This is a genomic window from Burkholderia sp. LFS061, from assembly GCF_047978125.1.
Lineage (GTDB): Bacteria > Pseudomonadota > Gammaproteobacteria > Burkholderiales > Burkholderiaceae > Burkholderia > Burkholderia pyrrocinia_C.
Window position 1 is genome coordinate 1 of record NZ_JBFPFS010000003.1, and the last position, 57,671, is coordinate 57,671.

Annotated in this window: 41 protein-coding genes, 4 pseudogenes and 3 riboswitches (1 of these 48 running past the window's edge); of the genes and pseudogenes, 17 read left to right on the forward strand and 28 right to left on the reverse strand. The window is 70.4% G+C overall.

What is annotated here, in order from left to right:
* On the forward strand, positions 1 to 657 hold a 657-nt coding region (locus tag ACNQQL_RS03040), incomplete at its 5' end, for an MFS transporter (protein ID WP_347063160.1).
* 286 nt (positions 658 to 943) lie between these two features.
* Here ACNQQL_RS03040 and cobM read toward each other — a convergent pair.
* From cobM to cbiE, 4 genes are read right to left on the reverse strand one after another with little or no spacing between them, the layout of a single operon-like run.
* A complete protein-coding gene (cobM, locus tag ACNQQL_RS03045) occupies positions 944 to 1,672 on the reverse strand; it encodes a precorrin-4 C(11)-methyltransferase (RefSeq protein ID WP_347063161.1) in 729 nt (242 codons plus the stop codon).
* Positions 1,673 to 1,715: 43 nt separating this feature from the next.
* Positions 1,716 to 2,447, reverse strand: a complete 732-nt coding sequence (locus ACNQQL_RS03050) for a cobalt-precorrin-6A reductase (RefSeq protein ID WP_347063162.1) — start codon at positions 2,445 to 2,447, stop codon at positions 1,716 to 1,718.
* Positions 2,444 to 3,532: a cobalt-precorrin-5B (C(1))-methyltransferase gene (locus ACNQQL_RS03055; protein ID WP_347063163.1), complete on the reverse strand. Its 1,089-nt coding sequence runs from the start codon at positions 3,530 to 3,532 to the stop codon at positions 2,444 to 2,446. The genes ACNQQL_RS03050 and ACNQQL_RS03055 overlap by 4 nt, the downstream gene beginning before the upstream one ends.
* Positions 3,532 to 4,767, reverse strand: a complete 1,236-nt coding sequence (gene cbiE, locus ACNQQL_RS03060; protein WP_347063337.1) for a precorrin-6y C5,15-methyltransferase (decarboxylating) subunit CbiE — start codon at positions 4,765 to 4,767, stop codon at positions 3,532 to 3,534. The genes ACNQQL_RS03055 and cbiE overlap by 1 nt, the downstream gene beginning before the upstream one ends.
* 202 nt (positions 4,768 to 4,969) lie before the next feature.
* A riboswitch (cobalamin riboswitch) is annotated at positions 4,970 to 5,161 on the forward strand.
* Between the two features lie 68 nt (positions 5,162 to 5,229).
* Here cbiE and cobG point away from each other — a divergent pair.
* The 7 genes and pseudogenes from cobG (at position 5,230) to ACNQQL_RS03095 (ending at position 12,181) form a co-directional block, all read left to right on the forward strand.
* The gene (gene cobG / locus ACNQQL_RS03065) at positions 5,230 to 6,642 is read left to right on the forward strand and encodes a precorrin-3B synthase (RefSeq protein WP_416392509.1); all 1,413 of its coding nucleotides are present in this window, start codon (positions 5,230 to 5,232) and stop codon (positions 6,640 to 6,642) included.
* Positions 6,635 to 7,261, forward strand: a complete 627-nt coding sequence (locus ACNQQL_RS03070) for a precorrin-8X methylmutase (RefSeq protein ID WP_105390176.1) — start codon at positions 6,635 to 6,637, stop codon at positions 7,259 to 7,261. Before cobG ends, ACNQQL_RS03070 begins: the two co-directional genes overlap by 8 nt.
* Positions 7,258 to 7,632, forward strand: a pseudogene (locus ACNQQL_RS03075) (SAM-dependent methyltransferase); the annotation flags it as partial. The gene ACNQQL_RS03070 and the pseudogene ACNQQL_RS03075, both read left to right, overlap by 4 nt.
* Positions 7,612 to 8,220, forward strand: a complete 609-nt coding sequence (locus ACNQQL_RS03080) for an acyl-homoserine-lactone synthase (protein ID WP_131949441.1) — start codon at positions 7,612 to 7,614, stop codon at positions 8,218 to 8,220. The pseudogene ACNQQL_RS03075 and the gene ACNQQL_RS03080, both read left to right, overlap by 21 nt.
* Positions 8,221 to 8,601 (forward strand): annotated as a pseudogene (locus ACNQQL_RS03085) (SAM-dependent methyltransferase); the annotation flags it as partial.
* Positions 8,598 to 10,307: a precorrin-3B C(17)-methyltransferase gene (gene cobJ / locus ACNQQL_RS03090; protein WP_347063164.1), complete on the forward strand. Its 1,710-nt coding sequence runs from the start codon at positions 8,598 to 8,600 to the stop codon at positions 10,305 to 10,307. The pseudogene ACNQQL_RS03085 and the gene cobJ, both read left to right, overlap by 4 nt.
* A gap of 518 nt (positions 10,308 to 10,825) precedes the next feature.
* Complete coding sequence (locus ACNQQL_RS03095; RefSeq protein WP_204423303.1) at positions 10,826 to 12,181, forward strand: chitinase; 1,356 nt, start codon at positions 10,826 to 10,828, stop codon at positions 12,179 to 12,181.
* A 175-nt stretch (positions 12,182 to 12,356) separates the two neighbouring features.
* Here ACNQQL_RS03095 and ACNQQL_RS03100 read toward each other — a convergent pair whose 3' ends face one another.
* The 4 genes from ACNQQL_RS03100 to ACNQQL_RS03115 all read right to left on the reverse strand — a co-directional run bounded on the left by ACNQQL_RS03100 (position 12,357) and on the right by ACNQQL_RS03115 (position 17,025).
* Entirely contained in the window at positions 12,357 to 13,100 is a 744-nt protein-coding gene (locus ACNQQL_RS03100; protein ID WP_347063165.1) for an IclR family transcriptional regulator, read from the reverse strand.
* Positions 13,101 to 13,153: 53 nt separating this feature from the next.
* The gene (locus tag ACNQQL_RS03105; RefSeq protein WP_204423299.1) at positions 13,154 to 14,320 is read right to left on the reverse strand and encodes an acyl-CoA dehydrogenase family protein; all 1,167 of its coding nucleotides are present in this window, start codon (positions 14,318 to 14,320) and stop codon (positions 13,154 to 13,156) included.
* Positions 14,321 to 14,432: 112 nt separating this feature from the next.
* Positions 14,433 to 15,734 carry a citrate:proton symporter gene (locus ACNQQL_RS03110; protein ID WP_347063166.1) on the reverse strand — a complete coding sequence of 434 codons (1,302 nt, stop codon included), beginning with the start codon at positions 15,732 to 15,734 and terminating at the stop codon, positions 14,433 to 14,435.
* 127 nt (positions 15,735 to 15,861) lie between these two features.
* Positions 15,862 to 17,025 (reverse strand): CoA transferase, encoded by a 1,164-nt coding sequence (locus ACNQQL_RS03115; RefSeq protein WP_347063167.1) that lies wholly within the window; start codon positions 17,023 to 17,025, stop codon positions 15,862 to 15,864.
* A gap of 275 nt (positions 17,026 to 17,300) precedes the next feature.
* Between ACNQQL_RS03115 and ACNQQL_RS03120 the strand changes: the two genes are divergently transcribed.
* Together ACNQQL_RS03120 and ACNQQL_RS03125 are read left to right on the forward strand one after the other, a co-directional pair.
* Positions 17,301 to 17,558: a hypothetical protein gene (locus ACNQQL_RS03120; RefSeq protein WP_347063168.1), complete on the forward strand. Its 258-nt coding sequence runs from the start codon at positions 17,301 to 17,303 to the stop codon at positions 17,556 to 17,558.
* Positions 17,559 to 17,707: 149 nt separating this feature from the next.
* A complete protein-coding gene (locus ACNQQL_RS03125) occupies positions 17,708 to 18,130 on the forward strand; it encodes an NUDIX hydrolase (RefSeq protein WP_347063169.1) in 423 nt (140 codons plus the stop codon).
* Positions 18,131 to 18,151: 21 nt separating this feature from the next.
* Here ACNQQL_RS03125 and ACNQQL_RS03130 read toward each other — a convergent pair whose 3' ends face one another.
* From ACNQQL_RS03130 to cobN, 6 genes and pseudogenes are all read right to left on the reverse strand, one after another.
* Positions 18,152 to 18,478 carry a low molecular weight protein tyrosine phosphatase family protein gene (locus ACNQQL_RS03130; RefSeq protein ID WP_072440990.1) on the reverse strand — a complete coding sequence of 109 codons (327 nt, stop codon included), beginning with the start codon at positions 18,476 to 18,478 and terminating at the stop codon, positions 18,152 to 18,154.
* Positions 18,479 to 18,510: 32 nt separating this feature from the next.
* A complete protein-coding gene (locus ACNQQL_RS03135; RefSeq protein ID WP_347063170.1) occupies positions 18,511 to 19,083 on the reverse strand; it encodes a DUF1993 domain-containing protein in 573 nt (190 codons plus the stop codon).
* A gap of 172 nt (positions 19,084 to 19,255) precedes the next feature.
* Positions 19,256 to 19,708: a YaiI/YqxD family protein gene (locus tag ACNQQL_RS03140; protein ID WP_034184162.1), complete on the reverse strand. Its 453-nt coding sequence runs from the start codon at positions 19,706 to 19,708 to the stop codon at positions 19,256 to 19,258.
* Positions 19,709 to 19,799: 91 nt separating this feature from the next.
* Positions 19,800 to 20,408, reverse strand: a complete 609-nt coding sequence (locus tag ACNQQL_RS03145) for a vWA domain-containing protein (protein ID WP_347063171.1) — start codon at positions 20,406 to 20,408, stop codon at positions 19,800 to 19,802.
* 68 nt (positions 20,409 to 20,476) lie between these two features.
* Complete coding sequence (locus ACNQQL_RS03150) at positions 20,477 to 21,562, reverse strand: ATP-binding protein (protein WP_347063172.1); 1,086 nt, start codon at positions 21,560 to 21,562, stop codon at positions 20,477 to 20,479.
* Positions 21,559 to 23,850: pseudogene (cobN, locus tag ACNQQL_RS03155) on the reverse strand (cobaltochelatase subunit CobN); the annotation flags it as partial. The pseudogene cobN and the gene ACNQQL_RS03150, both read right to left, overlap by 4 nt.
* Between cobN and rhlR the strand changes: the two are divergent.
* The gene (gene rhlR, locus ACNQQL_RS03160) at positions 23,849 to 24,574 is read left to right on the forward strand and encodes a transcriptional regulator RhlR (RefSeq protein WP_347063173.1); all 726 of its coding nucleotides are present in this window, start codon (positions 23,849 to 23,851) and stop codon (positions 24,572 to 24,574) included. The pseudogene cobN and the gene rhlR overlap by 2 nt on opposite strands.
* On the opposite strand, the pseudogene ACNQQL_RS03165 reads toward rhlR, so the two are convergent.
* The 3 genes and pseudogenes from ACNQQL_RS03165 to ACNQQL_RS03175 form a co-directional block, all read right to left on the reverse strand.
* Positions 24,571 to 26,094: pseudogene (locus tag ACNQQL_RS03165) on the reverse strand (cobaltochelatase subunit CobN); the annotation flags it as partial. The gene rhlR and the pseudogene ACNQQL_RS03165 overlap by 4 nt on opposite strands.
* A gap of 6 nt (positions 26,095 to 26,100) precedes the next feature.
* The gene (gene cobW, locus ACNQQL_RS03170; RefSeq protein WP_347063174.1) at positions 26,101 to 27,189 is read right to left on the reverse strand and encodes a cobalamin biosynthesis protein CobW; all 1,089 of its coding nucleotides are present in this window, start codon (positions 27,187 to 27,189) and stop codon (positions 26,101 to 26,103) included.
* Between the two features lie 25 nt (positions 27,190 to 27,214).
* Entirely contained in the window at positions 27,215 to 28,273 is a 1,059-nt protein-coding gene (locus ACNQQL_RS03175; protein WP_347063175.1) for a HoxN/HupN/NixA family nickel/cobalt transporter, read from the reverse strand.
* A 187-nt stretch (positions 28,274 to 28,460) separates the two neighbouring features.
* A riboswitch (cobalamin riboswitch) is annotated at positions 28,461 to 28,725 on the reverse strand.
* Positions 28,726 to 28,850: 125 nt separating this feature from the next.
* A riboswitch (cobalamin riboswitch) is annotated at positions 28,851 to 29,088 on the forward strand.
* Positions 29,089 to 29,197: 109 nt separating this feature from the next.
* Between ACNQQL_RS03175 and cobA the strand changes: the two genes are divergently transcribed.
* Genes cobA through ACNQQL_RS03195 form a run of 4 tightly spaced genes read left to right on the forward strand, consistent with a single transcriptional unit; the run spans position 29,198 to position 32,325 of the window.
* Positions 29,198 to 30,007 (forward strand): uroporphyrinogen-III C-methyltransferase, encoded by an 810-nt coding sequence (gene cobA / locus ACNQQL_RS03180; RefSeq protein WP_347063176.1) that lies wholly within the window; start codon positions 29,198 to 29,200, stop codon positions 30,005 to 30,007.
* On the forward strand, positions 30,004 to 30,381 hold the full coding sequence (locus tag ACNQQL_RS03185; RefSeq protein WP_347063177.1) for a cobalamin biosynthesis protein: 378 nt from the start codon (positions 30,004 to 30,006) through the stop codon (positions 30,379 to 30,381). The genes cobA and ACNQQL_RS03185 overlap by 4 nt, the downstream gene beginning before the upstream one ends.
* Positions 30,382 to 30,415: 34 nt before the next feature.
* Positions 30,416 to 31,018 carry a cob(I)yrinic acid a,c-diamide adenosyltransferase gene (gene cobO / locus ACNQQL_RS03190; protein ID WP_347063178.1) on the forward strand — a complete coding sequence of 201 codons (603 nt, stop codon included), beginning with the start codon at positions 30,416 to 30,418 and terminating at the stop codon, positions 31,016 to 31,018.
* Between the two features lie 2 nt (positions 31,019 to 31,020).
* Positions 31,021 to 32,325 (forward strand): cobyrinate a,c-diamide synthase, encoded by a 1,305-nt coding sequence (locus tag ACNQQL_RS03195; protein WP_347063179.1) that lies wholly within the window; start codon positions 31,021 to 31,023, stop codon positions 32,323 to 32,325.
* Positions 32,326 to 32,361: 36 nt separating this feature from the next.
* On the opposite strand, the gene bamE is transcribed toward ACNQQL_RS03195, so the two are convergent.
* Both bamE and ACNQQL_RS03205 read right to left on the reverse strand, forming a co-directional pair.
* Entirely contained in the window at positions 32,362 to 32,901 is a 540-nt protein-coding gene (gene bamE / locus ACNQQL_RS03200) for an outer membrane protein assembly factor BamE domain-containing protein (RefSeq protein WP_347063180.1), read from the reverse strand.
* 178 nt (positions 32,902 to 33,079) lie between these two features.
* Positions 33,080 to 34,243, reverse strand: coding sequence for a M20 aminoacylase family protein (locus tag ACNQQL_RS03205; protein WP_347063181.1), 1,164 nt, complete (start codon positions 34,241 to 34,243; stop codon positions 33,080 to 33,082).
* A gap of 342 nt (positions 34,244 to 34,585) precedes the next feature.
* On the opposite strand from ACNQQL_RS03205, the gene ACNQQL_RS03210 reads away from it, so the two are divergent.
* Positions 34,586 to 35,659, forward strand: coding sequence for a type IV toxin-antitoxin system AbiEi family antitoxin (locus tag ACNQQL_RS03210; RefSeq protein ID WP_347063339.1), 1,074 nt, complete (start codon positions 34,586 to 34,588; stop codon positions 35,657 to 35,659).
* Positions 35,628 to 36,533: a nucleotidyl transferase AbiEii/AbiGii toxin family protein gene (locus ACNQQL_RS03215; protein ID WP_347063182.1), complete on the forward strand. Its 906-nt coding sequence runs from the start codon at positions 35,628 to 35,630 to the stop codon at positions 36,531 to 36,533. The genes ACNQQL_RS03210 and ACNQQL_RS03215 overlap by 32 nt, the downstream gene beginning before the upstream one ends.
* 48 nt (positions 36,534 to 36,581) lie before the next feature.
* Here the strand turns inward: ACNQQL_RS03215 and ACNQQL_RS03220 are convergent, their stop codons facing one another.
* The 9 genes from ACNQQL_RS03220 to ACNQQL_RS03260 all read right to left on the reverse strand — a co-directional run.
* The gene (locus ACNQQL_RS03220) at positions 36,582 to 36,998 is read right to left on the reverse strand and encodes a type II toxin-antitoxin system VapC family toxin (protein WP_347063183.1); all 417 of its coding nucleotides are present in this window, start codon (positions 36,996 to 36,998) and stop codon (positions 36,582 to 36,584) included.
* Positions 36,995 to 37,258 carry a type II toxin-antitoxin system VapB family antitoxin gene (vapB, locus tag ACNQQL_RS03225; RefSeq protein ID WP_047901212.1) on the reverse strand — a complete coding sequence of 88 codons (264 nt, stop codon included), beginning with the start codon at positions 37,256 to 37,258 and terminating at the stop codon, positions 36,995 to 36,997. Before vapB ends, ACNQQL_RS03220 begins: the two co-directional genes overlap by 4 nt.
* 250 nt (positions 37,259 to 37,508) lie before the next feature.
* A complete protein-coding gene (locus tag ACNQQL_RS03230) occupies positions 37,509 to 38,525 on the reverse strand; it encodes a GNAT family N-acetyltransferase (protein ID WP_347063184.1) in 1,017 nt (338 codons plus the stop codon).
* Positions 38,525 to 39,364: a formyltransferase family protein gene (locus ACNQQL_RS03235; RefSeq protein ID WP_072441434.1), complete on the reverse strand. Its 840-nt coding sequence runs from the start codon at positions 39,362 to 39,364 to the stop codon at positions 38,525 to 38,527. Before ACNQQL_RS03235 ends, ACNQQL_RS03230 begins: the two co-directional genes overlap by 1 nt.
* Positions 39,365 to 39,451: 87 nt before the next feature.
* Positions 39,452 to 41,704, reverse strand: a complete 2,253-nt coding sequence (locus ACNQQL_RS03240) for a TonB-dependent siderophore receptor (protein WP_347063185.1) — start codon at positions 41,702 to 41,704, stop codon at positions 39,452 to 39,454.
* Between the two features lie 22 nt (positions 41,705 to 41,726).
* Positions 41,727 to 43,103, reverse strand: coding sequence for a lysine N(6)-hydroxylase/L-ornithine N(5)-oxygenase family protein (locus ACNQQL_RS03245; RefSeq protein ID WP_347063186.1), 1,377 nt, complete (start codon positions 43,101 to 43,103; stop codon positions 41,727 to 41,729).
* 32 nt (positions 43,104 to 43,135) lie between these two features.
* Entirely contained in the window at positions 43,136 to 44,170 is a 1,035-nt protein-coding gene (locus ACNQQL_RS03250; protein ID WP_347063187.1) for a GNAT family N-acetyltransferase, read from the reverse strand.
* On the reverse strand, positions 44,160 to 49,139 hold the full coding sequence (locus ACNQQL_RS03255) for an amino acid adenylation domain-containing protein (protein ID WP_347063188.1): 4,980 nt from the start codon (positions 49,137 to 49,139) through the stop codon (positions 44,160 to 44,162). Before ACNQQL_RS03255 ends, ACNQQL_RS03250 begins: the two co-directional genes overlap by 11 nt.
* 9 nt (positions 49,140 to 49,148) lie before the next feature.
* Positions 49,149 to 57,671: the 3' portion of an amino acid adenylation domain-containing protein gene (locus tag ACNQQL_RS03260; protein ID WP_347063189.1), read on the reverse strand. It continues 1,143 nt past the right edge of the window; only the last 8,523 of its 9,666 coding nucleotides appear in the window; the start codon falls outside the window, past its right edge — the gene reads right to left on this strand; it ends in the stop codon at positions 49,149 to 49,151.

A 57,671-nucleotide genomic window follows, 5' to 3' on the forward strand; every position in this document is an offset into this window, starting at 1 on the left:
GGTCTCCGCGCCCGGCCGGGGGCCGGGCGCGGCGGCGCGGCGCGCGCCGCCGGGCCGGCTTCGGCGTCGGCTGCGCAGCCGTCGCGTTCGCCGCGCGCATGGCGGCTCGCGCTGTTCTTCGGGATCGCGACGGGCGCGTACACGCTGGTGCTCGCGTGGCTGCCGCCGTACTACATGCGGCTCGGCTGGTCGCCGACGGCGGCCGGCAGCCTGCTCGGCGGCGTGACGCTCGCGGAAGTCGTCGCGGGGCTGACGATCTCGGCGGCGATCGACCGCCTGCCCGATCGCCGGCCCGCGCTGCATGCGGCGATCGCGTCGCTGTTCGTCGGGTTGCTGGCGACGCTGGCCGCGCCCGAAGCGCTCGCCTTGCCGGCCGCGCTGCTGCTCGGCGCGGGAATCGGTGCGCTGTTTCCGCTGTCGCTGATCGTCACGGTCGACCATGCGGCGACGCCGGCCGACGCCGCAGCGCTGACGGGGTTCGTGCAGGGTGTCGGCTACCTGATCGCCGGGTTGTTTCCGTTCGCGGCCGGCGTCGTGCGCCAGCATCTCGCGGACCTGACGCCCGCGTGGGTGGCAATGGCGTGCCTGTGCGTCGTACTGTTCGCGCTGGCGGCGGGTTTTGCGCCGCGGCTCGCGCGGCGTGTTGCGAGTGCTTAGGCGGTCGGCCGCACGTCAGCCGCTCGTTTCCCGCTCCGACGGCAACCGTCGATAGGCACGCATCGCCGCAAATCGCACGCGTCTTCGTCGCACAGCCGGCACACCCGGATCGCGGGCTGCACGTCGTCGGCCAGTGCGCCGATCGGTTGTTCTCAGGTCGGCATGAGGCATGGGTTGCGAACACGGTTCGACCGTCATCGTGCGCGTGACGTCCGCGATCGCCGATCCGCGTGCGACGCGCACCTGCGCGAACGTCGTGCCGAACGCCGTCCGGCGCAATGTGCGATCAGCCCGCGCTCGCGTACAACGTCGAATCCGCGAACCCTTCGGCGTCGAGCACGCGCCCGATCAGGATCAGCGCGGTACGCTCGATCCGCGTGCCCTGCACCTTGCCGACGATGTCGGCCAGCGTGCCGGTCACGCGTTCCTCGTCGGGCCAGCTCGCGCGATAGATCACCGCAATCGGGCAATCGGCGCCGTAATGCGGCAGCACTTCGTCGACGATGCGCGCGAGATGGCGCACGCCGAGATGGATCGCGAGCGTCGCACGGTGCGCGGCGAGCGAGCCGAGCGCTTCGCCTTCCGGCATCGTCGTCTTGCCCGCGAAGCGCGTGAGGATCACCGTCTGCGCCACGCCCGGCAGCGTCAACTCGACGCCGAGTGTCGCCGCGCACGCGGCCGTGGCCGTCACGCCCGGCACGATTTCGTACGGAATCCCGAGCGCCTTCAGCCGGCGGATCTGCTCGCCGATCGCACCGTACAGCGACGGATCGCCCGAATGCACGCGCGCGACGTCCTGCCCTTTCGCATGCGCGGCGGCGAGCAGCGCGACGATCGCGTCGAGGTCGAGCTCGGCCGTATTGACGACCTGCTCCGCGCGATGGCCGTCGAGCACAGCCGCCGGCACCAGCGAGCCCGCATACAGGATCACCGGGCAGGTGCGCACGAGGCGCTGGCCCTTCACCGTGATCAGCTCCGGGTCGCCGGGGCCCGCGCCGATGAAATACACCGTCATCGAAAAATCTCCGTCAATTCGTTGGACGATCGGCCGCGCGGCGTCACGCGCGTGCGGCCGGATCGAGTGCGTCGAGCAGCGCGGCGGCCGAGTCGAACGCGCGGTCGGCGTCGGGCAGCGGCGGCCGCCGCAGCATCACGACCGGCAGCCTGCGTTCGCGCGCGACGTCGAGCTTGGCCTCGGTGGCCGCACCGCCGCTGTTCTTGCTGACGACGACGTCGATCCCCATCAGCGCGAACAGCGCGCGCTCGCCGTCGAGCGTGAACGGCCCGCGCGCGGCGACGATCTGCGCGCGCGCGTTGCCGGGATGCGGATCGAGGCAGCGCACGAGCCAGAACTGGTGCGGCGGGATCGCGTCGAGATGCGCGAGCGGCTCGCGGCCGAGCGTGAACAGCGGCCGCTTGAACGGCGCGAGCGCGGCCTCGATGCCGGCCCAGTCGTCGACCATTCGCCAGTCGTCGCCGGGTTGCGGCACCCATGGCGCGCGGCGCAGCGCCCACAGCGGCACGCCCGCGTCGCGCGTCGCGGCAGCCGCGTTCGCGCTGATTCGTGCGGCATACGGATGCGTCGCGTCGATCACGAGGCCGATGCCGGCGCCGCGCAGATACGCGGCCAAGCCGGCGGCGCCGCCGAAACCGCCGACGCGCACGTCGCAGCGCAGGTCGTCGGGCACCTTGCCGAGGCCGGCCAGGCTATACACGTGATGCGGGCTGAGCGCGCGCGCGATTTTCAGCGCATCGCCGGTGCCGCCGAGCAGCAGGATGCGCGCGCTCATCGCGCCTGCCCGACGAAGCGGCCCTGCCGGTCGATCGCGAACATCTCGACGGCGACCGATGGCGGCACGATATCGCGCGCGACGCGCAGCGCCTGCGCGCAGACGAGATCGCCGAGCGGCACGCCCGCGGCCAGCGCCAGCTTCAGCGCCTCCTGGCTCGTGTTCGCGGCGCGCATCGCGGCCTGCAGCGCATCGCTCGCGCCGGCCTCGGCCGCCCACTGCGCGAGCAGCGGCAGGTCGATGCTCGAATGGCGGCTGTGCAGGTCGAGGTGGCCGGCCGCGAGCTTGCTGAGCTTGCCGAAGCCGCCGCACATCGACAGCCGCGCGACCGGCGCGCGCCGCAGATGCTTGAGCACCGCGCCCGCGAAATCGCCCATCTCGACCAGCGCCATGTCGGGCAGGTGGTAGTGCGCGCGCATCGCGTCCTCGCTCGTATTGCCCGTGCATGCGGCGATATGCTGGATGCCGTTCGCGCGCGCGACGTCGATACCCTGGTGGATCGACGCGATATAGGCCGAGCACGAGAACGGCCGCACGATGCCGGTCGTGCCGAGAATCGACAGCCCGCCGACGATGCCGAGGCGCGGGTTCATCGTCTTCAGCGCGAGCGCTTCGCCGCCTTCGACGCCGATCGTCACGTCGAAGCCGCCCGTGTAGCCGTGCTCGGCCGCCAGCGCGTCGAGGTGCGTCGTCATCATCCGGCGCGGCACCGGATTGATCGCCGGTTCGCCGACCGGCAGCGTCAGCCCCGCACGCGTGACCGTGCCGACGCCCGGCCCCGCGTGAAAACGCACGCCGGGCGCCGCCGCGAGCGCGACGCGCGCGAAGATCAGCGCGCCGTGCGTGACGTCCGGATCGTCGCCGGCATCCTTGATCGTGCCGGCTTCGGCGCCGTCGGCCGTGATCCGGCAGAACTCGAGCCGCATCATCACGCGCTGCCCCTTCGGCAGCACGATCTCGACCGCATCGTCCGCGTGGCCCGCGAGCAGCAGGCGCGCGGCCGCGAGCGACGTCGCGGTCGCGCAGCTGCCGGTCGTATAACCGAAGCGCAGCGGCGCGTGATGTTCGGGGGTTTCGTCGCGCATCACGCGTCCATCGGGTTCGACGGTCCGGCCGCGTCGGGCTTGCGCACGTCGTACAGCGTGACCGGCAACGGCTGCCGCCAGGTATCGAAGCGGCCGAGCGGTTCGGCATGCGCGAGCGACACCCGCGTGAGCGTGCCGCCGTGCACATCGCGCCACGCGGCGAGCGCCATCTCGCCCTGCAGCGTGACCGCGTTCGCGACCAGCCGGCCGCCGGGTTTCAGCGACGACCAGCACGCGTCGAGCACGCCGGGCGCCGTCGCACCGCCGCCGATGAAGATCGCATCCGGCGCGGCGAGCCCGGCGAGCGCATCGGGCGCGCGCCCCGCGACGAGCTGCAGGCCCGGCACGCCGAGCGCGTCGCGGTTGTGCTCGATGTAGCGCTGCCGCTCCGCATGCGCTTCGATCGCAATCGCCTGGCATGACGGATGCGCACGCATCCATTCGATGCCGATCGAGCCGCTGCCGGCGCCGACGTCCCACAGCAGCTCGCCGGGCGCAGGCGCGAGGCGCCCGAGCGTCATCGCGCGCAGGTCGCGCTTGGTGAGCTGGCCGTCGTGGCGGTACGCATCGTCGGGCAGGCCGGGCGTGAGCGCGCGGCGCGGCGCGTCGGGGCCGGCCTGGCAGTCGAGCGCGACGAGATTGAGCGCGGCCGTTTCGTCGACGCTCCAGTCCTGCGCGAGGCCGTCGAGACGCCGCTCGAGCGGGCCGCCCAGATGTTCGAACACGCTGATGCGCGTCGGCCCGAAGCCGCGTGCGGCGAGTTCGGCCGCGACGGCGGCCGGCGTGCGGCCGTCGGCGCTCAGCACGAACAGGCGCCGGCCCGGCAGCAGGTGGCGCGCGAGCGTCGCGAGCGGACGCCCGACGAGCGACACCGCGCCGATATCCTGCAGCACCCAGCCGAGGCGCGCGGCCGCGAGCGACAGCGACGACGGCGCGGGCAGCACGCGCCATTCGTCGGGGGAAAGCTCGCGCGCGAGCGTGGCGCCGACGCCGAACAGCATCGGGTCGCCGCTCGCGAGCACGCAGACGGGCGACGGGCGACGCGCGAGCACGCCCGCGACGTCGAACGGCGACGGCCACGTTTCGCGCGCGGCCGGCAGCCGTGCGGGCAGCATGTCGAGATGCCGCTGCGCGCCGACGACGAGCGTCGCGTCGAGCAGCGCGCGCCGCGCGCTGCGTCCGAGCCCCGCGTAACCGTCGTCGCCGATGCCCACTACCGTCAGCCACGCCGTCATGCACCCTTCCCCATCGTTCGATTCCATCGTGTCGCCGCGCGGCCGAAAAAGGGCCGGCGCAGCCGTCCGCATTGCGAAAGACGGCATGGTACCGTGTTCCATCCCGCGTTTCACCTGCCGGCCCGCCGGCGCCGGGCCAACCCCCGCTTCGTCCGCCGAGAACGGCTTTCCGGTCGCGAGTCGCGGTCGAAATCGGGTATCCTACGGCCGTTCGTTCGCCGGTGCCCTTCGGGGCCGAAGAGGGAACACAGGGCGCGCCGCGCGCCGCTGTGGCTGCCCCCGCAACTGTAGACAGCGAGCCGATCTCCCCCTCACGCCACTGGTTCGACCGGGAAGGCCGGGAGCCGGCGCCGACCTGTCAGCCAGGAGACCTGCCGGCCAGAAAGTGCGTGCGTGCCAGTCGGCGTCGGGCGGGGTGTACCGATGCGTTGGCCCGCGGCGCGACACTGTCCCGATACCCCGTTGAGTTCCGCCCCCGATTCGATTCCTGCGTCGCCCTTCGTGCGCCCGTCGGCCTGCCCGGGGCTCGTGCGCGTCGTCGCGGCCGCCGATGGCGGGCTGTGCCGGATCAAGCTGCCGGGCGGCCGGCTCGATGCCGCGCAGGCCCGCGCGATCGCCGCCGCCGCGCGCGCATACGGCTCCGGCGCGATCGACGCGACCAATCGTGCGAATCTGCAGCTACGCGGCATTCGCGACGGCGCGGCCGACGCGCTGACGCGCGCGTTGCTCGACGCGGGGCTCGGCCCGCGCGCCGATGTCACCGCAAAATCGACCGCGGACGCAATCGGCGATGCGGCCGCACTCGCCGCGAGCGACGACGTCCGCAATGTCATGCTCAGCCCGCTCGCCGGGCATGACCCCGACGCGCTCGTCGACGGCCGCGCGCTCGCCGTTCCGCTGCTCGACATGCTGGCAAGCGAGCCGCGCCGCGGCGAGCTGTCGCCGAAATTCGCGATCCAGCTCGACGGCGGCGAATCGGTCGCGGCGCTCGATCATCCGCACGACATCTGGCTCGCCGCATGGCGCCGCGGCGACGGCGTGGTGCGCATCGCGGCCGGGCTGGCCGGCTGCCCGCCTGTCGAATTCGATGACACGCCTGCTTCGGTCGATGTGCCGCCCGACCAGAGCGTCGCGCTCGTCCGCGCGCTGCTGTTCGCGTTCCTCGATCTCGCGTCGGCCGACGTCACGCGGATGCGGGCACTGCTCGCGACGTGCGGCGAACGCGCGTTGCTCGAACGCGCGCAGCACTACCTGCCCTTCCCGCTCGCGGCCGATCCCGCGCTCGCCGGCTGGCGGCGCAGGCGTTCCGATGCCGCACTGCGTTTCGGCGCGCGTTTGTCGCTCGACGCGGCGCGCTGCAGCGTCGGCGCGCAATTCGTGCTCGGGCGGCTCGATGCAATGCAACTGGAACGGCTCGCCGCATTGGCCGAAGCCGACGGCGACGGCACGCTGTCGATGACGCCGTGGCAAGGCGTGTTCATCCACGGCGTGTCGCACGCACGCGCACCGGCCACGCTCGATGCGCTCGCGGCGCTCGGCCTCGTCTGCGCATCGTCCGACCCGCTTGCGACGCTCGTCGCGTGCACCGGCAGCGCGGGCTGCGCGAAAGCGCACGCCGACACGAAACGCGACGCGCTCGCGCTCGCCGCGCGCATCGGCCATCCGGTCGACGTGCACCTGACCGGCTGCGAGCGCCACTGCGCGCTGCCGCATCCCGCTGCGCACACGCTGGTCGCGGTGGCGCCTGCGCACTACGACCTTTACCGGCGCGACGCCGCCGCGGGCCTCGGCGCCCCGCTCGCGCGCCATCTGACGATTGACCAGGCCGCGGCCCGACTGACGGGCGCGGCACAGCCAGGACACACCGATGCTTGACTACATTCGCGACGGGCAGGAAATCTACCGCCAGTCGTTCGCGACGATCCGCGCCGAGGCCGACCTGTCGCACGTTCCGCCCGATCTCGAGAAACTCGCGGTGCGCGTGATTCACGCTTGCGGGATGGTCGACGTCGTCTACGACCTGCGCTTCTCGGCCGGCGCCGGCACCGCGGGCCGCACGGCGCTCGCGGCCGGCGCGCCGATCCTGTGCGACGCGAAGATGGTTGCCGAAGGCATCACGCGCGCGCGGCTGCCGGCCGGCAATCCCGTGATCTGCACGCTCGGCGAGCCGGAGGTGCCCGATCTCGCGCGCCATCTCGGCAACACGCGCTCGGCCGCCGCGCTCGAACTGTGGCGCCCGCATCTCGCGGGCAGCGTCGTCGTGATCGGCAATGCGCCGACCGCGCTGTTCCACCTGCTCGACATGATCGACGCCGGCGCGCCGCGCCCCGCGCTGATCCTCGGATTCCCGGTCGGCTTCATCGGCGCGGCCGAATCGAAGGCGATGCTCGACGCCGACAGCCGCGGCGTGCCGTACGTCGCGCTGCTCGGCCGGCGCGGCGGCAGCGCGATGGCGGCCGCCGCGGTCAACGCGCTCGCGACGGAGGTCGAATGACGACCGCGCGCGGACGCCTGTTCGGGGTCGGTGTCGGCCCCGGCGACCCCGAACTGATGACGATCAAGGCGCTGCGCGTGCTGCAGGCCGCGCCCGTGGTTGCGTATTTCGTCGCGAAGGGCAAGAAAGGCAATGCTTACGGCATCGTCGAAGCGCACCTGCTCGACACGCAGACGCAGCTGCCGCTCGTCTATCCGGTGACGACCGAGGCATTGCCGCCGCCGCTCTGCTACGAGACGGTGATCGCCGACTTCTACGATACGGCCGCGGAAATCGTCGCGGCGCACCTCGACGCGGGCCGCGACGTCGCGGTGATCTGCGAAGGCGATCCGTTCTTCTACGGCTCGTACATGCGGACCTTCGTTCACGAAGAAGGGCGGTTACCACACGAACTTGCAGCGGATCTCGGGCGCTACCGGCGCCGCGTGTTCGTCGAACAACTCGGTTGGGAGCTCCCGTCGGCGAACGAAAGCTTCGAGCGCGACCAGTTCGATCGCGACGATACCGTGTACGTGTTCGCGCGAAATGCCGGCGGCGACGTGTGCGGATGTGCGCGCCTGCTGCCCACGACGCGCCCGTATCTGCTGCAGTCGCTGTTCGCCGACCTGATCGCCGCAGACATGCCGCTGCCGCAATCGGCGGCCGTCTGGGAGCTGTCCAGGTTCGCGGCGACCGACGACGAAGGCGGGTCGGGCAATGCCGAGTGGGCCGTGCGGCCGATGCTCGCGGCCGTGGTCGAATGCGCGGCGCAGCTCGGCGCGCGGCAGCTGATCGGCGTGACGTTCGCGAGCATGGAGCGGCTGTTCCGCCGGATCGGCATACACGCGCACCGCGCAGGCCCGCCGAAGCAGGTGGACGGACGTCTGGTGGTCGCATGCTGGATCGATATTGATCCGCAAACGTTTGCGGCATTAGGAATCAAGCCGGGGCAGGCAGCCCGGCAAGCCATCGCCGCCTGAATGTACCTGCACGACCGCCTCGCACCGCGCTACGACACCGAGGTCATCCCGGGCGTGTGCGCGATGCTCGGCGGCACGGCCGTGCTCGGCCAGCCGCTCGTCTATCGCAACCAGAGCCTGTCGGTGCTGTCGGGCGTGCTGCCCGAGCACGAGCTGCGCGCGCGGCTCGCGCAGGCCGACGCGGCCGTCGTGATGAAGCTCGGCCGCAATTTCGACAAGGTGCGGCGCGTGCTCGACGAACTCGGTCTCGCGAAGCGCGCGCTGTACGTCGAGCGCGCGACGATGGCGAGCCAGCGCATCGTGCCGCTCGACGAAGTCGACCCGATGGCGTCGCCGTATTTCTCGCTGCTCGTCGTGCCGGGGGAAAAATGGCAAGGATGACGACTCCGCCCGCGATCGTGATTCTCGGCGCGGGTGCGCTCGACACCGCACGGCGGATCCAGGCGCGCTACCCGGGCGCCCGCGTGCACGGGCTCGCGTCGCGCGTCGATGCCGACGAGCCGTTCGACGAACTCGGCGCGCACCTGCGCGAACTCTATGCGCGCGGTTTGCCGATCGTTGCGCTGTGCGCGGCCGGCATCGTGATTCGCTGCCTTGCGCCCGCATTGGCCGACAAGGGCGTCGAGCCGCCGGTGCTCGCGGTCGCGGAGGACGGCTCGGCCGTCGTGCCGCTGCTCGGCGGGCTGGCGGGCGTCAACGCGATCGCGCGCGAAATCGCCGATTGGCTCGGCGTCGCGCCGGCGATCACGACGAGCGGCGAACTGCGCTTCGGCGCATGCGTGCTCAATCCGCCCGAAGGCTATGCGCTCGCCGATCTCGCGCAGGGCAAGCGCTTCGTGTCCGACCTGCTCGCGGGCGCGTCGACACGCATCGACGGCGCGGCGCCGTGGCTCGACGACGTCGCGCTGCCGCGCGACGACGCAGCCGCGCATGCGATCCGCGTGACGCCCGATGCATGGCGCGGCACGCACGACGAACTCGTGATCCATCCGCGCAGCGTGGTTGTCGGCGTCGATGCGCAAACCGTGCACGCGGACGAAGCGCTCGCCGCGCGCATCGAAGCCGCGCTCGACGCACAAGGCCTCGCGCGGTTGGCGCTCGCGGCCATCGTCGCGCCGGCGTCGGCGAGCGGCGAAGCCGTGCTGGAGGAAGCGGCGCAAACGCTCGGCGTGCCGCTGCGCTTCGTCGATGTCGACCATCACGCGCAGGCCGATGCGGCCACGCTGCTCGGCCGCGCATTGCGCGTCGCGCACACGCTGCGCGCGGCGTCGAACGGGCTCGCATGCGCGGTCGCATCGCATCCGGTCGATCCCGCCACGCTCGGCCGTGCGCGCGGCCGCCTGACGGTGCTCGGCCTCGGCCCGGGCGCCGCCGCGTGGCTCACGCCGGCCGCGCGCGCCGCGCTCGCGGAGGCGACCGACATCCTCGGCTACACGACCTACGTGAACATGGCCGGCCCGTTCCGTGCGGACCAGCGCGTGCATGGCACCGACAATCGCGAGGAAATGCAGCGCGCGCGTCATGCGTTCGAACTCGCGGCCGAAGGCCGGCGCGTCGTGGTCGTGTCGTCGGGCGACCCCGGCGTGTTCGCGATGGCCGCGGCCGTGCTCGAAGCGCTCGACGAATCTCGCGATCCGCAATGGGCCGCGGTCGACCTGCGCGTGGAACCCGGCGTATCGGCGTCGCTCGCGACCGCCGCACAGGCCGGCGCACCGCTCGGCCATGACTTCTGCGCGATCTCGCTGTCGGACAACCTGAAGCCGTGGGACGTGATCGAGATGCGCCTGCGGCATGCGGCGCAAGCCGATCTCGTGATGGCGTTCTACAACCCGATTTCGCGTGCGCGGCCGTGGCAGCTCGACCGCGCGCTCGATGTCGTGCGCGCGCATCGTGCGGCCGATACGGTGGTCGTGCTCGGGCGCGACATCGGCCGGCCGGGCGCGACGCTCGCGACGACGACGCTCGGCGCGCTGCGCAGCGACCAGGTCGACATGCGCACGATGGTGATCGTCGGCTCGTCGACCACACGGCGTTTCGCGATCGACGGCGGACGCGAGTGGGTCTATACGCCGCGCTGGTATCGCTGAACGCGGTCGGCGCGTGAACCGGGGCCGCGCACGTCGGCATGCCCGGTGCCGGCCGCGCTGCCGGTTCGCCAGAAGCGGTACGCGAGCACGCCGACGATGGCCCGCGCAACGACGACGAACGCGACGCTGCCGGCCCATCCCCACCGATGCCAGCCGGGACCGGCAGGATCGCCCCGAAACTGCCGCCGAAGTAATAGCAGGACAGGTAGATGCCGAGCGCCGTCGCGCTTGCGCGCTCGCTGGTGCAACCTGCATCGGCGTAATGCGACGTGAGCGACGTAAGCGCCGCGCATCGGGCTTCATGCGATCGGGAAAATCGCCCGCGCGATGCATTGCGGAACGGTGTCGAATCGGCAAGATCGTTACGTATCGGGAATCAAATAACAAAAAGAACTCCTGACCATTCACTATTCGGCGCGAATCCTCCAAGATGGGCACGCCGCCGGCCGGGCATGCCCGATCGTCCGCCCGGCGGCGATACGCGGGCCAGCGTATCCCTCTTCCACTTGGAGAACACAATGAACAACAACGTGTTGCAGCGTTTCATCCCGCGTGCGCTTGCCGCGGGCTGTCTGCTCGCCGCCGCGAGCGTGTCCCACGGCGCCGGCGTCTATGCGCCGTTTGTCGACGTGACGCTCTATCCGACGCCGCTCGTCGACCAGATCGGCGTCCGGCAAGGCATCCAGCAGTTCACGCTCGCGTTCGTGGTCGCGGGCAGCGGCTGCGCGCCGTCGTGGGGTGGCGTGCAGCCGATCGGCAACGGCGCGAGCGGCGGCCTGCTCACCGCGCTGTCGACGTCGATCGCGAGCTACCGCGCGAAAGGCGGCGAAGTCGCCGTGTCGTTCGGCGGCGCGAACGGCACGCCGCTGATGCAGGCCTGCTCGACGGTTCCCGCGCTGAAGACTGCCTACCAGACGGTGATCGACACATATGGCCTCACGCATATCGACTTCGACATCGAAGGTGCGTCGCAGCAGGACAGCGCCGCGGTCGCGCGCAACTTCCAGGCCGTCGCGCAACTGCAGTCCGACTATGCGGCGAAGGGCAAGCCGCTGCACGTCACGCTGACGCTGCCGACGATGCCGACCGGGCTCACGCAGGACGGCGTGAACGTCGTCAACGCGGCGATCGCGAACAAGACGACGTTCGATGCCGTGAACCTGATGACGATGGACTACGGCCCCGCGAACATCGACATGGGCGCGGCCGCGATCAGCGCCGCGCAGGCGCTGTATTCGCAACTCGACACCGCGTTCAAGTCGGCCGGCCAGCCGAAGACCGGCGCGCAACTGTGGCAGATGGTGGGGGTGACGCCGATGATTGGCGTGAACGACGTGCAGGGCGAGATCTTCACGCTTGCGAACGCGCAAAGCGTGCTGAACGCGGCGGTCGACAACGGCTACGGGTTCTTCGGCAACTGGTCGGTCGGCCGCGACCAGCCGTGCCCGAACAACGGCGCGTATGCGTCGCCGACCTGCTCGGGCGTCGCGCAGCAGCCGTACGCGTTCGCGGCGATCTTCCGCAAGCTCGACGGCAAGTGGGGCGCGGGCGTCACGCAGGACCCGAACTACGGCGGCGGCTCGGACGGCGGCACGCCGCAGCCGGGCGCGCCCTGGGCGGCCGGCCAGGTCTATACGGCCGGCGCGACGGTCACCTACCAGGGCACGACGTACCAGGCGCAATGGTGGACGCAGGGCGACGTGCCCGGCCAGGCGGCCGTGTGGAAGCCGGTTGGCGGCGGCTCGCCCGTGTGGTCGGCGACGACCGCCTACCAAGGCGGCACGTGCGTGATGTACCAGGGCGCGAAGTACTGCGCGAAATGGTGGACCCAGGGCGACAACCCGAGTGCCGGCGGCGTGTGGGTGAAGTCGTGATGACGCAACGCGCCGGCGCATGATGCGCGGCGAGCCGTTTCCGGCGCGGCAGGATCGAATGCCGGAACGGCTCGTCACGCTTCGCCATGAAAAACACCCCAAAGGCTGGATCGGTGCTCAACCCTTGGGTGCAGTTCAGACGCTGGCCCGCTACTGGCGGTCGCGTGCCGCTACCCTAGCCGCGCGCGTTTTCGGCCAGCAGCCGCGCCTTCGCGTCGACAAGCAGCGCCGCATGCGCGTCGCGATGCTGGCGGATCCGCTCGGTCGGCCCGACGACCGACAGCCCGTACCAGTCGCCGTCGAGCGTCAGCGCGACCGCGATCGCCGACAGCTCGGGCGCGCTTTCGCCGAAGTTCTCGGCCCAGCCGAGTTCGCGAAACCGTGCGGTTTGCGCGACGAGCGCCGGCAGGTCCGCGACCGTCGCGTCGGTGAAGCGCTCGAACGGCAACTGCGCGCCGAGCGCCTGCTGCGCATCGCCGGCGAGTTCCGCGAAGATCGCCTTGCCGATCGAGTTCGCGTGCAGCGGGCGCAGTTCGCCCGGCCGGCGCGTATAGCGGATCGCCTGCTCCGATTCGACGACGTCGAGGTACGTGACCGACGAACCCTGGATCTTGCCGAGCACGGCTGTCTCGCGGGTCGCGTCGCGCAGCGCGACGAGATGCGGATGCACGATGTCGACGACGGGATCGGTCGCGTCGATCGCGGCGGCGATCGTCTGCAGGCGCCGCGTCGGGTAGTAGCCGCCGCGCTTGCGCACTTCGTACAGGTAGCCGCGGCTCACGAGCGTGCGCGCCATCGCGAGGCAGCTCGACGCCGGCACGTTGAGCAGGCGCGCGAGTTCGGTCAGCGGCAGCGGCCGCCGTTCGGCGGCGAACAGCTCGAACAGGTCGAGCGTGCGGGCAACGAGTTTGACGTCCATGACGAGCGCTTGATTCGGAACGGGAAACCGCGCGCCGGGCGGGCCGCCGCGCGTCAGTACGACTTCGGCAGCCCGAGCACCTTCTCCGCGATATAGCACAGGATCAGTTGCGGGCTCACGGGCGCGAGCCTCGGAATCATACACTCGCGCAGGTAGCGCTCGACATGGTATTCCTTCGCGTAGCCCATTCCGCCGTGCGTCGCGATCGCCGTCTGGCACGCGTGGAACGCGGCTTCCGCGCCGAGGTACTTCGCCGCGTTCGCCTCCGCGCCGCATGACTGCCCCGCGTCGTAGCGTGTCGCGGCCTTCATCACCATCAGCCATGCGGCCTCGAGCTGCATCCACGCCAGCGCGAGCGGATGCTGGATTGACTGGTTCTGCCCGATCGGCCGGCCGAACACGACGCGCTCGCATGCATATTGCGTCGCGCGGCGCAGTGCGGCCTGCCCGAGCCCGATCGCCTCCGCGGCGATCAGGATTCGCTCGGGATTCAGCCCGTGCAGCAGATAGCGGAAGCCGTCGCCTTCGCTGCCGATCAGGTCGTCGCGCGACACGCGCAGGTTGTCGATGAACAGCATGTTCGAATCGACGGCCTTGCGGCCCATCTTCTCGATCTCGCGCACCTCGACGCGCGAGCGGTCGAGGTCGGTATAGAACAGGCTCAGCCCGTCGGTCGGCTTCGCGACCTGGTCGAGCGGCGTCGTGCGCGCGATGATCAGCATCTTGTTCGCGACCTGCGCGGTCGAGATCCAGATCTTGCGCCCGCTCAGCACGTAGTGGTCGCCGTCGCGGCGCGCCTGCGTGGTCAGGTGCGTGGTGTCGAGGCCCGCGTCGGGTTCCGTCACCGCGAAGCACGCCTTGTCGCGCCCGGCGATCAGCGGCGGCAGGAAGCGCGCCTTCTGCGCGTCGTTGCCGAACACCTGCACCGGATTCAGCCCGAAGATGTTCATGTGGACGGCTGATGCGCCGGACAGGCCCGCGCCCGACGCACTGATCGTGCGCATCATCAGCGCGGCCTCGGTCATCCCGAGCCCGGCGCCGCCGTAAGCCGGGTCCATCGCGATGCCGAGCCAGCCGGCCTCGGCGAGCGCCGCGTGGAAATCGGCCGGAAACCCGCCCGCGCGGTCGCGTTCGAGCCAGTAGTCGTCGCCGAAGCGCGCGCAGATTTTCTCGATCGCGCTTTCGATCGCGCGCTGGTCGTCGGTCAGGTCGAATTGCATGGACTGTTCTCCCGGAAAACGTGAACGGCCGCGCCGTTCTCAAGAAAACGCCGGGCCGCCCGAAGGAAGTCCCGTCGGGGGGCCTGGCGCGAAACGACAGGTCCGGGCGCGCTCATAACGGAAACACGCCCGTCGCGACCGCGGCGAAGACCATCAGCACGGTGGCGGCGAACAGGAACGGAATCGTGAATTTCTGGTGCTCGGCGAGCTCGACGCCGGTCAGCCCGACGATCAGGAACGTCGCGGGCGTGAGCGGGCTCACTGGAAAGCCCGTCGTCATCTGGCCGAGCAGCGCCGCCTGCGCCATCTGGATCGGCGGCACGCCGAGCAGCTTGCCGCTCTCCGCGAGCACCGGCAGCACGCCGAAATAAAACGAATCGGGGTCGAACAGCAGGCTGAGCGGCATCGACAGCAGCCCGAGCACGAACGGCATGTGGCGCGCATGCTCGACCGGCACGTGCGCGACGACGACTTCCGCCATTGCCTTCAGCATCCCGGTGCCGGACATGATGCCGGTGAACGCGCCGGCCGCGAGCAGCACGCTCGCCATCATCAGCGCGGCCTTCGCATGCGCGTCGATCCGTTCGCGCTGGGCCTGCACGTCCGGGTAGTTGATCACGAGCGCGGCGACCGTACCGAGCATGAACATCACCATCGGGTCGACGATGCCCGACACCAGCGTGACGAGCACGACGAGCGTCAGCGCGAGATTGATGCGGAAGCGGCCGGGCCGGCGCAGTGCGCGTTCGGCGTCGGTCAGCTCGCGCGGCGCGATTGCGAGCGACGCCGCGCCGGCGCGATCGAGCCCGAGCCGTTTCGCCTCGCGCGCGCCGAGCACGTACGCGGTGCCGAACACGAACACGAGCCCGACGATCTGCACCGGAATCATCGGCATGAAGATCGTCGAGCCGGGAATGTGCAGCGCCGCCGACGCGCGCAGCATCGGCCCGACCCACGGCAGGAAGTTGACGCCGGCCGCCATCGACGCGACGCACGCGAGGATGCGGCGATCCATCCCGAGCCGCGTATAGAGCGGCATCATCGCGGGCAGCGTGACGAGAAACGTGACGGCGCCCGAGCCGTCGAGATGGATCAGCAGCGCGAGCAGCGCCGAGCCCATCACGATGCGCGGCGGATGGCAGCCGATCACGCGCAGCACGCCCGCGATGATCGGGTCGAGCATCCCCGCATCGGTGAGGATGCCGAAAAATAGAATCGCAAAAACGAACATCCCGGCGATCGGGCCGATGTTCTGTACGCCATGCACGATGAACTTGCCGGTCGTCAGCCCGAAACCGGCCGCGAGCGACGCGGCCACCGGCACGACGATCAGCGCCACGAGCGGCGACAGCCGCTTCGTGATGATCAGGCCGAACAGCGCGACGATGGCGATCGCGCCAATCCATGCGAGCATGATGCGTCTCCTCTTCAGCCGGGGCGTCCGTGCGCGGGCCGGCGTGGTGTCCGAATTGGGAGCGTACGGCCCGCTCGGCCGTGCGCCGCCGTCGCGCGCGCGGCACGACCGGCGGCCGCGCTGCCGGTCAGTCCCGGCGGTCGGCGCGATCGTTGTCGGCGTCGGCAAAAACCTGCGCCGCGTGTTCGTTCAGCGCGGGCGGCGGCAGCCGGTACGTGGCCGGCGTGCGGCCGAGCTTGATCGGCGACGCGATGCCGCGATGCCGGCCCAGCTCGACCTTCATCTGCCGATGCGCGACATGCGGATGGTCGAGCGCCGCATCGAGCCCGAGCACGGGCGCGCATGGCACGCCGCGGCGCATCAGTTGCTCGGCGAGCGCCGCGCCGTCGTGTCCGGCCAGCGCCGTTTCGACGAGCGCGCGCAGCGCGGCGCGGTTCGCGCTGCGCGCACGGTTGTCCGCGAAACGCGGATCGCCGGGCCAGTCGCGCGTGCCGAGCACGTCGCACAGCGCCGCGAACTGCCCGTTGTTGCCTACCGCGAGAAAGATGTCGACGGTGGCCGTCGGAAAGCTGTCGTACGGCGTGATGTTCGGATGCGCGTTGCCGGTGCGCACGGGCGCGTTGCCCGAATGGAAGAAGTTCGGCGTATGCGGATGCAGGATCGACAGCGCGCAGTCGAACAGCGTCGATTCGACGAACTGGCCGCGGCCGCTCGCATCGCGCTCGCGCAGCGCCATCAGCACGCCGAGCGCCGCGTTCAGTCCGGTCACGAGATCGACGATCGGAACACCGACGCGCAACGGCGCGCCGCCCGCTTCTCCGTTCACGCTCATCAGCCCCGCAAGCGCCTGCACGGCCGCATCGTAGCCGGGTAGCCCGCCGAGCGGGCCGTCCGCGCCGAAGCCCGATACGCGGCAATAAACGAGCCGCGGAAACCGCGCATGCAGCGTGTCGAAACCGAGCCCCCAGCGCTCCATCGTGCCGATCTTGAAGTTCTCGACGATGGCGTCCGCGTGTTCGAGCAGGCCGAGCAGCCGCTCGCGGTCGTCCGGTTGTGTCAGGTCGAGCGCGACGCCGAGCTTGTTGCGGTTCACGCCGAGGAAATACGACGCGGTGTCGCCGTCGAACGGCGGGCCCCACGTGCGCGTCTCGTCGCCGGACGGCGGTTCGACCTTGATCACCTCCGCGCCGTGGTCGGCGAGGATCTGCGTCGCGTACGGGCCGCCCAGCACCCGCGACAGATCGACGATGCGCAATCCCGCCAGCGCGCCCTGCTGCTCCCGTTCCGCCATGTGTCCCGCTCCTGGTTCCGGTTGATCGGACTGCCGGTTCCGGCGGCCGGCGCCTGCGGCGCGACTTTCCGGATTCGGCGAATAATTCTTGTATGTGAATTTATATTCACACTCAGGAATTATATTGTCAAGCCCGGATGCATCCGGCCGAAGCGCGGATAACGCAGCCGGGCGCAACGGGAGACGACACCGAATCCGCGCCGGTTGCAGCACCAGCCCGCCCTTCGTTAAGCTGGCGGGCAACGTTCATCTCGAAAAAGCAAGGCGGAATATTCATGAAACGGATCCTGCTGGCAGCCTTCATGCTGGCGTCGACGCTCGGTGTCGGACACGCGCAAACCCGGACTTTCCATTTCGGCGAAGGACAGACGCAGATGCCGGCCGCGGCACCGCAGGCCGCCGCGCCAGCCGCACGGCCCGCGCCCGCGCGCCGGCACGTGACGGTGCCGCCCCATCACCAGCGCGCCGTTCACACGCGCCGCCATTCGCGCCACGCGAAGCCGACGCGCAGCGGGATCTACACGCACGCGTAACCTGGCGCAGGCGGCGCGACGCCATGCACGGAACTGTCACGAACGGCCGGTAAGATCGCTGCGGCTGCCTGCATGCCCGTCGCGGCCCGCTGCCGGATAACGAACCGCCGACGCATTTTCTCCACGATTCAGCACCTGTTTTGCCGAACATGAGTACCGGGCCGGACACCCTCGCCGTCATCAAGGAACGCGCCACCATCGTGTGCTGCCAGCGCAGCAGCGTGCTGCTGGTCGCCCGCACCGCGTCGCGCTGGTCGCTGCCGGGCGGCACGATCCGGCGCGGCGAGACGCCGCTCGAGGCCGCGCAGCGGGAGCTCGCCGAGGAAACGCGGCTGGAGGGGCTTGCGCTCGACTACGCGGTGCAATTCGGCGGGCTGACCAAGCTGCATCACGTGTTCGTGGCCGACGTGCCGGCGCACCTGACGCCGCGCGCGAGCAACGAGATCGCCCGCTGCAAGTGGTTCGCCGTCGACCGGCTCGACACGCTCCGCGCGAGCGTGCCGACGCGCAAGATCATCGAGCTGCTGCGCCTCGACTGCTTCTCGGAAATCGCGAACGGCCCGCCGCGCTGACGTCGATGTCGCCCGCGCCGGTCACGCGCGCAGGAACGGGCCGGCCTTGCGTTCGAGCAGCACGACGAGTTCGGGCTGCATGAACGCGTAACGGTCGGGGATATCGAGGCAGACGATCTTCTTGTGCTTCAGGTGAGCGCCGAATTGTGCCGACAGCCTCGCCTTGTGCGCGCGCTCCATCACGAAGACGATGTCCGCCCAATCGAGCTGCTCGGCGGACAGGCGCGTATCCGCATCGGGCGCGAGGCCCGCGGAGTCGGTCTCGACATCCGGCCACGCGGCGAATACCGCTTCGGCCGTCGGGCTGCGCAGCCGGTTGCGGCTGCAGATGAACAGTGCCCGTGTCATGCCGCTTCGCTGCCTGCCGGCCCGCTCACCAATCACCCTTGCGGAATCGTGCCGGGCCGCACGTACGCGAGCATGTGCGGCACGTAGTCGGCCTTGCCGAGTTCGACGCCGTGATGGCGCAGGATCGCGTACGCGGCGATCGCATGGAAGTAGAACTGCGGCAGCGCCCAGTCGCGCGCGTATTGTTCGCCCGTCATGTCGAACGCGACGCCGTTCGGCAGTTCGAGCGCGATCGGCCGCGCGGCGCCGCCATCGAGCGCATCCGGCGCGAGTTCGCCGAGAAACGCGAGCGTGCCCGCGATGATCGCCTGCGCGTCGCTCAGCGAGCCGGGCTGCGCATCCGCGTTCCATCCGGCTTCGCGCAATGCCAGCAGCGCGGCCGGCAGCGGCTCGCCGCGCAGCCGGTAGACCGGCTCCATCGCCTGGAAGCACGAGAAGCGCACCTGTGCGGCGAGCGGATACATGTCGGCCGCCAGCTTCAGCGTCATCGCCGCATCGGGCTCGCCGCCCGCGGCCTGCCGGTGTGCGGCAGCCTTGTCGAGCCACGCGGACTGCGCGCGCAGCATCTGGGTAAACGTCGGAACGAGAAGTTGGGTCGGCGACACGTGTGCGCTCCTGTGTAGTGGTTCGCGCCACGATAGCAGCGTCGGCGCAAACCTGCATTCCGACCTGGGCGGCGCACACGATCCGATGCGAATTCGACGCATTGCCGCATGGTGCGTGCGAGCGTTTCCGTATGCGGAACGATCGATTGCGCCTGACCGCCGAAACGCGGCCTTACGGCTTGCCGTATCGCGCCAGGAACCGGTCGAGTTGCGATGCAAACGTCTTGCCGTCGCGCGCGCTGAACGGCGCCGGCCCGCCCGTGTCGATGCCCGTGCTGCGCAACTGCTCCATCATCGCGCGCGTCGACAGGCGTTCTTCGATGTTCTCGCGGCTGAACCAGTTGCCGCGCGGGTCGAGCGCATGCGCGCCCTTGTCGAGCACGGCGGCAGCCAGCGGGATGTCGGCGGTGATCACGAGGTCGCCGGCCTCGGCCAGCTCGACGATGCGCGCGTCAGCCACGTCGAAGCCGGCCGGCACCTGCACCGCCTTGATGAACGGCGACGGCGGCGTGCGCAGAAACTGGTTCGCGACCAGCGTCACGCGGATTTCGGCACGACGCGCGGCGCGAAACAGCATGTCCTTGATGACGGCGGGACACGCGTCGGCATCGACCAGTACTTGCATGGCGGGTTTTCCAATGGGCTGAAGCAGAAGCGGCGATGATAGCGCACCACCGGCCGCGGCCCTGGGCCGACATACCGCCCGCTCAGCCCGATCAACCCGCGAGGTCCATACAAAGCGCGCCGGCCATCACCCACTGCGCGCCCCACGCATCGGCCAGCCGTGCACCCTGCCCGATCCGCACGGCCGCATCGTCGAAGTCGACGAACACGACGTGATCGGCCGCCTCGGGTTTCGCCGGCGCTTCGCGCGTGCGGCCGTCGGACAGCAACCACAGCCAGCGCTGCTTGCCGGGCTCGCGCCGCGCTTCGCGCGCGAGCAACTGCGCGGCGGCCGCGATGCCGTCCGCGAGCGGCGTGCCGCCGCCGCCGTCGACCGGTTCGAGCCAACGCGCGTTCCACCAGCGCGGCACGGCCGGGCCGAAGCGCCGCGCGGCGCCGTTGCCGCCGAAGCAGATCAGCGCGGTTTCGACGCGGTCGCGCGCCGCGCGATCGAAATACACGACGATCAGCCCCTTCGCCAGCGCGAGCCGGTCGTGCGACAGCATCGACGCCGAACAGTCGAGCACGAAGCAATGCAGCGCGTGCGGCGTGCCGGCCCGTTTCCGGAAGCGCAGATGGCCGAGGCGCAGCGAATCGCCGCGTTTCGCGGCGAGCGTCGCGGGCCACGCAACGGCCGTGCCGGCGCGCGCCGTGCCCGGCACGCGCGCGGCTGCGCCTGATTGCCATCGAGGACCGCGAACGGCGTTCGCGGCGGCACTTGCTCGATGGCTCAGCGTTTTTTTAGCGGCAGCGGCACGACGCTTTTCACGTCGCGCAGCCCGGCCGGTTCGGGCGGCAGGTAGCCCCAGTCGCCCTGCGATGCGGCGGTGTCGTTCTTCGTCGCTCCCGGTTGGTTCTCTCGCCGCTGGTGCGCATCCGGCGGAGAGCGATCGTCACGTTCATCACGTTCGCGGTCCGGCTGCGACGCGCCGGAAGATGGCGGCGCACCCGCATGGCGCCGGTGCCGCAGCACCGCTTCGGCCACACGCTCCACATGCGACACCGTCACCGCATCGGCCCGTTCCAGCGCGGCGAGCGCGCGCGCGGCGCGCAGCATCACGAGATCGGCGCGCAGCCCGTCGACGGCCGCGTCGATGCACAGCGCGCTGACACGCGCATGCACCGCGTCGTCGAAATCGAGCATCGCCAGCCGCGCTCGCGCCGCATGAATCCGGTCGCCGAGTTCGCGCTGCGCGGCTGCATGACGAGCGCGGAACGCATCCGGATCGAGATCGAATGCAAGCCGCGCCTTCACGATCCGCTCGCGCTGCGCGGCATCGAAGCAGTTCTCGAGTTCGACCATCAGCCCGAAGCGGTCGAGCAACTGCGGGCGTAGCTCGCCTTCCTCCGGATTCATCGTGCCGACCAGCACGAAGCGCGCGTCATGCGCGTGCGATACGCCATCGCGCTCGACGATATTCACGCCGCTCGCGGCGACGTCGAGCAGCGTATCGACGAGGCCGTCGGCGAGCAGGTTCACTTCGTCGACATACAACACGCCGAGATGCGCGCGCGCCAGCAGGCCAGGCCGGAAGCGCACGCCGTTTTCAGCCAGCGCATGCGCGAGATCGAGCGTGCCGGTCACCTGTTCGTCGCTCGCCGACAGCGGCAGCGTGACGAACTGCCCTTCGGGCAGCAGCTCCGCGAGGCCGCGCGCGGCGGTCGATTTCGCGGTGCCGCGCGGCCCGCTCACCAACACGCCGCCGAGCGACGGGTCGATCGCGGCGAGCAGCAGCGCCTGCTGCAACACGTCCTGCGCGACGAGCGCCGCAAACGGAAAGACCGCGCGCGCGCGGTGCAGCGTCGGATCGGTCATCGCCGTCCTCCTTCCTGGAGTTGTTCGCTTTCGAGCCAGACCGCTTCGATCCGCTCGCGATAATCGCCCGGCTGCTGCCACAGGCCACGCTGCATCGCCTCGACGAAGCGTTCGCAGATGCCGTGCAGCGCCTTCGGGTTGTGCCGTTCGAGGAACGCGCGCGTGTCGCCGTCGAACAGGTACGCGTCGGCGACGAGTGCGTACTGGTGGTCGGACAGCACGCGCGCGGTCGCGTCATAGCCGTACAGGTAGTCGACGGTCGCGGCCAGCTCGGCCGCACCCTTGTAGCCGTGGCGCTTCACGCCGTCGAGCCATTTCGGGTTGACGACGCGCGAGCGGATCACGCGCGCGATCTCCTCGCGCAGCGTGCGCATCTTCGGCGCGACCGGGTTCGCATGGTCGCCGTGGTAGATGCTCGGCTGCTGCCCGGACAAGTGCCGCACGGCCGCCGTCATCCCGCCCTGGAACTGGTAGTAGTCGTTCGAATCGAGGATGTCGTGCTCGCGGCTGTCCTGGTTCTGCACGACGACGTCGATCGTCGCCAGCCGCTCGCCGAACACGTCGGACGCGGCGTCGCCCGCGCTGTTCTGCGCGTACGCATGGCCGCCCCATTGGCGGTACGCATCGGCGAGATCGGCGTCGGTCTGCCAGCGGCGCTGGTCGATCAGGTCCTGCAGGCCCGCGCCGTAGCTGCCCGGCCGCGCGCCGAACACGCGCCAGCCGGCGCGGCGCCGCGCTTCGTCGGGCGGCACGCCCTGCGCGATCCATTTCGCGCGTTCGCGCTCGATGCGCGCGCGGATCGGGTTCAGTTCCTCGGGCTCGTCGAGTTCGGCGACGGCCTGCACGGCCGCGTCGAACAGGTGCATCAGGTTCGGGAATGCGTCGCGGAAGAAGCCCGACACGCGCAGCGTTACGTCGATGCGCGGCCGGTCGAAGATCTCGATCGGCAGGATTTCGAAATCGGTCACGCGATGGCTGCCGTGCGCCCATTTCGGCCGCACGCCGAGCAGCGCGAACGCCTGCGCGATGTCGTCGCCGCCCGTGCGCATCGTCGCCGTGCCCCACACGGACAGGCCGATCGCGCGCGGATAGTCGCCGTGATCCTGCAGATGGCGCTCGATCAGCTGCTGCGCGGATTTCAGGCCGAGCGACCACGCGGCCTGCGTCGGCACAGCGCGCGTGTCGACCGAGTAGAAGTTGCGCCCGGTCGGCAGCACGTCGGGGCGGCCGCGCGACGGCGAGCCGCTCGGCCCCGGCGGCACGAAGCGGCCGTCGAGCCCGCGCAGCAGCTGGCGCATTTCCTCGCCGCCGCATGCGTCGAGCGCGGACATCAGCGTCGAGCGGACACGCTCGATCACCGCGAGCGTATGCGGCCATTCGCCGGGCGGCGTCGCATCGGCGCCGGGGTTGCCGCCGGTGGCCGCGCACAGCCCGTCCAGCCATTGCTGCGCGAGCCGTTCGAGCCGCTCGCGCGTATCGCCCGCATGACGCCACGGCGACGCGTCGAGCGCCTGCAGGATCGCCGGCCGCGGGCCAACCCATGGCGCGGCCCAGTCGGCCGACAGCGGATCGAAATCGTCGCCGAGCTTCAGGTCGCGTGCGAGCGCACCGATCAGCCCGGCGCGCTCGCCCTTGCCGTCGCCGACCGGAAAGCGCGCGAGCGCGAGCAGCGTGTCGCGCCGCTGGCGATCGGCCGGCGACGTGCCGAACACATGCAGCCCATCGCGAATCTGCGCTTCCTTCAATTCGCACAGCCACGCATCGACGCGCGTCAGCAGCGCATCCTCGTCGCCCGCGTCGCGCGGCGGCGATACGCTCAGTTCGTCGTGCAGCCGATGCTCGGCGATCGTCGCGAGAATCGTCTTCCTCAGCAGCTTCGCGCGCCGCGCATCGACCATCAGCGCTTCGTAGTATTCGTCGACCTGTCGCTCGAGATCCTGCAGCGGGCCGTAATTTTCCGCGCGCGTGAGCGGCGGCATCAGATGATCGACGATCACGGCCTGCGCGCGCCGCTTCGCCTGGCTGCCCTCGCCCGGATCGTTGACGATGAACGGATACAGGTGCGGCAGCGGCCCGAGCGTCAGGTCGGGCCAGCACGCATCGGACAGCGCGACGCTCTTGCCCGGCAGCCATTCGAGGTTGCCGTGCTTGCCGAGATGGATGACCGCGTCGATGCGATACGCATCGCGCAGCCAGAAATAGAACGCGAGATACGCATGCGGCGGCACGAGATCCGCGTCGTGGTAGCTCGCGTAGTCGTTCTCGCCGCGCGAGCGCGACGGCTGGATGAGGAATGACGGAGGCTTTTTGCTGTGGTGGGACGGTTTGCGTAGCGAGATGCAGCCGATCCACGACAGCCAGGGCGTGTTCGCCGTCCTGGAAAAGGAAGTGCGGCGCCTGGGCTTCGATTACTACGCCTATGGCGTGCGCCACACGATTCCCTTCACCCGGCCGAAGACCGAGGTCCATGGCACCTATCCCAAGGCCTGGCTGGAGCGATACCAGATGCAGAACTACGGGGCCGTGGATCCGGCGATCCTCAACGGCCTGCGCTCCTCGGAAATGGTGGTCTGGAGCGACAGCCTGTTCGACCAGAGCCGGATGCTCTGGAACGAGGCTCGCGATTGGGGCCTCTGTGTCGGCGCGACCCTGCCGATCCGCGCGCCGAACAATTTGCTCAGCGTGCTTTCCGTGGCGCGCGACCAGCAGAACATCTCCAGCTTCGAGCGCGAGGAAATCCGCCTGCGGCTGCGTTGCATGATCGAGTTGCTGACCCAGAAGCTGACCGACCTGGAGCATCCGATGCTGATGTCCAACCCGGTCTGCCTGAGCCATCGCGAACGCGAGATCCTGCAATGGACCGCCGACGGCAAGAGCTCCGGGGAAATCGCCATCATCCTGAGCATTTCCGAGAGCACGGTGAACTTCCACCACAAGAACATCCAGAAGAAGTTCGACGCGCCGAACAAGACGCTGGCTGCCACCTACGCCGCGGCGCTGGGCCTCATCTGAATGCCGACGAACACGTTGCCCGCGCGCCAGCCCGCGATCGTGAAACGCCCGTGGCGCAGCGTCGGGTCGGCTTCGGGCGGGCCCCAGCGCTCATTCAGCGCATCGCGCACGGCTACCGGCAGCCGCGAAAAATGCGCGACGTAGTCGGCCAGCGCGAAACTCTGGAACGCCGGACGCAGCGCATGCACGGCCGCGTCGTTGGTCACGCCTTCGGTGAGCCGCGCGATCAGCGCGTCGCCGTCGGGCGGCAGGTCGGCCAGCGCATAGCCCGCATCGCGCAGCGCAGCGAGCACGCGCAGCGCGGACGCCGGCGTGTCGAGCCCGACGCCGTTGCCGATCCGCCCTTCGCTTTGCGGATAGTTCGCGAGGATCAGCGCGATGCGCTTGCTCGCGTTGTCGAGCGTGCGCAGCCGGCACCAGCCGCGCGCGAGCGCCGCGACGAACGCGATTCGCTCCGCATCCGGCTGGTAGCGCACGACGTCGACCTCGGTGTGCGGGCAGCGATACGCGAGCCCCTTGAAGCTCACCGCGCGCGTGACGATGCGCCCGTCGACCTCGGGCAGCGCGATGTGCATCGCAATGTCGCGCGCATGCAAGCCCTGGTTGTCGGCGACCCACGCGTCGCGATTGCCGCCGGACAGGATCACCTGCAGCACCGGCGCGTCGCCGGCGAGCACCTCCGGTTCGGCGGCATCGATCGCGCCGGCCGCGAACGCGGTCGTGTTCAGCACGAGCGCGACGTCGTGTGTGTCGCAGAGCTGCGTGATGACCTCGCGGCTCACCGCGTCCTTCAGCGACGTCACCGCGATCGGCAGCGGATTCAGCCCTTCCTGAACGAGCGCGTCGGCCAGCGCGTCGAACACGGCCGTGTTCGCGGCCTGCCAGTGCGCGCGATAGAACAGGATCGCGACGACCGGCGCGCCGGGCGTCCAGCGCGGCCGCCAGTCGTCGACGCTCGCGCGGTCGCGCGCCGGGTGATACAGCGCGGCCGCCGGCAGCGGGCGCGGCAGCTCGGGTTCGTCGCCGAAGCCCAGCGTATGGAAGGCGATGCTGCGCAACAGCGCTTCGGCGTTGTGCACACCGCCTTCGCGCAGGTAGCGCCACCACAGCCGGCACAGGTCCGGCGCGACCGTGCTCTTCGCGACGAGGTTCGGGTCTTCCTGCAGGTCGCCCGAGAACATCGCAAGCTGCTGCCCACGCTTCGACGCAAGCGACACGGCCTGCTCGATCCCGTACGGCCAGTATGCTTCGCCGCCGAGATGATCGATCACGACCGTCTTCGCGTGGCGCAGCACGTCGTCGACATAAAAATCGACGGACGCCGGCTGCCGAAGGAACGTCACGTTCGCGAGCCGCACGCTCGGGAAGCCGGCCGGCAATTGCGGCACGACGCTCGCGAGCAGCGACAGCGTCGTGTCGGCCGAACTCAGGATCACGATATCGGCCGGCTGCTGGTCGATCCGGACGACGCCCTGCGTATCGTCGACGAAGCCGCCCGGCGTGGTGCGCAGCAGATGCATCGTGCGTTACGCCTGTTGCGGTTCGGCCGCGCACGCGGCGTCGAACGCGCGTTGCAGCGCGGCCGCGTCGAGATCCTCGCCGATCAGCACGAACCGGCTCGCGCGCGTTTCGCCGTCCTGCCAGCGACGGTCGAAATAGCTGTCGAAGCGGCGGCCGACGCCCTGGATCACGAGCCGCATCGGCGCGCCGGGCAGCGCGGCGAAGCCTTTCGCGCGGTAGATCGTGTGCGCTTCGACGACGCGCTGCAGCGCCGCGATCGTCGCTTCGCGCGAGCCCGCGTCGCCCGACACGACCACCGAGTCGAAGTCGTCGTGATGGTGGTCGTGATCGCCGTCGTCGGCCGAGCCGTGATGGTCGTGGCGCAAGTGGATCGTTTCCTCCGACGCCGATTCGAGCCCGAGCAGCATCGCGAGGTCGAGCTCGCCGCGCGTCGCGCGCACGATCTTCACCTGCGGCGGGATCTCGTCGCGGATCGCGGTTTCGATCTGCGCGAACTGCGCGTCGCCGACGAGATCGGCCTTGTTCACGATCACGAGATCGGCGGACGATAGTTGATCGGCGAACAGCTCGTGCAGCGGCGATTCGTGGTCGAGGTTCGGGTCCGCGCGGCGCTGCGCGTCGACGGCCTGCGGGTTTTCCGCGAACTGGCCGCTCGCGGCGGCCGGCCCGTCGACGACGGTCACGACCGCATCCACCGTGAAGCTGTTGCGGATCGTCGGCCAGTTGAACGCCTGCACGAGCGGCTTCGGCAGCGCGAGCCCCGACGTCTCGATCAGCACGTGGTCGATGTCCGCGCGGCGCTCGACGAGCGCTTCCATCACCGGATAGAACTCTTCCTGCACGGTGCAGCACAGGCAGCCGTTCGCGAGCTCGTAAAGCTGGCCCGACGCTTCGTCCTGCGCGCCTTCGGCATCCTCGCAGCCGATGCCGCAGCCCTTGAGGATTTCGCCGTCGATGCCGAGCTCGCCGAATTCGTTGACGATCACCGCGATGCGGCGGCCTTCGGCGTGCTGCAGGATGTGGCGCATCAGCGTGGTCTTGCCGCTGCCGAGAAAGCCCGTGACGATCGTGACGGGCAGCTTGCGTAGGGTCATGGAATATCCAGGGTCGTAAGGGAAGTCAGGCCGAGATCGTCACGTCGATCTCGTCGTAGCGCTTTAACCGGTAGATCAGGGCCGACACGAGCCAGCATGCGAGGAACAGGCCGATCACGACGTAGCCGAGCATGCCGAAGTGCGACGCCACCATCGACGCGAAGTCCCACACCGGGCCTTGCAGCGACAGCTTGTCCGCGAGCAGCGCGAGCACCTCGATGCCGCCGATCAGCGCGGCGACCAGCACCGACACGAAGGTGATCGTCATGTTGTAGTAGATCTTGCGGATCGGCCGCACGTACGCCCAGCGATACGCGCCCATCATCAGGATGCCGTCGGTCGTGTCGACCAGCGTCATGCCGGCGGTGAACAGCATCGGCAGCGCCATCACCGACCAGAACGACAGACCGCCCTGCACCTGCGCCGCCGAGATGCCGAACAGCGCGATCTCGGTCGCCGTATCGAAGCCGAAGCCGAACAGGAACCCGACCGGATACAGGTGCCAGCTGCGCGACACGAGCCGGAACAGCGGACGGAACAGGCGCGCGAGCACGCCGCGCTGGTTCAGCAGCAGGTCGAGATCGGCGTCGACGATCGGCTCGCCGCGCCGCGCCGCGCGGAACGTCCGGTAGACGGAAATCAGGATCAGCAGGTTCGCGATCGCGAGCACCAGCAGGAAGAACGCCGACACGCTCGTGCTGATCACGCCGCCCCACGCTTTCATGCTCTCGAAGCGCGCGAGCGACGCGGCCGTGAACGCGACCACGACCGACATCACGATCACGACCGTCGAGTGGCCGAGCGAGAAGAACAGGCCCGCGCCGAGCGGGCTGCGGCCATCCTGCATCAGCTTGCGCGTGACGTTGTCGATGGCCGCGATGTGGTCGGCGTCGACCGCATGGCGCAGCCCGAACACGTACGCGAGCAGCGCGGTGCCGAGCAGCACGGGCTGACCGTGGAAGGCGGCGAACGCCCAGATCCACGCACCGGCGTTGAAGGCGATCAGCAGCGCGTAGATCGCGACGATCTTGCCGCGCAGCCCGGACGGACTGTCGTTGAACAGGCGAAACAGCGAATCGAGCATGACGCTCCTTTGCGAACGGTCGACATGAAAAATGCCAACACGGCCGTCGCTGCGCGGCCCCGCGCGGTCCGGCCCTTCATCGGGCCGGATCATGCGCGCTCGCGCGGGCGGTCGGACGACGGGAATCGGGAAACGCTCGGGTGTCGGGCACGCTGCGGCCGTGGACGATGCGCCGCCTCCCCGCGGCGCTGAACCCCAACGTTTAGGCCGGTATCCGGGCTGACGAACACGCCGCTTCGCCTTCCCGGATGCGCAGGGCATCCAGTGGCGGTCGTCCGCATGCGCGCGGCATGCGGCGAAGCGGCGCTGCATCGCGGCGGGCACGATGCGTTCGCTTACCGTTGCGGGGGCAGCACAGGTTGGCTCGACTGCGACGCAGGCAGGCTCCCTGTTTCCCGTTTAACTGCGCGCACCGGAGGGCGCGCGCGAGCACCAAAACGCGTGCGAGTGTAGGCGCCGGGGGCGGGAGCGTCAAGGCGGCGCGGGCCGCCGAACGGCGTTTTGCGTCGCCGCCGCGCCACTCCGGAGGCCGCTTCCGGCATCGGCGAAGCGGGTTCGCGCGGGCGGATCGCTGTGCTATCGTAGCGCCGCGTTCGGTGCTCGCATGCGCATTCCGCGCATGCAGTTAAACGGGAAACAGGAGGCGGACGACCGCCCGGCCTGTGCTGTCCCCGCAACGGTACGCCGCCCGCGCGACGCGCTTCCCCGCGCACGCGCCCATGCCGCCCACGATGCCACTGCCCTTCAGCCGGGCGGGAAGGCCGCGGCCTGGCAAGCGGCCAGCCCGGATACCGGCCGACGCAAGGGGCGAGCCCGACGCTCGCCGAACGCCCGATCCGCGGGGGACGGATGGGGTGCGCATTCCACCCGCGTTCGCGCGGGCTTCGCCCGATCCGTCATGCATTGCCTGTTCGCCGGCCGCCGATGTGCCGCCCGCCTTCCCCTTTCCACTGTCTCGACACGGTGCGCGCCGTGCCGCACGCGATGAGCCGCGCCTGGCTCATCGGCGCCGGCCCCGGCGACGCCGAGCTGCTGACGCTCAAGGCCGTGCGCGCGATCGGCGCGGCGGACGTGCTGCTCGTCGACGATCTCGTGAACCCCGACGTGCTGCGCCATGCGCGCGCCGACGCGCACATCGAGCACGTCGGCAAGCGCGGCGGCCATGCATCGACGCCGCAGGAAGCGATCGTCGCCGCGATGCTCGCGCACCTGCGCGCGGGCCGCAGCGTCGCGCGGCTCAAGGGCGGCGATCCGTTCGTGTTCGGCCGCGGCGGCGAGGAACTGGCCGCGCTCGGCGCGGCCGGTTTTCCGGTCGAGGTCGTGAACGGCATCACCGCGGGCATCGCCGCGCCGGCCGCGCTCGGCATTCCGGTCACGCAGCGCGGCGACGCGCAGGGCGTGATCTTCGTCACGGGCCACGGCGCGGGCGCCGACGAGCCCGACTGGCGCGCACTCGCGGCCACGCGCATGACGATCGTGATCTATATGGGCATCCGCCGGCTCGACGCGATCGCGGCGGCGCTGCGCGACGGCGGCCTGCCCGGCGATACGCCGTGCGCGGCGATCGAGAACGCGACCCGCCCCGAACAGCGGCACGTGCTCGCGACGCTCGACACCGTCGTCGAACGCGTCGGCGCGACCGGCATCGGTTCGCCGGCGATCGTCGTGATCGGCCGCGTCGCGGCGCTTGCCGGCGATCCCGCAGTGCGTGCGGCGCTCGGCGGCGGCGCATGATGCGCGTCGCGCTCGGCGTCGGGTTCCGCGCGGGCGTGACGGCCGCGCAACTCGATGCCGCGATCCGCGCGGCGCTGGCGCTCTACCCGGCCGCCGAACCGGCGCTCGTCGCGACGCTCGCCGACAAGGCGCGTGCCCACGCGCTGCGCACGCTGTGCGCGCGACGCGGCTGGCCGCTCGTCGCGTTCGACGCGGCGCAACTCGCGAGCCGTCCCGAACTGGCCGCGAGCAGCCCGTCGGACGCCGCGCTCGCACGCTTCGGCGTCGCGGGCGTGGCCGAGCCGTGCGCGCGGCTCGCGGCGCCGCACGGCCGGCTGCTGGGCCCCAAATCCATCCGGAACGGCGTGACGGTCGCACTCGCCGGCCCGCTCTGAACCCTTTGTTTCGCTTTCGACAGGACGATTCCCGATGAAGACCGATTCCGAATCCCATCAGCGGATGGCCGAACGCCGCCGTGCCGGCCACGAGAAGAAGCAGGCCGCCGCCACCCATGAAAAAGGCCTGCTGATCGTCCACACCGGCAGCGGCAAGGGCAAGAGCACCGCTGCGTTCGGCATGGCCGTGCGCGTACTCGGCCACGGCATGCGGCTCGGCGTCGTGCAGTTCATCAAGGGCGCGCTGCACACGTCCGAGCGCGATTTCCTCGGCGCGGTCGCGGAATGCGACTTCGTGACGATGGGCGACGGCTATACGTGGAACACGCAGAATCGCGACGCCGACATCGCGACCGCGCGCAAGGGCTGGGACGAGGCGCGCCGGATGATCGAAAGCGGCGACTACCGGATGGTGATCCTCGACGAGCTGAACACCGTGCTGAAGTACGAATACCTGCCGCTCGACGAAGTGCTCGCGACGCTCGTCGCGCGTCCGGAGTCGGTGCATGTCGTCGTCACCGGGCGGCACGCGCCCGACGCGCTGATCGACGCGGCCGATCTCGTCACCGAAATGCGGCTCGTCAAGCATCCGTACAAGGAGCAAGGCGTGAAGGCGCAGCGCGGCGTGGAGTTCTGAGCGTGCCCGCCTGCCCCGCACTGTTCGTCAGCGCGCCCGCGTCCGGCCAGGGCAAGACGTCGGTGACGGCCGGCCTCGCGCGGCTGCACCGCCGGCTCGGCCGCCGCGTGCGCGTGTTCAAGACCGGGCCCGATTTTCTCGATCCGATGCTGCTCGAACGCGCGAGCGGCGCGAGCGTGCATGCGCTCGACCTCGGGATGGTCGGCGAGGCCGGCTGCCGTGCGCTGCTGGCCGATGCCGCGCGCGATGCGGACCTGATCCTGATCGAAGGTGTGATGGGGCTGTTCGACGGCACGCCGAGCAGTGCCGACCTCGCGGCCACGTTCGGCGTGCCGGTCGTCGCGGTGATTTCCGCGAAGGCGATGGCGCAGACCTTCGCGGCGATCGCGTTCGGGCTCGCGCGGTTCCGGCCTGGGCTGCCGTTTCACGGCGTGCTGGCGAACCGCGTCGGCTCGGCCCGGCATGCGGAGCTGCTGCAACAGGCACTGCCCGGCGACCTGCGCTGGCTCGGCCACGTGCCGGCCGATGCGGGCATCGCGCTGCCGGAGCGGCATCTCGGCCTGCACCAGCCGGCCGACATCGACGATCTCGAGGCGCGGCTCGAACGCGCGGCCGACGTGCTCGCGCAGACGGCGCTCGCCGAATTGCCGCCTGCCGTCGCGTTCGCGGAACCGGACATCGCGGCGCCGCTGCCGCGTGCGCTCGCCGGCAAACGGATCGCGGTTGCGCGCGATGCGGCGTTCTCGTTCATCTATCCGGCGAATCTCGCGCTTCTCGATGCGCTCGGTGCGCAGTTGCGGTTCTTCTCGCCGCTCGCCGACGAACCGGTGCCGGACGATTGCGACGCGCTGTTCCTGCCGGGCGGCTATCCGGAACTGCATGCGGCGACGCTCGCGGCGAATGCCGAAACCGCGCGGACGATTCGCGCGCATGCGGCTGCAGACAGGCCGATCGTCGCGGAATGCGGCGGGATGGTGTATCTGTGTGAATCGCTGACCGACGTGGACGGCGCAACGACGCCGATGCTCGGCCTGCTGCCGGGCCAGGTGACGATGCAGCGCCGGTTCGCGGCGCTCGGCATGCAGCAGCTCGATACGCGCACCGGGCCGATGCGCGGCCATACGTTTCATTATTCGCGGCTCGCGACGCCGCTGGAACCGGTCGCGAACGCCGCGCGCCCCGACGGCGCGCCGGGCAGCGGCGAAGCCGTCTATCGCAGTGGCGCGATCGTCGCGACGTACATGCATATGTACTGGCCGTCGAATCCGGAGATGGCAGCGGCGCTGTTCGGCGGCACGGCGTTCTGACGGCAAAACCCAGTGAAGCGCCGCGACGCCGCGATGTCAGGGTTTTTCGCGGCCCGGCGCTTCCGAACGCGAAGTCCGGATCACGGTACCGTCGGGCGAGAAATGCGCGTTGAACATCCCGTCGCCCGATACGCCGCCCTCGGCCCAGTGCCAGCTCCACACCTCTTCATGGCTCAATGCGTATTGCGCGACCTCGGTCGGCTTGCCCAGCAGTTGACGCACGTCGTCCTTCGACATCCCGGGCACGACCTTCGCGATGTTCGCCGCCGTCAGCGCCTGCGTGATCGACACGAGCCGGCCGTCGGGCCCGAAATCGAGCATATAGGTGCTCGTGCCGTACGGGCCGCGCGGATACTCGAACCGCTGCGAGCCGTCGTCACCCTGCCTGACCATCTCGGGCTTGCCCGCCTGACGGAGCACGTCCTCGGTCGTCGAGACGCCCGGCTGCAGGTTGCCGAACGCCATCGGATCGGGCTTGATCGCATTGACCGCATCGGCCACCTTCTGGTCGTCGCACCCGGCCGCCAGAACGCCGACCGCACAGGCCGTCAGCACGGCCAGAAGCTGTTTTCGCATTTCGTCCACACCTGTATTCATCGAGCCGATCCGGCGTCGCGCGCAGCGTAGCACGCGGCCTGTCGCGCCGATGTCAAGGAGCGTCAAATCAACGTGCAGCCCGCGCGCGTCCGATTTCGGGGACGCGGCCGCGCTTGCGCATACCGTGCGGTGACCGTCGCGTCGCCACGCCGCTGCGTCAAACCAGGAACGCCTCGGCCAGCTTGACCCAGTACGACGCGCCCGTCGGCAACGCAGCATCGTTGAAGTCGTAACCGGGGTTGTGCACCATGCAGCCTCCCTCCCCGTCGCCGTTGCCGATGATCAGGTAGCAGCCCGGCCGCTTCTCGAGCAGGAATGCGAAATCCTCGCTGCCGGTAAGCGGCACCATCCCGTCGATCAGGTTCGCATCGCCCACCCACTCGCGCGCGACGTTGCGCGCGAACGCGGTCATTTCCGCATCGTTGACGAGCACCGGGTAGCGGCGCTGGTAGTCGATCGTCGCGGTCGCGCCGAACACGGCCGCCTGCGCATGCACGACTTCCTTGATGCGCGTCTCGAGCAGGTCGCGCACCTCCGGTTTCAGCGCGCGCACCGACAGGCGCATCTGCGCGCGGTCGGGAATCACGTTCGGCGCGTCGCCCGCGTGGATCGCGCCGACCGTGACGATCGCCATGTCGAGCGGCGACACGTTGCGCGACACGATCGTCTGCAACGCCAGCACGATCTGCGCGCACACGACGACGGGATCGATCGCCTTGTGCGGCACGGCGCCGTGGCCGCCGCGGCCCTGCACGTCGATGACCACGGTATCCGACGACGCCATGAACGGCCCCGGCAGAAAACCGAACTTGCCCGTCGGGAAGCCCGGCATGTTGTGCATCGCGAAGATCGCGTCGCACGGGAACAGCTCGAACAAGCCTTCGTCGAGCATCTTCTTCGCGCCGCCGAGCCCTTCCTCGGCCGGCTGGAAAATCAGGTTCAGCGTGCCGGAGAAGCGGCGCTCCCGGGCGAGATGCTTCGCGGCGGCGAGCAGCATCGCCGTGTGGCCGTCGTGGCCGCACGCGTGCATCTTGCCGGCGATCGTGCTCTGGTACGGCAGGCCCGTCGCCTCGTGGATCGGCAGCGCGTCCATGTCGGCGCGCAGGCCGAGGCGCTGCATGCCGTTGCCTGCCTTCAACTGCGCGACGACGCCCGTGCCGCCGAGCCCGCGATGCACCGTGTAGCCCCACGACTGCAGTTGCTCCGCGACGAGGTCGCTCGTCGCGAATTCCTCGAAGCCCAGTTCGGGATGAGCATGGATGCGGTGCCGGATCTCGATCATTTCGTCGGCGAGGCCTGCGGGAATCACGCTGTGCGTCAAGGTATCGTCTCCTGTGTCCGGTGGGGAATGTGCAGGCAAGGATATTCGGTTAACCGGCAACCGGGCAGACGGAAAGTCGTCGTGGTAGCAACTGGTAGTTGCCGTAGCGGGCGCGGTGCACGGCAAGCGCAAGCCGGCCATCCGGATGACTGCCGCAGATGATCCGGACACGCGAAACTGTGCGCCCCGCATCGAATTAACGTGCATGAGGATCCGGCGATGACCGTTCAAACATCAAAAATAACTCCTATGCATCAAAGCATTACGGATATTTGTTCATTTTTTGACGTTTGTACATTTTTTGTGTACGCTGACAAAGAAGTGAACGAGCGATCGCCCCTGATGCCCGAGAATGCCCCCCTCCCGATGTCGGAACAGCATGTGCTCGACGAAGCCTGCGCCGCGTTCGAACGCGCGACCCGGCGCTTCAGGGCGCGGCCCATGCGCGTGCCGGCCGCGTATAAGGCGCGTGCCGACGCGATGATCCGCTTCGACGTTGCCGGGCAGGCCTTCGAGATGCCGGCCGCCGTGATCCTGCGCATCGAATCGCTGCCGGGTGCACTCGCGGAATTGCGCCGCCGCGGCGGCGCTACCCCGATGCCTGGCGAACGGCCGCTGATGCTGATCGCGCCGCATCTTTCGGCCGAACTGGCCGCCGGCCTGACCGACCAGGGCATCCCGTTTCTCGACACCGCCGGCAACGCATGCCTGATTCAGCCGGAGGCGACCGTGATGATCGCGGGCCGGCCGAAGCCCGCACGCGCACCGCGCCGGCAGGCGTCGCGCGCGACGACGCCGAAGGGACTGGCCGTGATGTTCGCACTCGCGACGCAGCCGAACCTCGTCGCGCAGCCCTATCGGGCGATTGCCGCCGCGTCGGACGTCGCGCTCGGCACGGTCAATCTCGCGATGGACGATCTGATCGCGCGCGGCCTCGTCGGGCAGCGCCGCAACGGCGAGCGCCTGATTCCCGACTGGCCGCGCTTCGTGCAGGAATGGGTCGCGCTGTACCCGAGCCGCTTGCGTGCGAAACTGTCGAGCCGACGGTTTACCGGCCTCGCACCCGACTGGTGGCGCGGCTTCGATTTCGCGTCGTTCGATGCGCGGCTCGGCGGCGAGCCGGCGGCCGACCTGCTGACGCACGACCTCAAGCCGGCCGCGATCACCGTCTATACGCACGGCGCGGTGTCGAACCGCCTGCTGCTCCAGGCCCGCCTGCGTCCGGACGAGCGCGGCGACGTCGAAATCCTCGAAGCGTTCTGGCCGCGCTCGCCTGCGCTCGACTGGCGCGAGCAGGATGTGCCGCTCGTGCCGCCGCTCCTGATCTACGCGGATCTCGTCTCGTCCGGAGACAGCCGCAATCTTGCCGCCGCCGAACGGATCCATGACCGATACCTCGCCCATCCGCCCGCTTGAAGTCGATGCGCGCCGGCCGCTCGAGCCGGCGGCGGTCGCGCTGCTGCAAGCGGTCGGCAGCGCCTGCGCGCGCCTCGACGCGGCGTTCGTCGTCGCCGGCGCAACCGCGCGCGACATCCTGATGTGGCATGTCCACGGCATCCGGCCGGTGCGTGCGACGCGGGACGTCGACGTCGCGGTGTGCGCGGTGAGCTGGCCGTTCCACGAACAGCTCGTCGATGCGCTCGTCGCGACCGGGCAATTCACGCGCGCGCCGAAGCAGCAGCAGAAACTGCTGTTCGAAAGCGGAACGCACGGTTTTCGCACGGAGCTCGATCTCGTGCCGTTCGGGCCGCTCGAAACGCCGCCGGGCGAGATCGCGTGGCCGCCGGGCGGCGAATTCGTGCTGAACGTGCTCGGGTTCCAGGAGGCGGTCGACACGGCGCTGCCGGTGTCGATCGACGCGCGCACCGTGGTGCCGGTGGCCAGCCTGCCGGCGCTCGCGCTGCTGAAGTTGCTCGCATGGAAGGACCGGCGCGCGCGCCAGAACAGCGACGCGTACGACCTGCTGTTCCTGCTGCGCAATTATCACGACGCCGGCAATCGCGAGCGCATCTGGGACGCCGCGCCGGACCTGCTCGAAACGCATGCGTTCCAGCCGGGCCTCGCCGCCGCCGCGCTGCTCGCGCGGGATGCGAAGCGGATTGCTTCGCCGCACACGCGCGACGCCATCCGCACGCTGCTATCCGACGCAGCGACTTACGCGGCGCTCGGCCAGGATCTGCTGGCACGCGCGTTCGCGCAGTTGCCGGGCGAATTCATCGATGACGCCGACCGGTATCTCGACGCGTTCCGCAACGCGTTCCTCGTCGATCCTCCCGCACCGCACGCGTGACGCGCCGCTGTGAAACAGCAACGTCATCGCGCTTTCGCCGCACTGCGCTCAGGCCGCCCAGTCTTCGAGCGACAACCCGGCAACACGGCCGAATTCGCGGCCGTTGTTCGTGACGAGCACCGCGCCGGCCGCGATCGCGTGCCCGGCGATCGACGCATCGTTCGCGCCGATCGGCGTGCCGCGCGCGGCGAGATCCGCGCGAATCGAGGCCGTTGCATCGACGGCCGCCGTATCCCACGGCAGCACGCCATCCAGCCGCGAAACAAACGCCGTCACGAGTTCCGCATGCTTCGGCGACGCCTTCCTGCCCACGGCCCCGAACCGCATTTCGGCATAGGTGATTGCCGACACGACGATCCGGTGCTGAGCGTTGACGCACGACTGCAACCGGGACAGCACCACGGGCGGCCGCTCGCGCATGATGAACGAACAAATGTTCGTATCGAGCATGTAGAGCGTGGTCACCGGCCGGACTCCGTCGGCGCGCCGGCATCGCCGGACAGGTCGAAGCGACCGGATTCGATGACGGCCGGGCGTTCGGCGAGGAAGTCGGCGTCGGCCAGCGGTTCGTTCGCGAACGACAGCCACGTGGGGCGCACGGGGCGCAGCAGCAGCGTGTCGCCCTCGCGGCGGATCTCGAGTTCCGTCACCCCCTCGAACTCCATGTCCTTCGGGATGCGGATTGCCTGGTTACGGGCGTTCTTGAAAATGGAAACGGTGCGCATGAGCCACTCCATGGGAGTACGATGCGCCCATTTTAGACATATGTCGGCATATGTCAATTTCAGGGGACGCGGATCGGACGTCGCGCCCCATGCTGTCGCGGGTGTTTTTGCCATGCTGTCGGCCTGTCGTCGATGATGAGAGCGATTCATTCTTCACGACGCAGGCCGCGCGGTCCATATCCCGAACGGCCAATGCAGGCGCGATGCACGGCCGCGCGCAGCGTCGCGCCGACGCTGCGCGCCCACCCCGTCACGGCAACCGGAAAGTGTCGAAGAATGTATCGCGCTCGATCACGGTGAGCGCCGCGCGCTTGTGCGGGAAGTCGAATTCCTTCAGCGTATGGAACCCGAGCCGGTGCATGTACGCGATGTGCCGCACGTGATCGACGCGCGGCTCGCCGACGAGCCGCTGCGTGCGCGGTTCGTCGACGAACATGTAGTGCAGCACCCCGCTCCACCACGCATGCAGCTTGCCCGCGCTCTGGAAGCGCGAGTCGCCGATCAGCAGGTGCAGCCCGCGATCGTAGTCGTGCGCGTCATAGAACGGCGCGAGGCGGTCCTCCTTCGCCCAGTAGAACTCGAAATAGCCGAACGGCGTGTCGTCGAAATAGCCGATCATCGGGTGCATGTGCGGATCGGCGAGCCGCTCGGCGAGATACGCCGCATGCTCGTCGCGCGTACCGCGCTGGTCCCAGAACTGCGCGACGCGATCGAGATTCATCCAGCCGCTGAACAGGTCCGCGTGCGCATCGATATCGACGGTGCGCAGGCTGAACGTCATCCCGACTTGCGGCATGGTGCGCGCGTAGATCTCGCCGGCCGGCGACGGCGGCCGCACCGGATGACGGTGGCCGTTCGTGATCGCGTAGCGCAGCGGCATCCCGCTCGACGCGGGCGCCCTCAGCCACGGCCGCGGGTTCTGCCAGAACGTCGTGCGCGACACGTTCAGGCGCAGCGTGTCGCCGGCGACCTGCGCGCCGTCGATCACGCCCTCGCGCACCGCGCGCGCCACGTACGACGCGACGGCCGCCGCACTGGCGCCACCGAGCGGCACCGAGATCGTTGCCGCGTCGTACCGCGTGTCGGTGTTGAACATCGGGACGAACGCCGCGAGCAGCCAGTCCGGCGAGTCGTCGGGATGCCATGCGTCGAGCGTGTGCTCGGCGACCTGCGTCGCCTGGCCATGCGCGGCGCCGTCCAGCGCGGCCGCCACCTCGCCTTCGACGGCATCCGCGGCGCCGGCCGGTTTCGTCAGCGTGTCTTCCATCACAGTGCTCCCGCGTCGTGGCGGTCGGCGAGCACGTGAAGCCCCCGCTCGAGCGCCGGAAACAGGCTGCGCTGGAAGTTGTTCCAGCGCAGTTCGAGAATCGTGTCGTCCGGCGCGATCGGCGTGTCAAGCACGTCGCAGATCACCTCGCCGGAATCGATGCCGTTGTCGACGTAGTGGAACGACGCGCCCGTCATCGTCACGGGTTCGACCGACGACGTCGCGCCGCTCGCCCAGTCGACCCGTTCGCCGCGCGCGCCGTGCAGCGCGTCGAGCGTCGCCCACGCGCCGCGCCGCTGGTACGGCGAATCGTCGGCCGTGATGCCCGGGTGGATGTTCGCGATGCGTCGGTGAAAGCGCGCACCGGGCCGCACGAGTTCGTCGAGGATCACGAGCAGCCCGTCGAGCACGACGACGTCGGCGTCGAGCTCGAGCAGGCGTTCGAGCAGGCGTCGCTCGAACGCCTGTTTGCCTGCCACCCGTTCGCGCGCGTCGCGCGGCAGCCGCCGGTACGTCGACGGAATCGAGCAGAACAGTTCGTCGACCGGCCGGCCCTGCACCGTCAACCCTTCCGGCAGGATCCACGGCCGGCCCGGCGTGCGCGCGAAGCCGTAGTCGGCCACCTTCGCGCGGTCGGCCGGCGAACCGTCGTCGTCGTCGACGATCACGCCCTTGAGCGTGTAGCGCTCGCCGAGCGGCGAGTCGTTCAGGCGTTCGACGAGGAATTCGAGCGGCGCCTTCATGTAGCGCGTGCCGCCCTGATACGCGACCGGCTGGCCGGCGCGATCGGCCGCGCCGTTGCGCAGCGACTGGATGTAGACGAGATTTTTCTTCGGCATGGATGCGTCGTGGAAAAAGCGGACGAAGGCGCCGCGGCCGGCCCGCACCGGCCACGAAGGCCGGCCGGCGGGCCGCGGCGCGCGACGTCACCAGTTGTATTTCGCGGTCGCGATCACCGTGCGGTCGGTGCCGAAAACGCAGACGTTGGCCGACTGGCAGCCGCTGATGTAGTGGCGGTTGGCCAGGTTCGTCCCGTTCACGGCGAAGCGCCAGTTACGCGTGTCGTAATGCACGCCCGCGTCGAACAGCGTGACGCTCGACACCGTCAGCGAGTTGTCGGCCGCACCGGCCGACGCGCTCTGGTAGCGCACGCCGCCGCCGAGGCCGAAACCGGCGAGCGGCCCGGTGTGCCACGTCCAGTCGGCCCACAGCGACGCCATCTGGCGCGGACGCGGAATGTCGACCGGCCAGTTGTTCAGCGACACGTCGTTCGCCTTCACGTTCTTCACGTCCTGGTAGACATACGACGCGATCAGCGACAGGTTCCGCGTGACCTTGCCGGTCGCGCTCAGCTCGATCCCGCGCGAACGCACTTCACCGGTTTGCACCGACTTCGTACCGGTCGTGTCCTGACTCGGCAGCGCCGGCGTGATCCCGTTGGTCTGGTTGATCTGGTAGATCGCCGCGTTCAGCATCAGGTTCTTGCCGGGCGGCTGCCAGCGCAGGCCGGCCTCGATCTGCTTGCCGCGGGTCGGCTGCGGCAGCCCGCCGCCGAGCAGGTTCACGCCGATCAGCGGATTGAACGACGTCGCGTAGCTGACGTACGGCGACAGCCCGTAGTCGCCCTGGTACGTGAGGCCGACGCGGCCGGTGAACGCCGTCACGTCCGCCTTCGTCGACGTGCCGCCCGCGCGGTCGTCCATCCGCATGTTGACCCAGTCCTCGCGGCCGCCGAGCGTCAGCGTCCAGCGGTTCCACTTGATCTGGTCCTGCGCGTACAAGCCGAACGTGTTCATCGTCGTGTACGTGTTGGTGCGGAACGTCGACGCCGGATCGAACACCGCCGTCGTGACGGGCAGGTAGACCGGGTTGTAGATGTTCAGCGGCGGCGCCGCGGCGAGCCATTCGCTGTCGGTCGCGGTCTGGCGGTTGTACTGGAAGCCGAGCAGCAGCGTGTGCTGGAGCGGGCCCGTCGCGAAGCGGCCTTCCACGTTGTTGTCGATGTCGAAGCGGCTGTAGTTCATCTGGAACACGCCGGCCCAGCGCGACACGTCGGTCGTGCTGCCCTCGACGAAGCCGTTGCCGAACACCGAGCCGTTGTCGAGCGACAGGTGCATCAGGCGGACGTTCTGCCGGAACTTCCACGCCGAACTCAGGTTCTGCTCGAACTGGTAACCGACCGACCACTGCTTCTTGCGGTAGTAGTTGAAGTTCGGGTCGCCTTCGTACACGTCCTTGTTGATCTGGCCGTTCGGGTTCGGCAGCACCGTGCCCTGCGCCGGCAGGAAGTTCGACGAGATGTCGCCCCAGTCCTGCAGGTACGTCGCGGACAGCGTCAGCGACGTATCCGCGTTCGGGCGCCAGCGGAACGACGGCGCGAGCGCGACGCGCTGGTCGTTGTTCGGGCCGGTCAGCGCATTGCCGTCGCGCGCGACGCCGACGAACCGGTACGCGTACTTGCCGTCGGCATCGAGCTTGTCGCCGACATCGATCATGAACTGCTTGCGCGCGTAGTTGCCGATCTGCACACCGGCTTCGCGCACGCGCTCGCCGTCGGCGAGCTTGGTCTGCACGTCGATGATCGCGCCGGGGTCGCCCGCGCCGTACAGCACCGAGGTCGGCCCGCGCAGCACGGTGATGCTGTCGATCATGTACGGATCGACGCGCCAGCTCGCGAGGTTGATCGTGTTCGGCACCTGCAGCCCGTTCACGTAGGCGGTCGGTGTGAAGCCGCGCAGCGCCGCGTACCAGTCCGAACGGTTGTCCGAACCGTACGACGAGAAACCCGGCACGTAGCGCAGCGCCGCGTTCACGTCGGTCGCGCCGGTCATCTCGATCTGCTGCGCGGTGACGACGTTGATCGTCTGCGGGATCTCGTTGATCGGCGTGTCGGTCTTCGTGCCGGTCCTGCTGCGCTTCGCGACGAGCCCGACCGTGCCGTCGCCTTCCGAGGCCGCGTTGACGGTGATCGCCGGCAGCGTGCCATTCGGCGTGCTATTCGGCGTGCCGTTCTGCGCACTGCTGGCCGACGCCGCGGCGCCAGCGTTTACGGCCGGTGCCGTCTGGGCGTAAGCCTGCCCCGCCGCAGCCGCACCGAACGCCACGCTCGCCGCGGCTGCGATCGCACGCAAACGCGTGCCTGTTGCCCACTCCATCTTTCTCTGCTCCACTTTTTTCATGCGGTTTCCGACCGCGCCTTTGTCAAAGAGCGAAAGCCATCCGGCCCGCGCTCACCCCGTTTTCGTGTCGTTTTTCGTGCGACTCCCGGGCCGCGCCATCGTCATGGCCGGGCGCGATCCCGTCTTCGAGCGACGCGCAGATCTCGTCCGCGCGACGCGCCAGTACCGACAGCAGCGTGTCGGACAATCCGTGGCTGTCTTCGCAGCAGCCTTGCAGGTAGATGCGCGGCGCGAAGTGCTCGGGCGTCGCGAGCAGGTAGTCGCGCGTCACGTCGCCGCGCGTGAGCGCATCGCCCAGGTGCGGCGCGAGCCCTTCGAGCAACGCCGAATGCGTGTCGCGGCGGTAGCCGGTCGCGAGCACGAGCGCATCGAAGCGTTCGACGCGCGTGGCGCCGCTCATCCGGTCGCGCAGCGTCAGCTCGATGCGGCCGTCGGCGATGCGCACCGCGGCCTCGATCGCGCTGTTCGCGAGCAGCGCATGACGCGGCGTGCCCTCGATGCGCTGCAGGTACAGCATTTCGTAGATCTGCTCGATCAGCGGCCGGTCGACCACCGCGTAGTTGGTATCGCGATAGCGCTCGAGCAGCGCGCGGCGCGCGTCGTGCGGCTGCGCATAAACGACGTCGGTGAACTCGGGGCTGAAGATCTCGTTGACGAACGGGCTGTCGTCGGCCGGCTTCAGCGCACCTGCGCGCATCACGAGGCTCGCGTCGACGTGCGGGAAGCGGCGCGCGAGGTCGATGAACACCTCGGCCGCGCTCTGCCCCGCGCCGATCACCGCGACGCGCCGGCGTTCGCCGTCCGGCGACGCGACGAGCCGGTCGATGTCGGTCAGATACGACGACGAATGGATCACGCGGTCGCGGCCGAGTGCGGCAAACGCATCCGGAATCGCGGGCGTGCCGCCGACGCCGACCGACAGCGCGCGCGTGACGCGCTGGCGCTCGCGGCCCGCGGCATCGCGCGACAGCACGCGCAGCGCGTCGATCCGCGCGCCGTCGCCGTACACCGGCTCGATCGCCAGCACGGTCTCGCTGTAATGGACGCGATCGTCGAACGCATCGGCGACCCAGCTCAGGTAGTCGTGGAATTCGACGCGGGTCGGATAGAAGTTCTTCAGGTTGACGAATTCGTTCAGGCGGCCGCGTTCGAACAGGTAGTTGATGAACGTGTAGCGGCTTTTCGGATCGCGCATCGTGACGAGATCCTTCAGAAACGAGATCTGCATCCTGCAGTCGTCGAGCAGCATCCCGCGATGCCAGCCGAATTCCGGCTGGCGCTCGACGAAGCAATGGGCGAACGTGCGTGCGCCGGCGCGCTCCGCGAGGCGAATGGCCAGCGCCAGATTCGACGGCCCGAAGCCGACGCCGATCAGGTCGAATACGGTTTCTCTCTGCATGTCTCAGCTCCCTTGTCGGTGAATCCGGCCCGTCAGACGTGACGGCCGGAGAAGAACGTCTCGCGCAGCGTGCGCATCCACAGCGGCTGCGCGTCGGCCAGCGCGAGACGGCGCTGCCGCGCGAAGCCATGCCGCGCGAGATGGTCGGCAACCCGCGCGTGGCCGGCCGGAACGGCACAGCCGACCGCTTCGGTACGCGGGTCGTCGAGAAACAGGTAATGAACGACGGACGGCAGCCAGCCCGCCACGCAATGCGGGCCGCGCCAGCGCGATTCGCCGACCAGCATCCGCAGCCCGCGGTCGTAGTCGCGCGCCGCGACGTGCGGCGCGAGCGCGTCTTCCTTCAGCCAGAACGCCTCGAAGTACGCGAACGGCTCGCCGTCGAAGCAGCCGACGAGCGGCGTCACGTGCGGATCGGCGTCGGGTGCGGCCCCTTGCGCGCTGTCCGCGCCGGGCTGCGCGCCCGGCCAGCCGTCGCGCACGCGCGGCTCGTCGAACCAGCGCGCGAGCCGCACGGTGTCTTCCGCCGGCTGCCAGCCGCGCAGCGTGAAGCGCACGCCGAGCGCCGGCCGGTCGCGCGCGTAGACGTCGCCGCGCGGCGCCGGCGGCCGGCGCGGCGGACGCCGGCCGTCGGGAAGCATCGGCCGCGTCGCGCCCGGCCGGGGCGGGCCGACGAGCCACAGATCGGCCTGCTGCGCCCAGCCGTCGCGCATGCAGCGGCCGCCGTCGGCGAGCACGCCGCTCGCGCGCAGCGCGTCGAGCGCGACTGCCGGCCACGCGGCCGGGTCGAGCCGGATCGCCGCATGGTGCGCGCCGTCCGAAAACGCCGCGGACAGCGCGGCCAGCAGCGCGCGCCGCTGGTCGGCCGGCGCCGCGCGATGGTTGTACGCGACGAGGCGCAGCGTGCCGTCGTCGGCGAGTTGCGCGCGCAGCAACTGCGCGCCGATGCCGTGGCCCTGCGCGACGCGGATCTCCGTGCCGTCGCGCGCGGCGAACAGCCCGTCCGCGAATGCGAGGCGGCACGTATCGGGCATCGTGAATCCGTCGGGACGCACTTCAGCCAGCATGGCGCTCCTCCTGTCCTGTTTCCGCGCGTGCATCGAGCCGTGCGCCGAGTGCGGCGAGCGTCGGCGACGCGAACACGTCGGCGACCGTCAGCGCGTGACCGGCGCGGCCGGCCGCGTCGACGAAGCGCACGACGTCGAACGACGTCGCGCCGGCTTCGAACAGGTCCGCGCCGGGCTCGGGAGCGGCCGTCGAGAATGTGTCCGACCACAGCGCCGCGAGCTCGGCAGCCGCCTGCGACGGCACGTCGGTCCGTGTTTCCCCGCGTGCTTGCACGCTGAAGGCCGCATCCGTGACCACATGCGTATCGGGCGCGCCGAGCGCCGCCTCCGACGCGCCGGCAAAACGCGCGACTTCGTCGTGATAGAGATCGACGAGCGCATCGACGAAACCGCGGTCGAGCAGTTCGTCCGCATACGAGAACGCGGCGCTCACGCGGCCGTCCGGATGCTCGACGACGTCCAGCTCCAGCGTGAACACGACGCGATGGCGCACGTCGTCGAATTCGGCAAGCGACAGGCCGGCCCAGTCGCGTGCGGCCGCGCCCGTCGGGCGCAGGTAGTTGAACATCACCTGGAACAGCGGATTGGCCTGCGCAGCACGCGGCGCGCGCAGCGCCGCGACGACGTCGGCGAACGGCACGTCGGCGTGCGCATACGCGGCCAGCGCCGTATCGCGCACCTGGGCGAGCACGTCCACGCGGCGCGCGGCCGAGTCGATCCGCGTGCGCACGACGACCGAATTGATGAAGAGGCCGAGCGCAGCGCGTGCCGCATCGCCCGTCAGCTCGCGTGTCGACGCGAGCACGCCGACCGGCTGGTCGGCCGCGCCCGTCGCGCGGAACAGCGCGGTGTTGAGTGCCGCGTGCAGCAGCATCGGCAGCGTCGCGTGCGCGGCCGACGCAGCGTCGCGTGCGGCGCGAATCAGCGACGCGTCGAATTCGAACGCGATGCGTGCCGCGCGCCATTGCGGCACGGCCGGCGCGTCCGCGCGCTGCGGCAGCACGCGCGACGGCAGCTCGACCAGCGCGTCACGCCAGTACGCGACGCGGGCCGGATGGCACGGTGCGGGCAGCACGAGTGGTGTGGCATCTCCTGCTGGCACGGCGTCACCGCGCACGCGGGCGACGTAGCGCGCACGAACCGCATCGAGCCACAGCTCGATCGATTCGCCGTCCGACACGACGTGATGGATCGTCATCGACAACACGTGGTCGTCCGCGCCGAGCCGCAGCACGCGTGCGCGCCACAGCGGCGTATCGGCCGAGAGGTCGAATGGCGTGAGGGCATCCTCGTCGGTCAACGCCGCCGCGCGGGCAAGCGCATCGGATTGCGCCGACAGGTCGACGACCGGCAATTCGACCGGCGCCGCCACGGCGATCCGCTGGCCCGGCGGCGCGCCGTCGCGAGCGACGAGCCGCGCGCGCAGCGCCGGATGCACGGCCGCCGTATCCGAGAACGCGGCACGCAGCGCACCGATGTCGAGCGGGCCGCGCACGCGCAGCACGACCGGAATGTTGTACGCGGCGCTGTCCGGCTGCGCGCGCCACAGGAACCACAGGCCGAGCTGCGCGGGCGACAGCGGCCACACGCCGTTCGCATCGGGTTTGGCCACCGCGACGCCAGGCGCCGCGGCGCCGGCATGCGCGGCGCGCGGCGCGTCGGCCACCTGCAGCGCGTACTGCGCGAGCACGGGTGCCTCGAACAGCGCGCGCACCGGCACGTCGCGGCCGAGCCGTTCGGCCACGCGCGTCGCGACGCGCACAGCGGCGAGCGAATGACCGCCGAGATCGAAGAAGTGATCGCCGCGGCCGACGCGCTCGAGATTCAGCACGTCGCACCAGATCGCCGCGAGCGCGGTTTCATCGCCGTCGCGCGGCGCCTCGTACGCACGTTCGACGCGCACGGGCGCCGGCAGCCTCGCCCGGTCGACCTTGCTGTTCGCGTTGCGCGGCAACGCGTCGAGCACGATCAGTTGCGCGGGCACCATGTAGTCGGGCAGCGTGCGGCGCAGGTGCGCGTCGAGCGTCGCGGCTTCGACGGGCTGCGCGGCCGCCTGTGCATCGGCGGTCAGTTCGACATACGCGACGAGCTGCGCAAGCGCGCCCTGCCCGTGCACGACCGCGCACGCTTCGCGCACCGCATCGTGCGCAGCCAGTTGCGCCTCGATTTCGCCGAGCTCGATGCGCAATCCGCGCAGCTTCACCTGATGATCGACGCGGCCGATGAAGTCGAACACGCCGTCCGCGCGGCGCCGCACGAGGTCGCCGGTGCGGTACAGGCGCGCGCCCGCTGCGCCGTACGGATCGGGCACGAAACGCTCGGCGGTCAGCGCCGGGCGGTCGAGATAACCGCGCGCGACGCCGATCCCCTCGCCGCCCAGATACAGTTCGCCGATCACGCCGACCGGCAGCGGATGCAGCCGCTCGTCGAGCACGTGCGCGGTGCGCGCGCCGACCAGCGTGCCGATCGGCAGATATGCGGCGTCGCCGAGCTTCGCGAGATCGTCGCCGGGCCGGAACATCCACAGCGTCGGCGTGATGACCGTCTCGGTCGGGCCGTAGCCGTTGACCACGCGCACGTTCGGCAGCGCGCGGCGCAGCATCGCGAACGCCTCGCGCGACGTCGCTTCGCCGCCGACGGTCAGCGAACGCAGCGTCGGCGGTGCGCCGTGCGCGAGCGCCCATTCGGCGAGCTGCGCGGCGCAGCCGGGCGGCACGTAGGTCATCGTCACGCCGTCGCGGACCATCATCGCGCAGGTCTGCGCGGGCGGCCACAGCACGTCGGCCGTCACGGATACGGCGGCGCCCGACATGTATTGCGAAAACCAGCCTTCGTGCGCGCCGTCGAAGTTGACCGACTGGAACAGCAGGAACACGTCGTTCTCGCCCGCGCCGTAGCGCTCGGCAATCGCCGCGCAGTGCAGCGCGAACGACGCGTGGTCGACGATCACGCCTTTCGGCTTGCCGGTCGAGCCCGACGTGTAGATCGCATAGGCAGCATGGCCCGGCAGCACGTCGGGCAGCGCGACGTCCGCGGCTTCGTCGAGCGCATCGATTTCATCGGCGCGCCATACGCGCAGTTCCGGCAGCTCGGGCAACGACGCGGCGCTTGCGCCGTCGGTCAGCACGTGCGCGATGCTCGCGTCGCCGACGATCTGCGCGAGCCGTTCGCGCGGATGGGCCGGATCGAGCGGCACGAACGCGGCGCCGGACTTCAGCACCGCGATCAGCGCGACGAGCAGGTCGACCGAGCGCTGCAAAGCGACGCCGACGCGCATCTCGGGCCGCACGCCTGCCGCCACCAGATGACGCGCGAGGCGCGCCGCGCGTGTATCGACTTCGCCGCGCGTCAGTGCACGATCGATATCGGCAACGCCGCGTGCATCGGGCCGCGCGTGTGCATGCGCGGCGATGCGCGCATGCACGGGCACGAACGGTTCGGCTTCGGTCGCGCCCGCCGGCGCGTTCCACGCAAAGAGCTGTGCGCGCTCGTCGGCGGGCAGCCAGTCGAGATCGCCGACCGGCAGGTCGGGCCGCGCGAGCGCATCGGCGAGCAGCGTGACGAAGCGCGCGGCCAGCCGCGCGATCGCGTCGGCGTCGAACAGGTCGAGCGCATAGATGAACGCGGCGTCGAACGTACCGTCGGGTGTTGCCTCGACGGAGAGCGTGAGATCGAATTTCGCGGACGGCGTGCCGGACGGCAGCAACGCGGCCGTCGCCGCGCCGAGCACCGGCAGCGCGCGGCGCTCGCCGTAGGCTGCCATCACCTGGAACAGCGGATGGTGGCTCGCGCTGCGCGGCACGCCGAGCGCATCGACCACCTGCTCGAACGGCACGTCCTGGTGCATCTGCGCGTCGACGAGCGCGCGCTGCGTGCGCGCGACCAGCGACGAGAAATCGCCGTGCGCAGGCACGTCGACGTCGATTGCAAGCGTGTTGACGAAGAAACCGATCAGGTCGGCGACTTCCGCGCGTTCGCGGTTTGCAGCCGGCACGCCGACGCAGATCCGCGCATCGCCGGTCGCGCGCGCGAGCAGCACATCGAGCGCGGCGAGCAGCACCGCGAACGGCGTCGCGCCCGACACGGCCGCGAACGCACGCAGTTGCGCGCCGACGCGCGCGTCGAGCGAAAACACATGACGCGCGCCGCGCGCACTGCGGCGCGCCGGCCGTGCGGCCGCACCCGGCAGCGTCAGCACGCCGCGCTGCGGATCGAGCCGTTCGCGCCAGAACGCGAGCTGGCGATCGCGTTCGCCGGCGTCGAGCCAGCGGCGCTGCCACAGCGCATAGTCGGCGTACTGGATCGGCAGCGGCGCGAGCGGCACCGGCTGGTCGGACGCATACGCGCGGTAGAACGCCGCGAGCTCTTCCAGCATCACGCCCGACGACCAGCCGTCCGACACGATGTGGTGCACGGTCAACGCGAGCCAGTGATGCGTCGCGTCGAAGCGGACCAGATGCGCGCGCACGAGCGGCGCCGCACCGAGATCGAACGGTTCGGCTTCGTCGGCCGTCGCGACGGCCTCCGCTCGCGCGGTGCGCTGTGCGTCCGGCAACGCTTCGAGATCGGTTTCGCGCCACGGGCAACGCAGCGGCGCATGGATCGTTTGCGCAACACCGTCCTGCGCTTCGTCGAAAGTCGTGCGCAGCGCTTCATGGCGCGCGATCAGCGCGTCGCAGGCAAGACGCAGCGCATGCGTGTCGAGCGGACCCGTCAGCGCCAGGCGCTCGGTGATGTGATACGCGTCGGGCGCATCGATCAGCCGTGCATGCAGCCACAGCCGCGTCTGCGCGAACGACGCCTGCACGCGATCGCTGCGCGGCGTGCGCGGCGTGCGCGGCGGGATCGGCAGCACGCGGAAGTCGATGCCGGCCGCGCCGAGCTTGTCGATGAAGACCGCGCGCTGCGCGTCGGGCAGCTGCGCGAAACGCGTCGCGAGCGCGAGCCAGTCGGGTTGAACCTTCGTCATCCGTCGTCCTTATTGGGTTTCCAGTTCGCCGAGCAGCGCGTCGATCGCGCTCGCCGCATCGGTCGCGCCGCGCGCCACGCAGGCCGCGTCGATCGCTTGCGCGCAGCGCGCGAGCGTGCGTGTGTCGAACAGCGTGCGCAGCGGCAGCGCGAGCCCCCAGTGCAGGTTCGCCTGCGCGTGGGCCTGCGTCGCGAGCAGCGAGTGGCCGCCGAGCAGGAAGAAGTCGCCGTCGCGGCCGATCGCATCGACGTGCAGCACGCGTTGCCAGATATCCGCGAGCGCGCGTTCGGTGTCGGTCGCGAGTTCGACGGCTTCGGCCGCTTCGCGCACCGGCGCGGGCAATGCATGGCGGTCGCACTTGCCGTTCGGCGTGACGGGCAATGCGTCGAGCTCGATCAGTTGCGACGGCACCATGTAGGCCGGCAGTTGCGCGCGCAACGTGTCGAGCAGCGCCGCACGGTCGAGCGGGCCCGCGTCGCCGCGCGCGACATAGCCGATCAATTGCTCGTCGCGCACGATCACGACCGCGTCGTTCACGCCGGGCGCCGCGCGCAGCAGCGCCTCGATCTCGCCCGGCTCGATCCGCTGGCCGCGCAGCTTCACCTGCGTGTCGACGCGGCCGAGGTAGTCGAGCGCACCGTCGGCGCGCCGGCGTGCGAGGTCGCCCGTACGGTACATGCGTGCGCCCGGCACGAACGGATCGGGCACGAAGCGCTCGGCGGTCAGCGCCGGGCGACCGAGATAACCGCGCGCCAGGCCCGCGCCCGCGAGATACAGCTCGCCGGTCGCGCCGGCCGGCACCGGCTGCCATGCGGCATCGAGCACGTGCAGTTGCAGGTTCGCGATCGGATGGCCGATCGGCACCGCGGCCGCATTCGCGTCGCCGGGGCCGCAAGTCCAGTGCGACACATCGATCGCGGCCTCGGTCGGCCCGTACAGGTTCACGAGCGTCGCGTTCGGCAGCAGCCGTGCCATCTTCGCGACGAGTTCGGGCGCGAGTGCTTCGCCGCTCGCGACGATCAGGCGCACGCTGTCGCATTGCGCGGCGGCCGAGAAATCGTCGAGATACGCGGCGAACGCGGCGAGCATCGACGGCACGAAATGCAGCACCGTCACGCCGTGCGCATGGATCGCGGCCGCGAGACGCGCCGGATCGCGATGGTCGCCGGGCGCGGCGATCGCGAGCTTCGCGCCGATCGCCAGCGGCCACACGAATTCCCAGACCGACACGTCGAAGCCGAACGGCGTCTTGTGCAGCACGACGTCGTCGCGCGTCAGACGGTATGCGTGCTGCATCCACGCGATCCGGTTCGCGAGCGCGCCGTGCGTGTTGCCGGCGCCCTTCGGCTTGCCGGTCGAGCCCGACGTGTAGATCAGGTATGCGAGTCGCGCGTCGTCGATGGCGATGCCCGCAGGCGCTTCTTCACCTTCCGCCGCTTCATCGGCGAGCAGGTCCGCGACCGTCAGCAACTGCGTCGCGGAACCGTCGCCAAGCGCGGCCTCGACCTGCTCGCGCAGATGGGCCTGCGTGATCGCGACGGCCGGCCGCGCGTCGCGCAGCAGGTAGGCGATGCGCTCGGCCGGATAGTCGGGATCGACCGGCAAGTAGGCGGCGCCGGCCTTCAGCACGCCGACGAGCGCCATCACCATGTCGAACGAGCGCTCGAAGCACAGCGCGACCGGCGTGTCGGGCCGCACGCCGCGCCGGTGCAGCGCGGCTGCGATGCGCGACGTGCCGACGTCGAGTTCGCGATAGGTCGCGCGCTGCACGCCGCCGTGAACGTCCGCGTATTCGAGCGCGATCGCGTCGGGCGTCGCGCGCGCCGCATCGGCGAATTGCAGGTGCAGCGGCTGCCGTTGCGAAACCGGCCATGACTGCGCGCTGTCCTGCGCGAGCGCCAGTGCGTCGCGGGTTGCGTCGTCCGCGATGGAAAGCGCGCCGAGCAGCGCGTCCGGCATGCGGGCCAGCGCATCGAGCGCGCACGCGAACGCACGGTGCCAGGTCTCGACCTGCCGCGCGTCGATGCGTGCGGTGTCGTAGCCGTAGTCGATCGTCAATTCGGCACCACTCTCGATCACGAGCGTCAGCGCGAAATCGGTCGCTTCGATGCTGCGCACGCCGCTCAGCGCAAGCGCGCGCGGATCGGCGTCGCGCGCCGTGTCGTCCACCGGGTAGTTCTCGAACACGACCAGCGTGTCGAACAGTGCGCCACCCGCGCCGCGCGCCCAGCGCTGGATGTCGGCGAGCGGCGTGTGTGCATGCTCGGCGGCCGCCGCATTCTCGCGCTGCAGCGTTTGCAGCCAGTCGGCCGCACGCTGCTGCGGCGCGGGTGCGGTGATCACCGGCAACGTGTTGATGAAAAGACCGAGCACAGTGTCGATGTCCGCGAGCGCATCGGGGCGGCCCGCGACGGTTGCGCCGAACGCGACGGCCGGCTGGTGCGTCATCCGCTGCAGCGCGAGCGCCCACGCGCCCTGCACCAGCGTGTTGACCGTCAGCTTCAGTGCGCGCGCCGTCTGCGCGACGCGCGTCATCGCGTCCGCGTCGATCGTCGCGCGCCACGTGACCATGTCCGCGTCCGCGCGGTCGGCCGCGCGTTCCGCGATCAGCGTCGGCGCGTCGAGCCGCGCGAGGCGCTCGGTCCAGAAGCGTTCGTCGGCATCGCGGTCGCGCGTGCCGAGCCACGCGATGAAGTCGCGATAGCGCAGCGCCGGACGGCTCGCGAACGGCGACACGGCGTCCGGGTCGCGATAGTCGCGCAGCACGTCCGCGAGCAGGCGCGCGGTGCTCCAGCCGTCGAGCAGCACGTGGTGACGCGTCCACACGACGCGCCATGCGTCGTCCGTCACGCGGATCAGCGTAAGCCGCATCAGCGGCGGCTCGCGCCAGTCGAAACCGCGTGCGCGGTCGGCCGCGAGCCATGCGTCGAAATCAGCATCGAGCGTGTCGCCGCGCGTGCGCCAGTCGAGCTGCTCGACCGGCATCCGTGCGTGGCGATGCACGCACTGCAGCGGCGCGGCTTCGTCGGGCATCACGCTCGTGCGCAGGATGTCGTGGCGCGCGACGGATGCGTCGAACGCATTGACGAGACGCTCGGCATCGAGCGCGGTCGCGGCCGCGACGAGCTGGTTCACGTAGCTCGCGTGGCCGGGCGCGAACAGCGCATGGAACAGGATGCCCTGCTGCATCGGCGACAGCGGATACACGTCGTCGATCGTGCGCCAGTCGAGCGGCGTGCGTTCGATCGCTGCCTGCGTGAGGCCTGCAGCCTGCGCGAGCGGAAAATCGCCCGGCGTCGCGCCGCCGCCGCGATGCGCGACGCGCGACGCGCAGGCTTCGACGAGTTCCCGCAGCGCGGCCGCGAAGCGTTCGGCGAACGCGTCGATCGTCGCGCGCTCGAACTGCGGCGCGCCATAGACCCAGTGCACTTTCAGCGTGCGTGCGCCGTCGCGGTCGGTATCGAGGTACGCGTGGATCGCGAGCGTATTGCCGAGCGGCCCTTGGCGGTCGCGCTCGACGCCGGTGCCGCCGAAACGCGGCACGAGCGTTGCGTCGCGCGGCGCGTCGAACTGGCCGAGATAGTTGAACGTGACGCGCGGGCGCGGCACGGCGGCCAGCGCCGCGCGCGTCGCCGCATCGCCGTAATGCGCGAGCACGCCGAAGCCGAGCCCCTTGTGCGGCACCGCGCGCAGCGTGTCCTTGACCGCGCACAGCGTGTCGCTCGCGGTCGCCTCGACCGGCAGCGTCACCGGGTAGTGGCTCGTCAGCCAGCCGATCGTGCGGCTCGCGTCCGCATCGTCGAACAGCGCCTCGCGGCCGTGCCCTTCCAGTTCGACGCGGCACGATGCCGCGCCTCCGCGTGCGCCGGATAGCGCCAGCGCGAGCGCCGCGCCCAGCAGTTCGATCGTCTGCGTGCGATAGGCCGCATGCGCATCGGTCAGCGCCGCGCGGGTCAACGCCGCGTCGATCGTCTGCACGACGACGGCCGCATCGGCATTCGTCGCCACTGCGTCCGGATGATCGGGCACGAGGTCGTCGCCCTGCGCCATCCCGGCCCAGTACGCGGCCTCGGCCGCGAACGGCGATGTCGGTTCCGTCGCGGCGCGCGCGAGTCGTGCGGCCCATGCATCCGCGCGCAGGCCCGGCTGCGACAGCCGGACCGGCGTGCGGTCGCATGCGGCGCGGTAGGCCGAGTCGAGGTCGTCGAGCAGGATGCGCCACGATACGCCGTCGACGATCGCGTGGTGAATCGCGAGATAGAGCTGAGTCGAGCCGTCCGGCAGCCGTGCCGCGCACGCGCACACGAGCGGCCCGCGGCCGAGATCGAGACGGCGCTGCAATGCGTCGAAACGCGCGAGCGCGTCGGCTTCGTCGCGTGCGGCGACTTCGACGAACGGCAGCGAGTCATACGGCTTGGCGGCATCGCTGGCGTGCCACGTGCCGTCCGCCCCAAGCGCGAAGCGCTGGCGGAACGCGTCGTGATGCGTCAGCAACGCATCGAATGCGCGCGCGAACGCGTCCGCGTCGAACGGCCCGCGCACGTCGAACGCGACCGACTGGTTCCAGTGGCCGCGATGCGGGACGTCGAGCGCGAAGAAGCGTTGCTGCGCAGGCGTCAGGATTGGCGTGGCGGCCGGTGTCGCCACTGAGGTTGCGGCTGCAGGCTGCGCGGCAACAGTCACGTCCTCGGTCTTCGCGATACGCGCGAGTTCGGCGACCGTCGGGCCATCGAACAGCTGCTTCGGCGTGAAACGCACGCCGCGCTTGCGCGCCCGGGCAATCACCTGCAGCACGAGGATCGAATCGCCGCCGAGTTCGAAGAAGTTGTCGTCGCGGCCGACCCGCGGCGCCTTCAGCACGGCCTGCCAGACTTCGGCGAGCACCGTTTCGACGGCGCCCTGCGGCGCGTCGCCGGACGCGATCGCGACCGGCGCGGCTGCCAGTTCGCGCAGCGCCGCGCGATCGATCTTGCCGTTCGCGGTCACCGGCAGGCGCGCGAGCACGACGAACTGTGCGGGCACCATGTAGTCGGGCAGCTTCGCGGCGAGCGCCGCGCGCATGGCGGCCTCGTCGAACGCCGCACCGTCGCGCATCACGACGAAGGTCGCGAGCCGCAGGCGGCCGTCGTGCTCGATCGCGAGCGTTTCGGCTTGCGCGACCGGGCCGGCCGCGCGCACGGCTGCACTCACCTCGCCCGGTTCGACGCGGTAGCCGCGGATCTTCACCTGATCGTCGATGCGGCCGAGGAACGCGAGACGGCCGTCCGCGCGCAACCGCACACGGTCGCCGGTGCGATACAACCGCGCGCCGGGCGTGAACGGATCGGGCACGAAGCGTTCGGCGGTCTGCGCCGGACGCCCGAGGTAGCCGCGCGCGACGCCCGGGCCGCCCAGATACAGCTCGCCCGTCGCGCCGGGCGGCACGCATGCGCCGAACGCATCGAGCACGAGCGCGCGCGCATTCGGCAGCGGCAGGCCGAGCGGCACGCTGCTCGCGGAATCGCGCACATCGGCGGCGATCGACGCCGTGTCGCACGCAATCGCGCCGACCGTCGCTTCGGTCGGCCCGTAATGGTTGATCACGCGGCAGGCCGGCGCGAGCGCGGCCAGGCGCGCGACGAGCGCCCATGTGAGCGTTTCGCCGCCCGTCACGAGCGCGTGGCGCGGCAGCACGTCGGCCGGCACGCGCGCGTCGAGCAGCGCCTGCAGGTGGCTCGGCACGATCTTCAGCACGCCGACGTCGCGGCGGCGCATCTCGTCCGCGAACAGGTCGGGGTCGAACGCACACGCGGCCGGCAGCAGGTGCAGCGTGCGGCCCGCGCACAGCGCGCCGAACAGCGTCGTGTGGCCAAGGTCGGCGGCGACGGTCGACACCATCGCGAACGATGCGTCCGGCGCGAACGCGAGTTCGTCGAGCATCCCCTGCACGTAGTCGGCCAGTGCGCCGTGCGACACGACGACGCCCTTCGGCGTGCCGGTCGAACCTGACGTATAGATCAGGTACGCGCCCTGTTCCGGATGCGGTGCGACGCGCACGGCGGCTGCATGCGCGAGCGTCGCGTCCTGTGCGAGCGTGTCGACGTCGAGCGGCTGAGCGTCGATGCCGGCCGGCCACGCGGCCGTATCCGCGACGAGCGCCCAACGCGCGCCACAGTCGGCTGCCGCCGCGGCCAGTCGCGCGGCCGGCTGTGCGGGATCGAGCAGCACGGCAAGCGCGCCGGCCTTCAGCGCGCCGAGCAGGCCGACGACGAAGCGCGCCGAACGTTCGATGCACACGATGACGGACGCTTCGGCGGCGACACCGCGCTGTGTCAGCGCGCGCGCGATTCGGTTCGACGCATCGTCGAGTTCGGCGAACGTCAGCGACGCCGACGCATCGGCGAGTGCGACACGATGCGGATACGCGGCCGCCTGTCGCGCGAACGCGGCGACGATGTCGGCATGTTCGACGCGCAGCGCGCGGCCGTCGCGCGGCTGGCGCGACGCGGCCGATGCGTCGCACGGCAGCGCGGCCGTCGCGCGTTGCGGATCGTGCGCGGCCGCGCCGACGAGCGCAGCATAGCTGTCGAGCCACGCGCGTGCGGTGTCGGCGTCGATGCAGTCGGTCGCATAGGCCGCGACCAGTTCGATCCCGTTCGCGTCGTCGGTGAAATCCAGCGCGAAGTCGAAACGCGCGGCCAGATCGGGCCCCGGCGTGGCAACAGCGGTCGCACCCGGCAGCACGCTGTCGTGCCGCGCGTCGAACTGCTGCGCGAATTTCACGCGCAGCCATTCGTCGCCGCGCTTGACCGGCGGCTTCACCGCATCGACGACACGCTCGAACGGCACGTCCTGGTGCGCGACCGCGTCGAGCGCCGCCGTGCGCGCCGCGTCGACGAGCGCACGGAACGGCAGCGTCGGCGCCACGCGCACGCGCAGCGCGACCGTATTCAGGAACAGCCCGAGCAACGCGCGCGTTTCAGCGCGCTGGCGATGCGCGACCGGCACCGCGACGACGACGTCCGTTTCGCCGGTCAGGCGCGACAGCCATGCGTCGAGCGCGGCCAGCAGCACCGTGAAGACGGTGGCTTGCGCGTCGCGCGCGAGTTGCCGCACGTCGGCCGCGACCGCGTCGGGCAGGCGCACCGACACGCGTGCCCCCTGCAGCGTGCGCGCAGCGCCCGGCTGACGGTCGACCGGCAGCGCGATCGGGCCCGGCACGTCGCGCAAGGCGCCGCGCCAGTAATCGAGCTGGCGTTCGCCCTCACCGCCGGCCAGCATGTCGCGCTGCCAGTCCGCATAGTCGGCGTACTGGATCGGCAGATCAGGCAGCGACGGTTCACGGCCTTCCGCATACGCGCGGTACGCGGCCGACAGTTCGTCGAACGCGCAGCGCGAGCTCCAGCCGTCGGTGATCGCGTGATGCGCGGTCAGCAGCAGGCGGTGACGGTCGTCGGCGAGCGCGACGAGCGTCGCGCGCAGCAGCGGGCCGCGTGCGAGGTCGAACGGTTCGGCCGCGTCGCGCTCGGCGAGACGCGCGGCTTGCGCGTCGCGCGCGGCCGGCGGCTGGTCGCGCAGGTCGATAGCGGCGATCGACACCGGCAGTTGCGCATGAATCCGCTGCATCACGACGCCGTCGTCGTTGTCGACGAGCGTCGTGCGCCACGCCTCATGACGCCCGATCACGTGATCGAGCGCGCGCTGCAGCGAGTCGCGATCGAGCGTGCCGTCGATCGTCCAGTGCGCGGCGATGTGATATGCGGCGCTCGCATCGCGCGTTTGCGCGAGCACCCAGAAGCGTTGCTGCGCGAGCGACGCCGCACGATCGACCTGCGGCGCGCCCGATGCGGCCGCATCGGCCGGCGCGCGACGCGCGGAAATGGCGGCCAGCGGCTCGCCGGTCTCGCGTTCCGCGCGATCGACCGTTTCGGCCAGTTCGGCGAGCGCCGGATCGGCGAACAGCGTATCGAGCCGCAGGTTCACGCGCGATGCGGCGCGAATCGCGGCCTGCAACTGCATCGCGGCGAGCGAATCGGCGCCCAGCGCGAAGAAACGGTCGTCGCGCGCCGGAGCGGCGTCGAGGCCGAGCAGCGTCTGCCAGATGCCGGCGAGTTGCTGCTCGGTGGGCGTGCGCGGCGCGTCGCCGGCGCGTTGCGTCGTGTCGCGCGCGGCGGCAATCCGCTCGCGCAGCGCGGCACGGTCGATCTTGCCGTTCAACGTATACGGCAGCGCATCGCAACGCACGAACCGGTGCGGTTGCCATGCCGCCGGCAATTGCGCGGCCACGTGCGCCTTCAGCGCCGCATCGTCGGCCGCCGCGCGCAGCGCGACGCATGCGATCAGCCGCGTCGGCCCGTTGCCGGTTTCGGCGACCACGGCCGCGTCGGCCACGGCCGGATGCGAGCGCAGGCACGCAGCGATTTCCGCGGGCTCCACGCGCACGCCGCGTACCTGGACCTGGTCGTCGAGGCGGCCGAGATAGTCGAATGCACCGTCGTCGCGCAGGCGTGCGAGATCGCCCGTACGGTAGACGCGCGCACCCGGCTCGCCGTC

Excerpts from the sequence above, each read along its gene's own strand:
- cobM (WP_347063161.1), bottom strand. The coding sequence starts at position 1,672 with ATGACGGTGTATTTCATCGGCGCGGGCCCCGGCGACCCGGAGCTGATC.
- ACNQQL_RS03050 (WP_347063162.1), bottom strand. The coding sequence starts at position 2,447 with ATGAGCGCGCGCATCCTGCTGCTCGGCGGCACCGGCGATGCGCTGAAA.
- ACNQQL_RS03055 (WP_347063163.1), bottom strand. The coding sequence starts at position 3,532 with ATGCGCGACGAAACCCCCGAACATCACGCGCCGCTGCGCTTCGGTTAT.
- cbiE (WP_347063337.1), bottom strand. The coding sequence starts at position 4,767 with ATGACGGCGTGGCTGACGGTAGTGGGCATCGGCGACGACGGTTACGCG.
- ACNQQL_RS03070 (WP_105390176.1), top strand. The coding sequence starts at position 6,635 with ATGCTTGACTACATTCGCGACGGGCAGGAAATCTACCGCCAGTCGTTC.
- ACNQQL_RS03080 (WP_131949441.1), top strand. The coding sequence starts at position 7,612 with ATGCGGACCTTCGTTCACGAAGAAGGGCGGTTACCACACGAACTTGCA.
- cobJ (WP_347063164.1), top strand. The coding sequence starts at position 8,598 with ATGACGACTCCGCCCGCGATCGTGATTCTCGGCGCGGGTGCGCTCGAC.
- ACNQQL_RS03095 (WP_204423303.1), top strand. The coding sequence starts at position 10,826 with ATGAACAACAACGTGTTGCAGCGTTTCATCCCGCGTGCGCTTGCCGCG.
- ACNQQL_RS03100 (WP_347063165.1), bottom strand. The coding sequence starts at position 13,100 with ATGGACGTCAAACTCGTTGCCCGCACGCTCGACCTGTTCGAGCTGTTC.
- ACNQQL_RS03105 (WP_204423299.1), bottom strand. The coding sequence starts at position 14,320 with ATGCAATTCGACCTGACCGACGACCAGCGCGCGATCGAAAGCGCGATC.
- ACNQQL_RS03110 (WP_347063166.1), bottom strand. The coding sequence starts at position 15,734 with ATGCTCGCATGGATTGGCGCGATCGCCATCGTCGCGCTGTTCGGCCTG.
- ACNQQL_RS03115 (WP_347063167.1), bottom strand. The coding sequence starts at position 17,025 with ATGGCGGAACGGGAGCAGCAGGGCGCGCTGGCGGGATTGCGCATCGTC.
- ACNQQL_RS03120 (WP_347063168.1), top strand. The coding sequence starts at position 17,301 with ATGAAACGGATCCTGCTGGCAGCCTTCATGCTGGCGTCGACGCTCGGT.
- ACNQQL_RS03125 (WP_347063169.1), top strand. The coding sequence starts at position 17,708 with ATGAGTACCGGGCCGGACACCCTCGCCGTCATCAAGGAACGCGCCACC.
- ACNQQL_RS03130 (WP_072440990.1), bottom strand. The coding sequence starts at position 18,478 with ATGACACGGGCACTGTTCATCTGCAGCCGCAACCGGCTGCGCAGCCCG.
- ACNQQL_RS03140 (WP_034184162.1), bottom strand. The coding sequence starts at position 19,708 with ATGCAAGTACTGGTCGATGCCGACGCGTGTCCCGCCGTCATCAAGGAC.
- ACNQQL_RS03150 (WP_347063172.1), bottom strand. The coding sequence starts at position 21,562 with ATGACCGATCCGACGCTGCACCGCGCGCGCGCGGTCTTTCCGTTTGCG.
- rhlR (WP_347063173.1), top strand. The coding sequence starts at position 23,849 with ATGAGGAATGACGGAGGCTTTTTGCTGTGGTGGGACGGTTTGCGTAGC.
- cobW (WP_347063174.1), bottom strand. The coding sequence starts at position 27,189 with ATGACCCTACGCAAGCTGCCCGTCACGATCGTCACGGGCTTTCTCGGC.
- ACNQQL_RS03175 (WP_347063175.1), bottom strand. The coding sequence starts at position 28,273 with ATGCTCGATTCGCTGTTTCGCCTGTTCAACGACAGTCCGTCCGGGCTG.
- cobA (WP_347063176.1), top strand. The coding sequence starts at position 29,198 with ATGTGCCGCCCGCCTTCCCCTTTCCACTGTCTCGACACGGTGCGCGCC.
- ACNQQL_RS03185 (WP_347063177.1), top strand. The coding sequence starts at position 30,004 with ATGATGCGCGTCGCGCTCGGCGTCGGGTTCCGCGCGGGCGTGACGGCC.
- cobO (WP_347063178.1), top strand. The coding sequence starts at position 30,416 with ATGAAGACCGATTCCGAATCCCATCAGCGGATGGCCGAACGCCGCCGT.
- bamE (WP_347063180.1), bottom strand. The coding sequence starts at position 32,901 with ATGCGAAAACAGCTTCTGGCCGTGCTGACGGCCTGTGCGGTCGGCGTT.
- ACNQQL_RS03210 (WP_347063339.1), top strand. The coding sequence starts at position 34,586 with ATGCCCGAGAATGCCCCCCTCCCGATGTCGGAACAGCATGTGCTCGAC.
- ACNQQL_RS03215 (WP_347063182.1), top strand. The coding sequence starts at position 35,628 with ATGACCGATACCTCGCCCATCCGCCCGCTTGAAGTCGATGCGCGCCGG.
- vapB (WP_047901212.1), bottom strand. The coding sequence starts at position 37,258 with ATGCGCACCGTTTCCATTTTCAAGAACGCCCGTAACCAGGCAATCCGC.
- ACNQQL_RS03230 (WP_347063184.1), bottom strand. The coding sequence starts at position 38,525 with ATGGAAGACACGCTGACGAAACCGGCCGGCGCCGCGGATGCCGTCGAA.
- ACNQQL_RS03235 (WP_072441434.1), bottom strand. The coding sequence starts at position 39,364 with ATGCCGAAGAAAAATCTCGTCTACATCCAGTCGCTGCGCAACGGCGCG.
- ACNQQL_RS03240 (WP_347063185.1), bottom strand. The coding sequence starts at position 41,704 with ATGAAAAAAGTGGAGCAGAGAAAGATGGAGTGGGCAACAGGCACGCGT.
- ACNQQL_RS03245 (WP_347063186.1), bottom strand. The coding sequence starts at position 43,103 with ATGCAGAGAGAAACCGTATTCGACCTGATCGGCGTCGGCTTCGGGCCG.
- ACNQQL_RS03250 (WP_347063187.1), bottom strand. The coding sequence starts at position 44,170 with ATGCTGGCTGAAGTGCGTCCCGACGGATTCACGATGCCCGATACGTGC.
- ACNQQL_RS03255 (WP_347063188.1), bottom strand. The coding sequence starts at position 49,139 with ATGACGAAGGTTCAACCCGACTGGCTCGCGCTCGCGACGCGTTTCGCG.